This is a genomic window from Paenibacillus sp. OAE614, from assembly GCF_040546645.1.
Lineage (GTDB): Bacteria > Bacillota > Bacilli > Paenibacillales > Paenibacillaceae > Paenibacillus_AQ > Paenibacillus_AQ favisporus.
Genome location: NZ_JBEPOD010000001.1, coordinates 3,703,463 through 3,761,133, shown reverse-complemented (window position 1 = coordinate 3,761,133; position 57,671 = coordinate 3,703,463). Strand labels below are relative to the sequence as shown.

Below are 57,671 nucleotides of genomic sequence, written 5' to 3'. Positions count from 1 at the left end.
CAGGTGTTCAATCTGTACAGTCCGCAGGTGTATGAAAGCGGGGATATCATCGACACGTTCGTATACCGGATCGGATTGATCGATGCACAATACAGCGTGGCTACGGCCGTAGGCTTATTCAAATCCGTGGTGTCCCTTGTGCTGATCTCTTCATCATATCTGTTGGCTTACCGGTTTGCCGGATACCGGATCTTTTGACGGAGGAGGATACTTCATGGTTCAAAAACGGGGGATCGGCCGCACCTTGTTTGTGGCTTTCAATTACACGTTTCTTCTCGGTATCTCCGTCCTGTGCCTGCTGCCGCTTGTTCACGTGCTTTCGGTATCATTTAGCTCCAGTGCAGCGGCGATGGGCGGATTGGTCAAATTATGGCCGGTTCAATTTACGCCGAACGCTTACGAATACGTATTGAAAAAGCCTGAATTTCTAACTGCATTATGGATCACGTTGAAACGTGTCGTGCTTGGCGTATCCATCAGCATGTTTCTCACCATTCTGACCGCATATCCGCTGGCAAAAGAGAAATCGAAATTCAAATGGAGAACGATGTACGCGTGGCTGCTCGTCCTGACGATGCTGTTCAACGGCGGCCTCATCCCCTGGTATATGACGATAAAATCCCTGGGGATGCTCGATTCGATTTGGGCGCTCGTATTACCGGGGGCGGTTCCGGTTTTCAACGTGATCCTGCTGCTGAATTTTTACCGGGGGCTGCCCAAGGAACTGGAGGAATCCGCCTTTATGGACGGAGCCGGCCATTGGACGACGCTTTGGCGCATTTATGCGCCGCTGTCATTGCCGGCGCTGGCGACGATCGGGCTGTTCACGATTGTCAGCCATTGGAACAGCTGGTTTGACGGTCTCATCTTGATGAATTCACCGGAAAATTACCCGCTCCAGAGCTATTTGAGGACTATCATTGTCGGCCAGGACCTCACGATGCTGACTTCAACCGATTTGTCGCTGCTTCAGGATTTATCGGAGCAAACGGTGAAAACGGCCCAGATTTTTCTCGGGGCACTGCCGATCATTCTGGTGTACCCGTTCCTGCAGCGCTTCTTTATTAAAGGGATTGTTATGGGCAGCGTGAAAGGATGACGAAACAATGACAACGAACATGCGTGTACCTGATTCATGGAACCATCACTTCCTGAATCCTCCGAAGTTGACGGGAACTTTATTGTGGCTGCATGGGACGGAAAGTCCCGAAGAACTCCGGAAGACATTCGACTTGGCCGTTGGGTCGGGAATCGGAGAGCTGACGCTGGAGTCGAGACCCCATTGGGACTATCTGGGGCCGAAGTGGTGGTCGGACTTGAAGCTGATTCTGGGATGGTGCCGGGAAGCCGGGGTAAGTGCCTACCTGTTTGATGAAAAATGGTATCCGAGCGGTGTGGCGGGCAATACGATCCAAAAGCTCGACCCGGCGTTTCGGCGTTCGTCGATCCGCCTCCAATATATACGCTACCGCGGACCACTGAACCGGGTAAGCCTGATGCCTCCATGGACGCACCGGAGCCGGTCCGTTGTGATGAGCGTCTTTGCCTACCCGATGTCGGAGGGGGTGATCTGTTACGAGCAGGGTGTTGATTTGACCGAACGCTTGCACCGCCCCGATTCACCGCACATGCACGGGATCGTGCACGGCATCCACTGGGACGTCCCTTCGGGAGAGTGGATCGTCTGCTTTGTCATCGAAGATAAGGCCGATAACTACATCGATCCCCTTCACCCGGGAGCCGTGCAAGCTTTCATTGACCGTGTGTATGAATCGTCGAAAAGAGAAGTCGGGGCGTATTTCGGCAATCCGGTCCGAGGTTTTTTCTTTGACGAACCGGCTTATTTCAATCATGAACAGGAAATACCTTGGGGCTATGAGCTGCGTCGACGGTTTATTGAAGCGAAAGGATACGATCCGATCCGATTTTTGCCGGCATTATGGCTGAAAGGGGAGAGCAAGGGCAGCGAATTTTTTATTTACGATTACTATGATTTCCTGAATAAAGCATATGCGGATACCTACTGCCGACCGATTCACGAATGGTGCCGCAATCATGGGCTGAAATACATCGGGCATTGGTACGAACACGAAGCGAGCCCGAATCATGGGGAAAGGTACATGTTCCATGAACGGACCACGGAGGGACCAGGCGACTTCTTTGAAGTTTCCCGGTTTGCAGATGAAGGCGGAATTGACGTCGTTTGCAACCAGATTATTCCGGGCCACCGGAATCGGGATTATTGGGGGCTGCCTAAGCTGGCCAGCTCCGCCGCCCATGTCTATGGATTGAAAGACGATTTGGCCATGTCGGAGACATTTGGGGCCTACGGCTGGCATCTGGGCCTCAGGATGATGAAGTGGCTGACCGATTGGCAGGCCGTGCGGGGGATCAATCATTTTATCCTGCATGCTTTTAACCCTAAGTGGCCCGATCTGGATTGCCCGCCTTATTTTTATGACGGTGGACTAAATCCGCAATGGCCTTATTTTCCGGCCTATATCCAGTATGTGAACCGGCTCTCTTATTTTTTTCGCGAAGGGAGGCATGTCGCATCGCTGCTGCTTCTATATCCAGGGGCTCTCGGCCGTGCCGGCGAATCGACCCCGATCGAGGATGTCCAGCAGGTGCTCCAGGAGAATCAATATGACTACGACCTCGTACCACAGGATGAGCTGCTGCTGTCCCGAATCGCCGGGGGCCGGCTGGAGATACGTAGCGAGAGCTACGCAGCGGTCGTTGTTCCCGGGACGGAGGTCGTAACGGAAATGCTGCTTCATAAGCTTCATGAGATGGTTCAGTCGGGCGTTCCCGTGGTGTTTGTAAACCGTCAACCGACGGGGGTGTTGAAACGTAAGCAGGAAGCAATGCCGCTGTCACCGTTTCTGTCAGGGCCGGGCATGCATCTGGCAGGCGCCCCGTCCGATTTGCCGGAATTGCTTCGCCACAGCGGTATATCAGCGCAGATCTCTTTTGAAGGAAGCGGCCGGGAGAACCTGCGCATCCTTCACCGGATAAGGGAGGACCAATCTCTATGGATGGTCAGCAATGAAGATGTAGAAACCGTTGTTAACGGATGGATCCGCCTGCCAGGGGAACCGGATGTAAACGCCCTGCATGCCTGGGAGCCATTGACTGGCGAACGATGGCATCTGCGGTCACGGATTTCACCAGACACAGCTCATGAGCGGGAATTTCACCTGCGGATTCCGCCTTACCGTTCGCTGATACTGATTCCGTCTGTGCTCGATGTCCAGGAAGAAGTGCAGGGTCCCGTTCCGGCGGCCTATATCCGCAGCGGGCAGCAACACGGCGTCATCGATATAGACAGCGCGCAGATTCACTTTGACTGGCAGGGAGAAGCGAGGCGCGGGTTACCGTCGTGGCTCCGCTTGGATCCTTCTTATTCCGGTACACTGGCATATACCTGGACCATGGATGTACCGCCGTCCGAGCTGGAGGCTTTGAACCGGGTTATTCTGGATCTCGGTCAGGTGGAGGAAATTGCGGAGGTGGAGGTGAACGGCACATCAGCCGGATTCAGCTTTGTTCCGCCATACCGCTTTGATGTGATGCCATGGCTGGCCCCCGGCTTGAATCGGTTTAAGGTATGCGTCACCAATGTTGTGTCGAACCTCATGAGCAAGGCGGAAGTACTCGAGGACGCGGGCCCGGATTGGAAAGAGCGCCGTGAACAGTTCTCGATCCCGGAGGATGGCGGGCTTCTCGGGCCGGTTCGGCTGGAATTCCATCAACCGATTGGAAGTGAACGCAATGGATATCATTAGTAAACTTACGGATGCTTGGTGGCTATCTGCCCGGGGCTCGGATCCGGATCACGTAAATGAACATAACGCTGCACGCAACGAGGTTGCCTATTTCCGCCGTTCGTTTTCACTGGTCAAACCGGCCACGCTTGTGCTGTCAATCAGCGCCCACAGCCGCTACCGCTTATGGATCAACGGGCAAGCCGTTCTTTCAGGTCCATGCAAGGGGGATCGCTGGCGTCATTACTACGAAACGATTGACGTAAGCTCATACCTGACTGCAGGCGACAATATCCTTGCCGTAAAAGTGGTGGCATACAGCCCATATGAAGCACAGCCGCCAGGCTGGGGAGGACCCTTCAGCGTAACGTCCAACGCAGCAGGCCCTTGCCTGATCGCCAGCGGACGCTGCGTTGCGGAAGACGGGGAAATATTGGCGGATCTTGCAACAGGCAAGCCTGGGGACGAATGGCTGGTCTGTTTGGATGACGCGGTTTCCTGGGAAGCGTATGGGCCCACCCATTTCATGGGGGGAATGGAGCGGGTCGATGGCGCGCGGCTGCCTCGTCACTGGAACCTTCCGCGGAGTGCGGAGAACGGGAAATGGCTTATTCCAATCCGAAGATGGAAGGCGGACGGCAGACCTTACGGCATCATTCCGCCGTTTCCGCTGATGGAGCGTCCCATCCCGCTCCTCTATGAGACGAGTCGCCGGTTCAGGAGTGAAGTTGATGTAAAGAAAGGAAACGGTGAGCTGTTTTCATTCATTGAAGGCGCAGCGGAGCCGCAGCCGGCTGTCATCCCCCCGCATTCGAAGCGGAAGGTGGTTCTTGACGCAGGCGAGCTTACGACAGGTTATATCATCCTTCCCCTGTCAGGCGGGCGGGGCAGCCGGGTTACACTGTTGTATGCTGAAAGCTTTTCCAAGCACCGGGAAGGCGGCTTCCCGCTAAAGGGCAAGCGGGACGATGCAATGCGGTATGATCTGATCGGGCAGCAGGACGTGTACCTTCCGTCAGGCGGCAGGGAGACTTACGAGCCGTTCTGGTTCCGGACCTTCCGCTTCATGCAAATTGAGGTGGAGACCTGTGACGAGCCATTGGTCATTGACCCCCCGGAGTTCAGGGAAACGGGATATCCGCTGGATGTCCAATCATCGGCTGTGTCCTCCACCGCCTGGATTCGTCCATTATGGGACGTAAGCGTCAGAACACTGCAGCGATGCATGCATGAAACCTATGAAGATTGCCCTTATTACGAGCAATTACAGTATGCCATGGATACCAGGCTGCAAATTCTTTTCACCTATGCCGTCAGCGGGGACACCCGCTTAGCCCTGCGGGCGATCGACGATTACCATGCTTCACTTCTGCCGGAGGGGATTCTCCAAGCACGGTATCCATGCATGGAGTCGCAGGTCATTCCTGCCTTTTCGCTCCATTGGATTTTCATGGTTGAAGATTATTACTGGCAAACCGGTGATCCGTCGGTTGCCGTGCGTTACCGGGCTACGATCGACTCGGTTCTGGACTGGTACGACCGTAAGCTCGGGCCGCAGGGACTCGTACACCGGTTAGGCTACTGGGAATTCATCGATTGGGTCGAAGCATGGGATGAACTGCACGGCGCGCCGACGGCGACGCTTACCGGTCCTTCTACGATCCATAATCTCCTGTATGTCTATGCGCTTCAGTCCGCGGCAAGATTAAGCCGACTCGGGAATCGCTTTGAGGTTGCAGACGAATATGAGGCGCGGGCCGGGCATGTGCTCCAGGCTTTGCAGCAGTTATGTTGGTCGGAATCTTCAGGATTGTACCGTGAAGGTCCCGAATGTGAACAGTACAGCCAACACGCCCAAATCTGGGCCGTCCTGACCGGCCTCGCTTCCGGAGAGCAGGGACGGCAGTTAATTCGGCGGATGATGGATCGGGATGATCTGCTGCCGTGCTCGTATGCGATGTCTTTTTATTTATTCAGGGCGATAGAGAAGGTAGGACTATACGAAGAGACGGAGCAGATGTGGAAGCCGTGGCGGGACCTGTTGGAACTCAACCTGACCACCTGGCCCGAGGACCCCTTCATGCAGCGCAGTGACTGTCATGGCTGGGGCGCCCTGCCTCTGTATGAATTCACCCGCTGTTTGCTGGGGGTGAAGCCCGGAGCACCCGGCTGGGAAACGATCCGGATCGAACCCCATTGCTTGTCGCTGCAGGATATGCGGGGGCAAGCGATAACCCCAAAAGGAATGGTTCGAGTGAATTGGTTCATCGATGACGGCGCCATTCATATTTCCGGCGAATCGCCGGAAGGTACGCCGCTTCTCGTTGCTATGCCAGATGGCAGCAGCTGCAGTATGCCGCAGGGTGGAGCTTTCCGTCTGTCATGCCCCGCTGCTGGAAATTCTGAAACGAGTTTGGATCGGGAGGGAAATGCATGAACCGCAAACCGGGAAATTGGAAGCTGGGCACCTCGTTCAGCCTGGCCAACCCGATCGATTTGAAACAAGCGGCCGAATCTGGGATCCAGTGCATCGAACTGACGTGGCAGCCGCTGGATATTTTCGATCCGGAAGTCAAAATGAAGTGTGATGAGGTGGTAGCCGCTGCCCGGCGTCTTGGAATCGACGTCTGGTCGTTGCACATTCCTTTCGGCACGGCGTGGGACCCGTCCAGTCTGGATCAGGACACCCTTGAACAAGTCGTCGCCAAAGTCCGGCAGCTGTTCCGTTATGCTGCGGACTGGGGGATCGGGACGCTGGTATACCACCCTAGCTGGGAACCAGTTCCACCGGAAGAAAGAGCGCTCCGTTTCAAGACTTCCAAACAAACGCTCGCTCTCCTTGCTCAAGAAGCGGCCGCTAGCGGTCTTCGGCTAGCGGCGGAGTGCCTCCCGCGCACTTGTCTCGGGCATTCGGCGGATGAAATGGAGTTTTTGACCGAAGGTAATCCGGAGCTCGGCGTATGCTGCGACGTCAATCATTTGTTTAAGGAAAAACCGCAGCAGTTCATTGAGAAACTGGGCGGCCGGATCGTGACGACGCATATTTCGGATAATGACGGAACGGACGAAAAGCATTGGATGCCGGGAACAGGGAACCTGGAATGGAATGAAATCCTTAATGCATTTGTTGCAGCAGGCTACCAGGGACCCATGATGCATGAAGTCAGAAACCCGGATCCCGAGGCCATTACGGTCAATTGGCACCATATCCTTGACGCAATTTCTAACCCATGAGGAGGTTATAAACATGAGTATTCGAAAATTCAGCATCAGGTCCCGTCTGCTGCTTCTGATGATGACCGCGGTAACGTTCACGTTGGTGAATCACCATGCTTCAGCCGATCCCGGTCTGCACAAGGATTATTGGATTGCCGTGACGGATCAGGGTTCGGAGGAGATTCGTGTTTACGATCCCGAGAAGGAAGACTGGAATCAATCTAACGCACTGAAATGGTCTTGGGCGCCCACAGATAAAAACGGTTTTGGCGGACTGCTGCAAGGCTGGGGTCTGCCATCCGACGTGAAGCTGCGGGAAGGTAAAACGGGGGGCAAATTTATGGTTGTGACCGACTCCAGAGGGCTTGCAGCGCTTGTTCCGTATCCTTCGGGCAACAGCAGAGCATGGGGCGTCATCGTAGGCGGCAACCCGCATGCAGCCGAGCTGCTGCCGGACGGCAACGTAGCGGTTGCGGCGAGTGCCGGCGGTTGGGTACGGGTCTATACGGCATCGCAGGGAGCCGATTCTTCAACGTATACCGAATTTTCGCTGCCTGGTGCGCACGGTGTGCTGTGGGATCCGGCTCAAGACGTACTGTGGGCCGTTGGTGACTACGATTTAATTGCCCTGAAAGTGAAAGGAACACCGGCAGCGCCTATTCTGGAGGAGGTTCACAGAAAGCGGCTGCCCACCAATTGGGGCCACGACCTCTTTGCGGTCTATGGAGATACCGACAAGTTGTGGGTGACCTCTAATACGCAGGTGTATCAGTATAGCAAATCCACGGATTCCTGGTCTGAAGATTATCCGGGGGCCGCTGAGATCAATCACCATTGGGTGAAAAGTGTAGGCAACCAGCCTTCCGGGCAAGTGGTGATGACCAACCAGAAGGAAGGCACTAAGTATACTTGGACCACGGATGCGGTTGACTTGTACCAGCCGGCGGATCAGCGTCTCGTTACAGGCGGAGCCTTCTATAAAGCCCGGATTTGGAATTCGGATTATCAATAAATACGAATTTGCGGGGAGGAGCCAAGAGCTCTTTCCCGCTTTTTACTCTCACCTTTCCTCTTACTGGGTGTTATAGTATGCTTGTCTTATAAGAAAGGAGAGGGAATTCATGGTAAAACAATTGATCATCGGTGATGCAAAGCATGAGTTGGCCATTACGCGCCGCATCCTGGAGCGCCTGCCCGAGGAGCATATGACTTGGAAGCCGCATGAGAAATCGATGACGCTTGGTGGACTGACCACGCACCTGATCAACCTGCTGAACTGGCAGGTCGCGATTTTTCTTAGCCCGGAATTGGATTTATCGACCGTGCCGCTTCGGCGGGAAGCTCTGACAAGCCGTCAGGACATCCTGGATGAATTTGATGCAAACGTCGTCAAGCTGGAACAGCTGTTAGACAAATGTGACGAACAAGCACTTGGCGAGGAGTGGACCTTGCGTAACGGCGACCATATCATCCTTCGCCAACCTCGTGCCAACGCTCTCCGTACTTTCGGATTAAGCCATATGATCCATCACCGGGCGCAGCTCGGGGTATATTTACGGCTTCTCGATATTCCGGTACCGGGCCTCTATGGTCCTTCGGCCGACGAAAATGGCAATTAATATAGAAGACTAAGATTGCAGTCGCAGAGCTTCGGCGTGAATCGCCGTACACTGCGGCTGTTTTTTTGGCCGAATGTTATGATGTCTTCCTGGCGACAATGTAGTTCGTCTCATGCGAAATTCTGCTTTTATATACGACAAGGTTTGACGTAGTTAGTATATATCATGGACATTGAACGTTAGATCAACGATAGGAGTGATATGTGATATGAAACCACTACGTGGAAAAGTTGCTTTGGTCGCTGGAGCAACACGAGGCGCCGGCAGAGGTATCGCTGTCGAATTAGGGGCAGCAGGGGCAACCGTATACGTCACAGGAAGAACGACGCGCCAACAACGATCCGAATACAACCGTCCTGAAACGATTGAGGAAACGGCAGAACGGGTAACTGCTGCGGGAGGACAAGGAATAGCCGTTCAAGTCGATCATCTCCAGCCTGAACAGGTCCAGGCTCTTATCGCCCGTATTGAAAAAGAACAGGGAAGATTGGATGTTCTGGTCAATGACGTATGGGGCGCTGAAAATTTGGCAGACTGGAATGTGCCTGTATGGGATCACTCCCTTGAACGTGGATTTCGTATGCTTCGCCTTGGCATCGACACGCATTTGATTACAAGCCACTTTGCACTGCCGTTGTTGATTAGAACTAAGAACGGACTGGTGGTCGAAATGACGGATGGTACCGCTGAGTACAATTATAAAAATTACCGCATATCGATGTTCTATGATTTAGTCAAGAACTCAGTCATTCGTATGGCACAATCACTTGCGCATGAACTCGCACCCTATCAGTGTACCGCGGTGGCCATGACGCCGGGTTGGATGCGTTCTGAAATCATGCTGGATCATTTCGGTGTGAAGGAAGAAAACTGGCGTGATGCTACCGAAAAGGAACCCCATTTCATCATATCGGAATCTCCGCGTTATGTAGGCCGTGCGGTTGCAGCATTAGCTGGCGATCCGGAAGCTGCCCGGTGGAATGGGAAGTCCTTGTCAAGCGGTCAGCTCGCAAAAGTCTATGGTTTCACGGACCTCGACGGTTCGCAGCCAGACTGCTGGCGGTACCTTGTAGAAGTTCAGGAGGCAGGTAAACCAGCAGATGCCTCTGGATATCGTTAGTCGCTGCTAGTTTGATGTCAAGAAAAGCACACTTTAAGAGCCGCATAAACTGCGGCTTTTTGTGCGTTTAACAATATGAGGAATCTCGGATATCCGACATACATCTTGACTCTTCTCGGCAATCATGTCATGCCGCACAACATCGTTATTAGGTGGTGTGAACTTGACATCTCCCTCAAGCCCGTACTAATGTTGTTTCAAGAGGTGGAATACATGAGCAAGAAGCAGGACATAATGGCGGCCACACTGGATTTGATCCATGAAGAGGGGCTGCAGTCGGTAACCTTTTCCAAAATATTTAAGAAAGCCAACGTAGGTTCCGGCACGGTATATAACTATTTTGCCAATAAAGAAGAGTTGGTGAATGCGGTTTACAAAGAAGCGCGGACACATATGGGGGAGTACCTCCTTCACGGTTATAACCCGGATGCCAGTCTGTATGAACGATTTAAATGCTTGCAGCTGAACAGGTTGAAGTTCGGCATCGATTCACCCAAAGAGTTTCTGTTTATCGACAGCTTTTCCTTTTCCCCGTATATTTCGCCGGAGCTGCGGAACATGGGCGATGCCCTCCATTCGAGTGACGTGGTCATTTCTTTGATCGTTGAGGGTCAGAAGCAGGGAATCATGAAAGAGATGGACCCCCATTTATGCCATCAGCTCATCCATGGGATCATTTCTTCCATCGTGAAAGGGTACTATATTCAGAAATATCCATTAGACGAGGTCCAGGTTCAGCAAGTGCTGGAAGCCTCATGGAAAGCTATACTCGTGTAGAAACAGCCTTTTTGGACGCTGCGGTCCTTAAAAGGCTGTTTTTATGTTGTCTTGACTCCTCCGATTCATGAATTTCTTATCAAATATAACTTCAGCTGCCCTCATCTGTTATCCACAACGGCTCTTTTTGGGGACTTTACCGTGTCGTTTTCGGCGAATCAAAGCACCGAGAATCGGAATGTATATTCCAATCTGGGCAATATCAGCACTCTGAAACCAAAACACTTGATTGGAATTGATATTCCATGTTTCTTATTTTCCTTATCTACTATGTGGATTGTAATACAATAAAACAGGGGAATGATCCAGCCTTATACACTTTAAAAACTTAATATTTATCATGTTTACAGAACAATTTCAGCGATCTAACCTTCGGATTGTAAATAGAGTCAAACTTGTTCGGACGGAATGTATATTCCAAAAACTCTTGACTTACGAAAATGTCTGAGTTATATTTGCTTTGGAACAAACATTCCAAACCTATGTTGAGGAGGCATTTTTGATATGAGTAAAGTTTGGCTGATTACAGGCAGTTCCCGGGGATTTGGACGCAGTCTTGCAGAAGCGGTACTGGCAAAAGGAGATCAGCTGGTGGCAACAGCCCGCAATACAGAACAAATCGCCGATCTTGCAGCACGATATGGCAGCCAAGTCCACATCGTTGAGCTGGATGTAACCCGGTTCGAGCAGGCTGAGGCTGCCGTGCAAGCCGCCTTCGAAACGTTTGGGCGTTTGGATGTACTTGTGAATAATGCAGGATACGGCAATATCTCTTCCATTGAACAAACTCCGATGGATGACTTCCGGGCTCAATTGGAAACGAACCTGTGGGGTGTTATTAACGTAACGAAAGCAGCGCTGCCGCACCTGAGAGAGCAGGGTCACGGACATATTGTCCAGTTCTCCTCGATCGGCGGCCGCATCGGCGCGCCCGGTCTAGGACCATACCAAACGGCAAAATGGGCGGTAGAGGGCTTCTCTGAGGTGCTTTCCAAAGAAGTTGGACCCCTTGGTGTAAAGGTTACGCTGATCGAACCGGGCGGTTTTCGTACCGATTGGGCAGGTTCATCAATGAAGCATATCGAGCCTATCGACGATTATAAGGACACGGTCGGTAACCATTTGAAGCATGCTCGGGAGACTACCGGCAGGGAGAACGGTGATCCGGATAAAGCTGCGCAAGCGATCATTTCCATTGTTAATGAAGATAACCCGCCGCTCCGCTTACTGCTTGGAAGCGATGCCGTTGCGATTGCGAACGCGGTGGATAAGGGCAAATTGGAAGAAACCAAGCGTTGGGAGAAACTAAGCCTGTCCACGGACTACCAGGCAAAAGAATTGGATCCGGAGGTATCGCGCATAATTCAAGCGCTTCCGGAGTCATGATATAAGAGGATCCACTTATAACAACAGGGAGTTGACATCTTGACTCAAATATCATTGAATAACCAGGTTCTGACACTGATCAATGTATTTACCGTTGAACCGGCAAATCAGGAACGGCTGATCGAACTGCTGACCGACGCAACGAATGTTTCCGTCCGACACGCCCCGGGATTTATATCATGTATTCTCCATCGAGGTACGGATGGAACGAAGGTTACGATGTATTCCCAATGGAGAAGCGCAGAGGATTATCAAGCCATGCGAAATGACCCTAGACCGCTTCCGTATCTGCAGGAAGCTTTGAAAATAGCGAAGTTTGAGCCGGGGATGTACGAAATTGTCACGACATTTGAAGCAGCCGGCGAATAAAAGAGGATTAGAAAGATACCGTGCACATCGCGGTATCTTTTTTCTGATCCATCAACACCGCCATTCACTTGGATGCCGTATCCATATACTCAATAAACCTCTTGGCAGCGGGCGATAAATAGCGGTCTTTTCGCCACTTTAGCCCAACTTCCCAATCCCAGCCTTCCTCCTGAATAGGGATCCATACCAGACCGTCTAACATAAGCCCTAATGTTTGCGGCAGCACCGACACACCCAGACCCGCTTTAATAAAACCGGCCACGGTAATCAAATCTTCGGCGTCATAAGTGGAGGCCAGTTCAAAATTCGTATGCTGAAAACGGGAGGTGATGGTCGCTTTAAGGCCGCAATTTCTCTTGAGTCCCACAAAAGGCTCACCGGATAATTCAAACAAGCTTAAGCTGGATCGGCTTGCAAAGGGATGATCTGCGGAGACAACGATAAACAGCGGTAATTTGCGAATTACAATCCACTCATGATTGTCCAGCGTCGTTTCCCTCGAAGTGATCATCATGTCCGCCGTACCCTTATCCAAATACTCATCGATATCCCCGTGATCTCCTTGGTACAGTTCGAAACGGACTTGGGGATGATGAACCTGGTAATCCCGAACCATAGAAGGGACCAAATCCACGCCCAAAATATTCAAATAGGAGATGTGAATCACACCCGTTTCGGGATTGGACCACTCCTCAATTTCCTGTATGCCGTTTCGGATGTTGTTCAAGGCCGTCTCAACCCATCTGCCGAACATTTTTCCATAGCGATTTAATTCGACATTCCGGCCGTTTCGCTCGAAAAGGGGGACTCCCAGTTCGGTCTCCAGCTTGGCAATCGCGTGGCTTAAGGCTGGTTGAGTAATATTCAATGCCTTCGAAGCCATCGTCATATGCTGCAGCCGGGCAACGGTTAAAAAGTATTCGAGTTGTGTCAGCTCCATCTTGGCACCCGCTTATATAAATTTTATTCATAAATTTAATGAAAACTATAAATTAGACGCTGGGGTCCGTCAAGCTTACAATAAGGTTGTTCTCAGAGGACGTTCACTGTACCAAGCGGCGTTCTTGATTTCTAACCAATCCAATCATTGATACTTAGGAGGAAACAACATGGCTGTAACTTATGCAAATCCAATGACGGAATATCAAGGCAAAAAAGTGCTGGTAACCGGTGGTACAAAAGGGATGGGGGAAGCTATCGCAAAAAGATTTGCATCGGCTGGTGCTGCGGTGATGACAACGGCGCGTTCTGTGCCAGCGGACCTTGCTGATCCGGAACGGTTCGTGGAGGCCGATTTATCCTCAAATGAAGGAACGATGAAGGTCATCGAAGCCGTTAAAGAGCGGTTCGGCACGATCGATATCGTCGTCAATAACGTAGGGGGGAGCAGCACACCTCCGGGAGGTTTTTTTGCGGCAAGTGACGAACACTGGCTCGAAGCGCTAAACTTGAACCTTTTGGCTGCTGTACGCTTGGATCGGGGGCTGCTCCCGTTGATGCTTGAAAAAAGGAAGGGAGTCATCATCCATATCTCATCCATCCAGCGGGTATTGCCCCTGGTTGAATCTACAATTCCTTATGCAGCTGCAAAGGCGGCGTTAAGCAACTACAGCAAAAGCCTTTCAAAAGAATTTTCTCCACAAGGCATTCGTGTAAACCGCGTTGCTCCCGGCTTTATTCAAACGGCTGCAGCAGACGCGATGATGGAGAATATCGCACAGGTAACAGGCAGCTTCGAAAGTGCGCTCCAATCGGTCATGGATGCATTGGGAGGAATTCCCGTTGGACGACCTGGATTTCCGGAAGAGGTTGGCGAGCTTGTCGCTTTTCTGGCGTCAGAACGTGCCGCTTCAATTACGGGCGCTGAATATGTCATTGATGGAGGAACCGTCCCTACCGTCTAATTTAGAAGGAATCAACGAAGCAATCAGAAATGAAGCTGCTCCTCTGTATAAAATCGGGTATTTTTTATCCATATTAAGACAGCCTGATGCATTCCAAACGTATAGAGGAGCAGATAACAGTGAAAAACAAACGGCTTAAGGCTTTACTTATAACCTTGACGCTTATTTTCAGCATGATGCAGATCGCAGCACCTGCACAAGCCATGGTGGATGGGAAGAAGAATCCGGTTTGTATCAGCCCTAAAATTGTGCAGCTGAAAACCGATATGCAAAAAGCTTGGATCGACCATACCATCTGGACGAGAAGTTATATTGTCAGCGCCATTTCGAACCGTCCGGATCAGCAGGACGTATTGGACCGGCTCCTGCGGAACCAGCAGGACATCGGAAATGTGATCAAACCCTATTACGGGGAAGCTGCCGGTAATAAGCTGGCTGAGATTCTAAGAGAACATATTCTCATTGCAGGGAAAATTGTCGCGGCAGCCAAAGCGGGTAACCAGGCGGACGTGCAAAAGTTAGAAGCGGATTGGCATCGTAACGCCGATGATATCGCCAAATTTTTAAGCGCTGCGAATCCGAATTGGTCGTTTAAAGAGCTGCAGGGTATGCTGTACACGCACCTTCAGCTGATCACGGAAATCGTCCTTGACTGCCTCAAGGGAGACTGGAAAGCAGATATCGCGGCAACCGACAAAAACGAGATCCATATGATTCATTTGGCGGACATCCTAACAGAAGGAATTGTTAAACAGTTTCCCGAGAAATTTTAAACAACCTAAACAGGCGATGCAAATCAATTTAGCTTTTCATATCCTCCCGATCGGGAGGGTGTGGGAAGCTTTTTTTCTGCCGTGGATGTTTTCACATTTCGTTTGCTTTTGGTATGACTGGAATCACAAGGCAGGCTTCGAAGATTCCTTATACTGGGGCTGTAAATGAGTTCTGCATCACGATATGGGAATGAATCCACTACAGGAGGTCCTTTCAATGAGTCAATTAACGCTTCAAACGCATGTTGCCGACATCGTCACAGCCGTACCGCAGTCAGCCGATCTGTTCCGCGCATTGCGCATCGATTTTTGCTGCGGAGGCAAAATCCCTCTGGAAGAAGCAGCGACTACACGGAAGCTCGATTCCAGCGCGGTTCTGGATCAGATCCGGACACTGGAGACGAAAATGGCGGAGTATCAGGACAGCCGGCCTGGAGATCTGGCGGAACCGGAGCTGATCGAATACATTCAGAACAAGCATCACGCTTTTTTGCGCGAAGAACTTCCCGCGTTAACGCCATATGTGACAAAGCTGGCCCGCGTTCATGGAGAACGTCATCCGGAGCTGTTGCGGGTGCAGGAATTATTCGCGGATTTGAAAAGTGAACTTCAGGAGCATACGGAGGACGAAGATCACAACGTATTCCCGCAGATCCTAAAATCTATGGCGAATCCGAATCCGCAGCATTTGGAGGAACTTCGGCCGCTGCTGTACGGGCTGGAGCAGGAGCATGAGCAGGCCGGGAATCTGCTGAAGGAGCTGCGGGAAGTGACCGGCGATTTCTCCCTCCCGGCAGATGCCTGCGGCACGTATCGACTTGTCTACCAGCGGCTTGGACTGCTGGAAAAAGACACCTTCGAGCACATCCATTTGGAAAATAACGTGCTGTTCGAGCGGATTCGCGAGCGGTGCAGCTGATCAGAAAAACGGTTGTTTAAAGCCCCCCTTTCTTCACGAGGAGAAGAGGGGGCCTTTTTTGTGGGGAGGAAGGGGAGTATTGCGGAAATTCGTATGAAAGAGCGTTACTCAAGCTTTCTGAGGGATGGCGGTAATGAAGAGAGGACTTACGAGGTAGATCAGCGGAGTCGATAATGTGTCCAAGTGCACTGGTCACGCCGAGTGAGATACATAATTCATATTCAGTTCATAAAGCTATTGCATTATATCCATTGTAATCAACATCTTTCAGGGATCATGGAAGTTTTTCCTTACCCCTAGCGTGATCATTGATCCGTGTCGTGTCACGGTTGGATTAAATTGTTGATTAAATAAAAATTAGAAAGAGGATGAGCAGCATGACTAAAAAAACGATACCAGGTAAAATGACGACACCCGTCACGATCGTCGGTGCGGGCCTCGGCGGCCTGACGCTCGCACGCGTTCTCCACGTTCACGGCATAACCGCAACAATCTACGAAGCGGAGCCTTCGGCGGAGGCACGCGCGCAGGGCGGGCAGCTGGACATTCACGAGGACAATGGGCAACTCGCGCTCCAGGCAGCAGGGCTGTTTGACGAGTTCCTAGGCCTGATACACAAAGGTGGTGAAGCGACGCGGGTGCTTGACCAGCACGGCGAGGTGCTCTACGACAAGCCCGATGACGGCAACGGCGGACGGCCCGAGGTACTTCGGGGCGATCTGCGGCGCCTCCTCGTTAACTCCCTGCCTCCGGGGACGATCCAGTGGGGTAAGAAGCTCATCGATGTAGAACCTCAAGGCGACGGACGGCATCAGCTGACGTTCGCGGATGGATCCACTGCGAGCACCGAACTCCTCGTAGGTGCGGACGGCGCCTGGTCGAAGATCCGTCCGCTGCTCTCCGACGCGCAGCCCGAGTATGTCGGCACGACATTCATCGAGACCTACCTTTATGATGCCGACGTGCGGCACGCCGCGGCGGCTAAAGCGGTCGGCGCCGGCGCGATGTTCGCGCTCGCCCCGGGAAAGGGGATCGGCGCACACCGCGAGGCGGAGGACGTCCTCCATACGTACGTCCAGCTAAACCGTCCCGCTGAGTGGATCGCCGGTATCGACTTTAGTGACGTCACCGCCGCGAAGCGAGCCATCGCGGCTGAGTTTGACGGGTGGGCGCCGGAACTCACCGCGCTGATCACCGACGGCGAAGCCGCACCGATCCCGCGCATGATCTACTCACTCCCGATCGGCCACCGATGGAACCGCGTGCCCGGGGTGACACTCCTAGGTGATGCCGCACACCTGATGCCGCCGGCAGGCGAGGGCGCGAACTTAGCGATGTTCGACGGTGCCGAGCTCGGGAAGGCGATCGCCGCACACCAAGGCGATACCGAAGCTGCACTCACCGCCTACGAAGAGGCACTGTTCCCACGCAGCGAGTCGGCCGCAGCGGGGTCACACATGATCCTAGCGCTCTGCTTCGACGATCACTCACCGTTCGGATTCATCGATTTCCTCACCGGTGCTCTCGAGGAGGAGCACAACTGAACCGAGCAGTCCTGATCCACATTGGGGGACCCGGTCTGAGCGCTGTGTTTTCCGGATTTGTAACTCCTGGAAATGATAGGAACCCCGTTCCTTGGGATACCGTCGCAAAAATGGCGAGGAGTATTTAGAGTTATTAATCATTAATGCAGTTAAAGATGATGCCGGAGACGTTATCCAATATGTCGGAACGTTCAGCGATATTACGAACAAGCCTACAAACGACCGCTATGGAGGCGGAAGTTCAAAGCTGAAAACCAGTCCGCAGCTGCAAGGATAAAGCGTGCTGAAGCATGTACGGCTATATGAAGGAGGAAGGAAGCATGGCGGCGAACCCCCAGTTGGATAAGCTGGCTAGACTGATGCGCGACCTGAGGATTTCCGTGACGGACCGATGCAATTTCCGCTGCACATACTGCATGCCGAAGGAAAGCCATCCGAAAACGCAACAGTACCAAATACATCAAAAATGCCTATTTGTTATGAAGAGCGGCAGACCAGGGCTCGAAAGTCCTAGACTGCCGCTTCTTTTTGCTTGGGATTAACCGGGCTAGCCGATCTGGTGTTATTGCCCCACAGAAAACTTTTCATGAAATTTCTCATCTAACAGCATAATTTCTGCTCTTTGACTGACGGCATGATCCCCGAGCATGACATCAATGATAAAATCATTACTCAACATCTGGCGGTACATTGCTGTAAGTTCTTGTTCCGACAGTTCCCCCATGGCCTTCGTTTCGCTCGGAATGACTTGGATTCCGGCTTGCTCGACCAAGCGAAGATTTTGTTTAATATCAGCAGCGAGCTTGCGGAGCGTTCGTTCGCTTCTTGCTGTCTCTAGATCGACCACACCGTGGTCCGTATAGAAATGCTTGTTGCCCACGGCAACGGCAGCATGCGAAACATGGAATGCATACATATCATGTTGGATCTCATAATGCAAACCTGCCGTTTCAAGTACTTTAGCCAGCTCCTTGACCCTTTCGGTCGTTTGTCCATTGATTTCACCAAAAATGGTCCCTTGATGTTTTTCCGAGCCGAATTGGGCGTATAAAACATCCTCTTTCATGTCTCCACCTGCCCCGGGAAATCCGGGGAGCAGCCGGTCACCCACGATATCAAGCCAGGATTCATAACCGATGGTGTTAGTCAAAGTGACGATCGTCTGGCTCTGGTTATTTTTGATCGCAGACAGGGCGGATTCGGCTTGATCAAACCGTACCGGAACAAAGATAAAATCGTAAATATCGTCGTCCTCAAGCTTCCCGATCGTCTTGATCGACATTTGTTTTATCGTGCCGTGCTCGTTGTAACGCAAACCGTTCTTTTGAAGGGTGTCCAGCCTCTTTCCCCGAGCCAACAGTGTGACATCCAGACCCGATTTGGCAAACCGGAGCGCGTATATGCTGCCAACGATACCTGCGCCAAATATTAAAAGTCTCTTTTTTATCGTATTCAACAATGATCTACCCTTTCCATGAATTAGTCAGAGATTGCTTAAGCAACATCTGTTGGGTAAGATGATAGTATGGCAAGCTTCTGATTTCAATCGGCAGATGAAGCGGAACGTTGCATAGACAACACATCTTGAAATTTGATGTTTTAACAGGAGGCTGGATATGGTAAATCAGCAGGATCCGAGGGTATTGCGCACACGCCAGTTAATCAGGGAAGCGTTCAGGGAGCTGCTCCGAAAGAAAGATTTTGATTCCATAACCATTAACGATATCGCACAAAGAGCAACGATTAACCGCGCCACCTTCTATGCGCATTATGAAGATAAATACGCTTTGCTGGAAGAAATCACTGAGCAGGCTTTTCGCGATAGAATTCCTGATCAAGTGCTGAATGCACGCGACTTTACGGATGAAATCTGTGACGGGCTGATCATGATGACTTACCACTACATTATGGATTTTTATCAGATATGCAGAATGGATGCCAAACCGATTGCATCGCTCGTGGATGAGAAAATCAAGCAGCTGCTGCAGCAATCCATTGAGAACATTTTACGGAGAGGGAATCTTCACCTTATGGAAGACAGACAAACGAAAATCATCTCGGCGATGACTGCCTCTGCGATTTATGGCGCTGCGCATTCTTGGTTAACGGTGGGAGAGAATGACCGAACCGATATACTTGTGGGCATTGTTCGTCCCTATGTCATGAATGGCCTGGATCTGCCGAAAGCGCCTTAAGGTTACGCTCTAAACAATCTGATGTTGTATTTACTAATAACGACTTAAATCATTCTCACTTTTCATTTTGTTGCAAATGCAATAAAAATAATATAATATTGATCAAGAGCGATTGATCAGTTGAAAAGGATGAGGAGCTGCCCATATGAAAGAAATTCTGCGTGAAATCGGAATGATTGCCAGGGCGTTGGATTCAATTAGCAACATCGAATTTAAGGAATATGACCTGACGAAAGGGCAGTATTTGTATCTTGTCCGGATTTGCGAGAGCCCGGGGATCATTCAAGAAAAGTTAGCCGAAATGATTAAGGTAGACCGGACTACTGCAGCCCGTGCCATACAAAAGCTTGAAACGAATGGCTTTATTGAGAAAAAGGCGGACGAGCATAACCGAAAGATCAAAAAACTTTTTCCGACCGAAAAAGGGCTATCGGTGTATCCTTTTATCCAAAGAGAACATGATCATTCGAATCGGGTCGCGTTAGTGGGATTTTCGGAAGAAGAAACAGATACCATTTTTCAACTTCTGCAAAGGGTTAGAAAGAATATCGAAGTGGATTGGGAATACGTCAAAAAAGGGAACAAGAGGGGTTATTGATTTTAGATAAAGGAGCTTTCGACAAACATGACAGTAAGCATAACCAAGTGCAGCCGTGAAGATTTGCCGCGGCTCCGGGAAATCAGCATCGAAACATTTACGGACACATTTAAAGACCAGAATTCACCGGAGAATTTGAAAGCCTATTTGGAAAAGGCATTTAACGCCGAACAGTTGGAAAAAGAATTGGCCCATAGCTCTTCGGAGTTCTATTTCGTCTATTTCCATGATGAACTTGCTGGATTATTAAAGGTCAATATGAATGATGCCCAAACCGAACCAATGGGCAATGAGTCGCTCGAAATTGAGCGGATTTATATTCGAAGCCAGTTTCAAAGAAAAGGGCTGGGCCAATATTTAATCAACCAAGCGATGGAAATTGCCAAAATTCACAACAAAAAGAGGTTGTGGCTCGGAGTTTGGGAAAAGAACGAGAAAGCCATCCGCTTTTACGAAAAATTAGGTTTTGTTCAAACCGGTGCGCACTCTTTTTATATGGGGGATGAAGAACAAACGGATTTTATTATGCAAATAGCCTTGGCCTAATGCCAAGGCTATTCTAGATCATTATTCATTATTGCAGGGAATGCTCTGTTTCGGGAATACGTTCGGCTTGGACAGGTTGGTTCTCTCCAATCGGCCGTAAGTGACGGAACTGGATCGCGACCAAAACGATGATACCAAGCATAATGACTCCACTAACCGCTGCAATAGCGTGAAACCCGCCCATAAAAGCTTTGCTTGCCCCCTCGACGAGCGAAGTACCGGCTTCCCCCGTGAGATTTTTTGCTGTCTCGATCGCCCCGGTCAAACTGTCGCGTGAGAGTTGTACAGAGGATTCCGAGAGGTTGGCAGGGATCGAACTCGTCACCTGGCTGCGATATACGACGGTGCCGATGCTGCCCAAAACGGCAATGCCCAGCGCAAACGCAAATTCTCCGCTTGTTTGCAGCATGGCTGCGGCCGATCCTGCCTTTGCCGGCGAGACCGAGCCGATCACCAGATCGCTGGACAGGCTGGGTAATGGAGCAGCACCCAAGTTGAACAGCACATACCCGATGACAAGATAGGTGAGGCCGGAATCACTGCCCACCTGAGTGAGGAACAGACATCCTGTCGCGGAGATCAAAAGGCCTCCTCCGATCAGGCGAGCCGGGCGCACCAGGCGTGCGGCAAGCGGTGAGAGTAACATCCCGGCCATGGAGGCGATGGCTCCGGGGAGCATAAATAACCCTGCTTCAAGCGGAGACAGCCCCTTTACGAATTGCAGATACTGCCCGATATAGAGCATCGTTGCTCCCGTAAATGTGATGCCGAACATGCCTCCCAGCGCGGAGCTGAATCCCCGGTTCGCAAATAGACGCAGATCCAGCAATGGACTGGTCAACCTTTTCTGCCTCGCAATAAAAAATGCGCCAAAGACTAAGCCAGCGAATAGAAACAGTAATGGTGCAATTTGCAGGCCGTATTTGGCTATTTGTTTAAGTCCATAGATGACCGGCAAAATGGCAAGCAACGACAACAAAACACTTGTTACATCAAGAGGGCCGGTTTGGGGATGACGATATTCCGGCAGCAGAACGGGTCCGGTAAGGACCAAAATCAACATGATGGGCAAGGAAAGCAGGAATACCGAACCCCACCAAAAGTGGTTTAACAGCATACCGCCGAGGACCGGACCAAGCGCCATGCCGCCCATGGAGCACATCATCCATATGCCAATGGCGAGAGAGCGCTGCTTGGGATTGCGGAACATGCTGCTGATTAAAGCTAAAGTCGAAGGCGCGACCGTTGCCCCGGCGATCCCCAGCAGCGCACGTGCTGCAATCAGAGTCCATGCATTTGGAGCAAACGCAGCTAATATGGAAGCTGCCGCAAAAGAGATTCCGCCAATCATCAGCAGCTTCCTGCGGCCGATCCGGTCTCCCAGCGAGCCCATTGTGATTAGAAATCCGGAGAGCATAAATCCATAGATGTCGATGATCCATAATTGCTGAGCGCTATCTGCGCCCAGGTCGGCGCTGATATGCGGCAGCGCGAGAATCATCACGGAGAGATCAATCGAGACCAGAAGGGCGGGCAGAGCCAGTACGGCAAGTCCGATCCATTCCTTTAGGCCGGCTTTTAGCTCATTGCTGTACGATGTGCTGCTCATTTTGATCCCACTCCTCGCCTTGCATACTTAAAAAACGCTGTGCTGTGTTGAAGTTGCCGTTTCGTCATCATCATCGATCTCCCTTTTTAATTTTTTGCCGGCAATTGAATCTTAGGACATGACGCTGCGTAAGGTTCAAGGGGAAATTTTACATCTGAGTACCAGCTATGAGACGGATCCGATGATGACAACACGTTCTGAGGTAACGCAACAAGTATTTTACTTGAATCACAACAACCAGGGGGACAAAAGGATTAGGCCCAGAACTACCCTGATTTAGGACTATAATGACTTGAATGAGCATGGATTCAGGTTAAACTACAATAGAACGAACCATTCCTTGCAGGAATTCCAATAAACAGCTGCTCTGTAATGTGGAGGTTGGCAAAGGTAGGAAACTGATTTCATTCATACAGACAACATAACATCAATTTTATGGAGGTGTCCGTGTATGAAGTGGAGGTTTACGGAAAGGATGGCTGTCATGGCCCAGACTTGGAGGAGCAGCAAACGATTGACCATATTTATCGCTATTCTTCTCTGCGCATCCATGCTGATGCCCGTTGCAGCCAGTGCAGCATATTACAACACGTACTCCACCGTCGCTACGCTGGGCAATGCCAATGATTGCTACGCCGCTCAGGGATTTGCCGTGGGATCTACCTACGTCTATTCTGTAAAAGTCAATGGCGATAACAATAAGGCGGTCATTTATCGCACCAAAATGAGTGACGGTACCACAACGCTCATGACCAACGGGGATAACGGATCTACTTACGCTACCTATCTCGGTCATGCCAACGATGTCGTTCTCAGCTCCAACGGCGGCAATTATTATATGTTCGTCGTCACCATGAACGCTGGCAGTATGAGTCTCGTGAAACTGAAATATGTAGGAACGACTTACTACAAAGTAGGCAATTACACTATTAAATACGATGGTACAGACAAGGCGATGTCGGGTGTGAAAATTACGAGCAAAGACGCGAGCAACATAAACTTTTTATTCAAATCCGGACGAACCTTGTACAGAGGTTCGCTGCCGCTAACCGCAACCAGTGGAACGATCAATGTAACGAATAGCTTCTCTCTGAATATTGAAGATGCAAAGGTCAACGGCAGCACGATATCGAATATAACTTCGTATGCTTTCCAAGGCTTCGGTTATTATAACAACACGATATATGTTCCGATGACATATAAAAACGTCAGCATTGTGCTCGTTTATCGTAATATTTCTACGGCTTCGGGTACCATCCAAGCGGATCCCAATCTATCGTTCCGCGTGACGTCTTCGGCATTTCCTGATCTGTTTGAAATTGAGGGCGTCGGAGTAGCAAACGGAGATAAGTTATGGTTCAGCACCAACCGAAGAACCGAACCCGGCGATACGGCGCATGACGGCGTGCACTATTTTAACGATTTCAGCGCTTCCTGATGGGGAGCTGTCCACCTATAGACCATTCTTCGTAAAAAAATAGAACCGCACATGGAGCTCTGCTCCCGTGCGGTTCTTTCGTTTGGCTCTTACAAGGTGCTGAACACGATATTACGCAGCTTGCGCGTAATTGGCATCGTGCCGCCATCTTTTTTCTGGATCATAAACAAGATCGTCAGTCCGTCCCGTGGGCTGTTGCTGAAGTAAGCCCCCAGCCAGCCGTCCCAGCCGTATTCGCCCGGGCTGCCGATAAATCCGGCTTTTCCGGGGTCGGTCATGATGCGCATCTGGTTGCCATAGCTGTGGCCGCGCATCGTGTGCCACGTGTCGAAGCCTTTTTGCTGCCACTCGGTTAATGCCGCCGACGTCATATATTGAACCGTTCTTGGCTTTAACAGTTGAACACTGTTGAAGCTGCCTTGATTCATCAGCATCGTCGTGAACTTGGCAGCATCGTCAATCGTGGATGCCAAGCCGGCCCCGCCGGACTCGTATGCCGGATCACGGTCCAGCTGATGGGCGATGCCAAGGTGGCTGTGCGAGTACAGCTTTAAGCCGCCTTCGCCATCATCCTGATATGTTTTCACAAGACGGTCTCTTTTTTCTTCAGGCAGCCAGAATCCGGTATCCTTCATGCCCAGCGGTTCGAATATTTCCTTTTTCAAAAATTGTCCGTACCGCATACCGCTCACCGCTTCTACAACCGCACCAAGCACATCGGCGGACGTTCCGTACTGCCAGTACGAGCCCGGCTCGAACGAAAGCGGGATCTGGCCCAGGCGGTTCGCGAACTCCAGTGTGCTCATCGGGTTATCCCCGTTCAACCGGCTGCCCAGCTCCTGGAATAATGCATCCGTTTGCTGTCCGCCTTGGTTGGTTCCGCCGTATACCAATCCTGATGTCATATTCAATAAATCGTGAATGTTGACTTCCCGGCCGGCCGGAACCAGTTCGCCGTTTTTCTCAACCTGCTGGTTTTTGAAACCCGGAATGTAATGGCTTACAGGATCGAACAAATCGATAGCCCCACGCTCCAGCAGCATCATGATGGAGGTGGAAGTCACCGGCTTCGTCATCGAATATAACCGGAAAATCGAATCCCTTGTTATCGGGCGCCCCGACTCAAGGTCAGCTAATCCGTCTTCATGGTAAAAAACTTCGTTCCCGTCCTTAAGCACCATGAAGTTCGCGCCGGCGATCTCCTTGTTATCAATACTTGCTTTCAGCGTATTTTTCAATAAGTTGGTGATGTTTGGTTCCAGCATGCCTCTGATGACTCCTTCTCGAATAAGTTCACTGCAACGATTGCGGATTTGAAGCAACTCGCTATTGAAAATATTAAGCGCTTTTGGAGCGGTTGTATAGTGCCGGGTTCAAAGCAATCTGCAAAAAGGACCCGATTTTAAGGTTCGGATGAAGTCCCAGGGTATGAAAACAAGGTCAGGCGCTCATGTTATGGATGGAGGTGAGCGTCATGACTGGAAGAAACAACAAGCCGAAAAACGACGGCCCTGCATCTTCGCCAGAACGGCTGGATCAATTCGGAGAGAAGCTGGCTGAAACCGGGGGAAATCAACCGATGAACCCAGGCAAGAAGAGTGGAAAGAACTGCTGAGTGAAGTAGTACCGCAAAAAACGGCTTCCGTAAAGCGGAGCCGTTTTTTCTTTCCTGCATGTCGACTCACTAAATACACGACATCAGAGATTACATGATTTTCGAGAGAAGCTAAGGTTACTATACAAACGCCTATAAGGCAGGTGCCGTTGCCAGGTCAATTGCCCCGACATAGGAATAAGCAGATGAGTACAGCTTAATCCATGATCGAGGATGGTGGACATAATAATGACTGAAAAGCGGAATACAGCCGGTACCCCATTGACCGGAAGAATCGTGGTGCCTGGCAATCCGTCTTATAATACAGCCAGAATGGAATACAATCGGCGCTTTTCCAAGTTCCCACGGATCATCGTGTTTTGCCAACGAACGCAGGATGTAATCAACGCAGTGAAATGGGCTCGTGAGCGAGGCGTACGGTTTAGAGTCCGCAGCGGGAGGCACAGCTATGAAGGATTTTCGTCTGTTAATGGCGGGTTAATTATCGATGTGAGCGAAATGAATAGCGTGAAGGTGGATCGCAAAAACATGGTAGCCCGAATACAAACAGGCAATCCGCTTGCCCGGGTATACAGAAAACTGTGGAACAAGCACGTAACCCTGCCGGGTGGAACGGCGCCAGATGTGGGCATTGCCGGGCTTACCCTGGGAGGGGGAATCGGGCTGCTCTCGCGAAAGTATGGACTTACCTGCGATAACCTAAAACAGGTGAAGATGGTTGTGGCTTCAGGACGGCGAGGGGCGAAGCCGATCATCGCCAACGAGAAGAAACATTCCGATCTGCTCTGGGCATCACGAGGGGGTGGGGGAGGGAACTTTGGGATTGCCACCGAATATACGTTTCGGGTAAGGCCCATCCAGAACGTCTCCATCTACAGCATCACCTGGAAATGGCGCGATCTGGAGAAGGTATTTCCGGCTTGGCAGCGCTGGGCTCCTGCGGTTACGAACCGCTTAACTTCAACCATCGAGGTCGCTGCGAAACAGGTGGGGACCATCGTGTCTACCGGACAGCTGCTGGGAAGCGCGGAAGAACTGCGGCGATTAATCCAACCTTTGCTGCAAGCAGGAACTGCGGTAAAGGTGATGGTAAGGACAGTACCTTTTATCGAAGCAACCCAATTTTTTGCCCAAGGGGATCTCAACCTGGAGCCGAAGTTTAAAATTACCGGAGCATTCGGGTTTAAGCCGCTGCCTCGTGAAGGCGTGCGAGTGATTCGTGATTTTCTGTCCAATGCGCCTAATCAGCATGCTACTGTGTGGTGTCAAAGCTTAGGCGGGGCAGGAAGTGCGGTAAGCCGGATATCTCCAACTGCGACGGCCTATCCACATCGGAAGGCAGAGACGGTCTATGAGCTGTCGGCAAGATGGAGGAACGACGGCGAGCAGCAGCGGAATATCCAGTGGGTGACAAGATTCCGTAAAGTATTACGTCCCTTTGTCAAAGGGGATTACGTAAACTTCCCCGATTTGCAAATCAAAAACTGGCCCAAGGCGTATTATGGAGTGAATTTTAACAGACTGAAGCGGGTCAAGCGGAAATATGACCCCCATAATGTATTCCGTTTTGCCCAAAGTATCCCGGTGGGGAAGAAGTCCCGCGGTCAAACTGAACATACTCGCTAATTTTGAAACAAATAAAGATCGCTCCCCATCGTGAGAGGAACGATCTTTTGATTTGTTGATCCGGATGAGATGCGCAAGGAGCGGTTCTACCACTCGGCTACGCTTCCGTCCTTGTGGCGCCACAGCGGATTTTGCCATTGATGGCCTATTTTCGCCATTTCGCGCACCTTTTCTTCGTTGATCTCGATCCCTAAGCCTGGACCGTCCGGTATTTTAACGTAACCGTTTTCATAATGGAAAACAGCGGGATCTATCAAATAATCAAGCAGATCATTTCCTTGATTGTAGTGGATGCCTAAGCTCTGCTCCTGGATGAAGGCATTGTGGGCGGTGGCATCGACCTGTAAGCAGGCTGCCAGTGCAATCGGACCTAACGGACAATGCGGGGCAGCCGCGATATCGTAGGCTTCCGCCATGCTGATGATTTTCTTGCATTCCGTGATCCCGCCGGCATGGGATAAATCAGGCTGAATGATATCCACGTAACCGCCGGACAGCAGATGCTTAAAATCCCATCTTGAGAACATCCGCTCTCCCGTCGCAATCGGAGTGGAGGTTAGCGAAGCGATCTCTTTTAATGCCTCGTTATGTTCAGGTAACACAGGTTCCTCTAAAAACATGGGTCGAAACACTTCGAGCTCTTTAGCCAGTACTTTTGCCATGGGCTTATGTACGCGGCCGTGAAAATCGATTCCGATTCCGATGTGGTTCCCGACAGCGGTACGAATCGCCGCTACGTTTTCCAACACTTTCTCAACCTTGTCATAGGAATCGATGTACTGCAATTCTTCGGTTGCATTCATTTTAACGGCTTGAAAACCTTTTTTCACACACTCCAGCGCCATTTGTGCCGTTTCACTTGGGCGATCCCCGCCGATCCAGGAATACACTTTCATCGAGTCCCGGCAAGCACCGCCGATCAACTGATAGACAGGTGCATGATAGAACTTTCCTTTAATATCCCACAGAGCCTGGTCTATGCCGGCAATCGCACTCATCAGGATCGGGCCGCCGCGGTAGAATCCAGCACGGTACATCACATTCCAATGATCCTCAATGCGCAAAGGGTCCTTACCGATTAAATAAGTCATCAGCTCCTCGACCGCCGTTTTTACCGTTGCGGCTTTCCCTTCAATAACAGGCTCTCCCCAACCCGCAATGCCCTCATCCGTTTCGACTTTTAAAAATAACCAGCGTGGTGGTACAAGGAATAATTCGTAACCCGTAATTTTCATTCGTAACCCACCTTATTCATATTTGTAATGAGCCGCAGAAAAGATTTGCTTTACGTTATCAGATCATCTCACCTCGCATCATGTTCTTTCCTGTTAGAGTCGAAATCTGCAAATTACGCTGCGATGAACTTGGCTGTATACCAAGAGTATACTAAAAAGTCCGCAAAAAGCGGTCTTTTTTTAATTAGCAATTCGAACAAGAGGGAGCGCGCTGGTAGACTCACGCCCCTGACTATGGTGCAAAAACTTCTACCTGCTTAAAGCCCTCGTTGATATAAGCTGTGCGGTACTCTTTTGGCGGAATTCCCGTTAACTGCTTGAACAGCTTAGAGAAATAATGAACCGATGAGAAGCCGTATTTCTCGGAAATTTCCGTGATGCTCAAATTGGAGAACCGCAGATCATCCTTGGCACGGTTAATCCGAAAATGGTTCATATATTGCGTGGGTGATAAGCCGGTGGCCTGATGAAATTTTTCGAAAAAATAGCCGCGGCTGATGTGAAGCTCCCGAAAATACACTTCCAGCGGCTTCACGCTGCCGGTCATCAAATCCTGATCTAGCCGTTCTAAAAGATGAAGCATTCGCGGATCGGGGATATTGTTCTCCTGAAGAGCGAAGGTGAGGAAGTACTCCATGAACTGCTGAAAATTGGATTGAATCTTCAGGCCACGATAATAGGTTCGCTCGTTTATGTATTCATTGTTATTAAAAAAAGTCTCAAATCCATCCATCCAGATTCGCAGCTTGCTTACCGTCATCAATTCGGGAATTGGCACAGGAAACGCAGGCCCAATGAGCGAAGGCTGCAGTTGAGAAAGGTCGAAACAGATCATGTTGGGCGTCGAGAAGGCTTCTCTGCGATCGATTAACGTCCAATCAAAATAGCAGCAATAGTGAACCATTGGCTCTTCCCAATCTGCATACCAGTCATGAAGCAAGCCCGGCGGCATATATACAAGAGAACCGGGAATGACCGGGTGGTCTTCTCCCCGAAAGCGAATGATGCCCTTACCCTCGCTGATCAGATAGAGCGATGAAGCGTAGCAAGTACGCGACAGGCTGTTCTGGCCTCTGGAAAATGGATATAGACAGGCATGGTAGACGTAAGGATGAAGATTGGCAAAATCCATTACAGACCATCTCCTTTTCTCCGAAAATAGGCATGACGATTGTATAAAAGATATACGTTTCTGTAAATACGCAGCCCACAGAACTTGATACAATTTTTAAGAGATTTATCATTTAACCATGAAAATGAAGGATGACGAATGCATAAAGTCTTAGGAGCGTGACAGGAATGGCGAAAATCAAAGAAATATTGTGTTTGCACCATAGTCACCTGGATATCGGCTACACGCATCCCCAGCCGTTACTGCTGGAGCTGCAGAAAGACTATATTGATGAAGCAATCCGGCTATGTCTTCAATCGGAGCATGAGCCAGAGGATTCAAAATTCCGCTGGACCTGCGAGGCCACCTATCCGGTGATGCAATGGCTGGAGACAGCCACTTCTGAGCAAATTTCCGATTTCCGCAGATTGCTGCACAATGGACAGATCAGTATTGCTGCACTTCCGATGCATACGACGCCGCTTGTACATACGGATCAGCTTGCACGAATGCTCCAGCCGGTTCGCGTTCTGCGGGAGCGATTTGGCGTTTCCATCAAAACGGCGATAAATCATGATGTCAACGGGCAGCCATGGCCGTTCAGCCAGGTTTTGCTCGATGCAGGAATCGAGTTTTATATCACAGGGATTAACGTCCATTTCGGGGGCATACCGCTGCCTCGACCTGCCGCGTTTAACTGGACAACCCCAGACAACCGGCAGCTGCTGACGTTCCTGGGCGAGCATTATTCTCTGTTCAGCCAGTTTTTCCACACGAGTCAGGACGATACCCAGCTGATGGCGCAAGGGATTAGGGGATATATCGATCGTCTGGAAGGGGAGGGTTATCCATATGACTTCGTATACTTAACGGCAACCAATCCGCCGCTGTATGACAATAACTGCCCGGATCCGAACCTGCTGTCGCTGATCCGCCGATACAATGCAGAAGGACATGACCAGAAGGTGATTTTCGCGACCCCGGAGATGCTTCTGGAGCGGGTTCGACAGGTGCCGAAAGGACAAATCCAGACTTATTCGGGCGATTGGACGGACTACTGGAATTTCGGTGCGGGAAGTTCCGCAAAGGAAACCAAGATCGTCCGCCAAACCAAGCAAAGCATGAAGAAGGCTGATTTTCTTGAAGCGATCCAAGGAGCGCCAAACCTGCAGTATACGAAAGCGAAAAACGAGGCATTGGAGCAGGCGCTGCTGTATGATGAACACACGTGGGGTTCTTGGGGCTCGGTCAACCTTCCTGACCATCCGCTTTCGATTTCGATGCAGCTGCACAAGAGGGGGACGGCGTACAAATCGGCAGACCTGTCTGCCTACGTGTATGCCAAACAAATGGAGGCGGTTGCAGGGAACCCCTTACAATCCCATGAGCCTGGCGGCGTCATGCTGGTCAATACATCCAGTGAAACGCAGCATGCGGAGGTCAAGGTGCCTGAATACTACCTCGGCAGCGGTCGTCATTTAGCCGCTTCGCGCGTGATGGACTTCTTGCCGTACACGCAGGAGGTTCAAAGCTATAAATCGTATGGAACGGTAGAGATGGCACCATTTTCGTGGAAAAAGATCCCGTTTGCCCAGTTAGAAGCCCGGCTGGCCGCCTCGTCCAACCGCATTTCGGTCACGGAAGGGATGATCGAAACGCCATTTTACCGGATGACATACAACCCTGTCAGCGGAAGAATTGTGCAGTTATTCGATAAGATACATCAGTGGCCTATGCTGGACGAGAAGAGCCCATGGACGTTATTTGAGTTTGTTCAGGAGACGATCGACGGGCTCCACAACCATGAGCATCGAAGCACCTTGTTCCCGCGGGATGTCGATAAAGGGAATCGCAGCATATCCGTCTGGAATCATGAATGGAAAGCAAAGCGTGCCGGTGCCGACCGGCTGCAAGCTTATTCGGTCGAACAAACCAGTGACTCGGTAACGTATGTCATGCAGCTTGAAGCGCCGGGGGTTTCCCGGCTGGAACAGCGGATTACTTTTTCAGCCATCCATCCCCGAATCTGTCTTTCCGCGTCCATGAATAAATCGGATATAAGGAGGCCCGAATCGATTTATTTCGCCTTTCCGCTGCGGATGGATCAAGGCTGGCGCGCCCATTATGATACAGCCGGTTTGTTAGTCGAGCTAGACAGGGAGCAGCTTGGCACGACTTGCCGGGACTGGGTGACGGTTGACCAAACGGTATCCATCTATGATCAGCAGAAGGGGATCACCTTAGCTTGTCCCGATGCGCCGCTCGTTCAAATCGGCGATTTTCAATTCGGCAAGGAGAGTAAGCAGATCGACCGCCAGGAAAATCCGCTGCTGGTTGCATGGGCCATGAACAATTATTGGGATACCAACTTCTGGGCCAGTCAACCTGGAGAGATCGTTTTGAAATATGAGCTAAGTCCGTTCGGGCAATTTGATCCCGTTGAGGCATATCGTGCGGGCATAGCTGCAGCGGATCCTATAGCCATGAATGCGGCGGTAATGTGTGATCGGGAGGAAGAAGGGCAATGGTTTAGCCAGTCAAGCGGTACAGTCGTCCTGCTATACGTGAAACCGGCTGTGGATGGGAATGGGTTTATTCTGACCCTGCGAAATGCAGGAACCGAGCAGTCCGAGTACATCTTTAGCGTAATGGATAGAGAAGTGGAGGCTGCCTGCTTGGTCAATCCGCTGGAGGAAGTGATTCGCCAGATCCCTAGCAGCGGTAAAGACGTACAATTGATCATGCAGCCAGGGGAATTAGCCTATTTGAAGGTTATCCTTAAGTAAGTCTATACAAGGCTTTATCTAAAAAAAGAAAACGTAAAACCAAAAAGCCTTAACCCTTGTGACAGGGTTAAGGCTTTGCTTAAGAGATCAGAAAGTATAAGTTTCGGAGCTTCTGCTTCCTGATCTCGCAAGAAAAACTTCCTCTAGACGCGGTCTGTCTTCTTTGAAGGTACGTCGATAGACGTTTTTCTTATTCATCAAGCAAGTCTCGTCTTGAAATCCTGATAGCCGAACTCGCGCACGACGCGGCAGCTGCCGTCTTTCTCCTGCACGGCGATGGCCGGCAGCGGCATGCCGTTGAAGGTATTCGTTTTGACCATGGAGTAGATCGCCATGTCTTCGAATACCAATCGGTCGCCGCTCTGAAGCGGCTGATCGAAGGAGTAGTCTCCGATGACGTCGCCAGTAAGGCAGGTCGGACCGCCGAGCCGATAGGTGTACGGCTTCTCGCCGGCTTCGCCTGAACCGATGAGCGGCGGACGGTAAGGCATTTCCAGCACATCCGGCATATGGCAGGTGGCCGAGGTGTCCACGATGGCGATCTCGATGCCGTTACGATGGATATCCAGCACGGAGGTGACCATATAGCCCGCATTCAGCGCGATGGCTTCTCCGGGTTCGAGGTAGACTTCCAAGCCGTATTTGGATTGCATTCGAGTAATACAAGCCTCGAGTCTCGGAATATCGTAGTCGTCTCTCGTGATATGGTGGCCGCCGCCGAAATTGATCCATTCCATTTGCGGCAGCCATTGTCCGAACTTATCTTCGACGGCATTCAGTGTGGTTTCCAAATCGTCGGAGTTCTGTTGGCACAGGGTATGGAAGTGCAGCCCCGTAACGCCGTCCAGCAGTTCCGGCTGGAAATCCTCCCGCTTCACGCCGAATCTTGACCCCGGCGAACAGGGATCGTAGATTTCATGTCCCACTTGCGTCGAACATTCCGGATTGATGCGAAGGCCAATCTTTCTGCCGGCTGCAAGAGCTTTATCCTTATACTTTTCCAGCTGGGAGAAGGAGTTGAAAATAATATGGTCACAAATGGAAACAATTTCGTCGATCTCATCTTCACGGTAAGCGGGGGCAAAGACATGATTCTCTTTGCCCATTTCCTCATGGCCCAGCCGTGCCTCGAATAATCCGCTCGCAGTCGTACCGCTTAAGTATTTTCCGATAAGCGGGTACATCTCGGTCATGGAAAAAGCCTTTTGCGCAAGCACGATCTTGGCTCCCGTACGCTGCATGACACCGTTCAAAATGTTCAGGTTTTTCTCAATGAGTTCTTCACTGACTACAAAACAGGGTGTAGGTAACTCCTCGAACCGCATCTTAACGAACAAGCTCCGGCTCTCTTGCTTCTTCAGGCAAGGCGTCAACCAACACCGGGTTAAAGTCTTCTACCCAAGGAAGGCCCCATTTGTTCAGCTCTTCCATGAATGGATCCGGATCGAACTCTTCGACGTTGTATACGCCCGGTTTGTTCCATTTGCCGGTGAGGACCATCGCAGCGCCGATCATGGCAGGAACGCCAGTTGTATAAGAGATCGCTTGGGAGCCTACTTCTTTGTAGCACTCTTGGTGGTCGCAAACATTGTAGACATAGTAAGTTTTATCTTGGCCGTCTTTTTTCCCTTTGAAGATACAGCCGATGTTGGTTTTGCCCACCGTACGAGGTCCGAGGGAAGCCGGGTCCGGAAGCACGGCCTTCAGGAATTGCAGCGGAATGATTTGCTTTCCTTCGAATTCGATCGGTTCGATGGAGGTCATTCCTACGTTTTCAAGCGCCTTGAGGTGCATCAGGTAGCTTTGGCCGAACGTCATGAAGAAGCGGATGCGCTTCAGTCCAGGGATGTTTTGCGCAAGGGATTCCAGCTCTTCATGGTACAGCAGGTACATGTCCTTTTGGCCGACTTCAGCGAAGTTATACTCGCGTTTGATTTCCATCGGTTTCGTTTCGATCCATTCCCCGTTTTCCCAGTAGCGGCCGTTAGCGGACACTTCACGGATGTTGATCTCCGGGTTGAAGTTGGTGGCGAAAGGATAACCGTGATCTCCGCCGTTGCAATCCAGAATGTCGATGTATTCAATTTCGTCGAAATAATGCTTCAGCGCGTAAGCCGAGAATACGCCGGTAACGCCTGGGTCGAATCCGCTGCCGAGCAGAGCTGTAATTCCTGCTTTTTCGAAGCGCTCGCGGTATTCCCACTGCCATTTATATTCAAATTTCGCTGTATCTTCCGGCTCATAGTTAGCCGTATCCATGTAGTGTGTTTTGGTTGCCAGGCAAGCATCCATGATCGTCAAATCTTGGTAAGGAAGGGCCAGGTTCATAACGATATCCGGCTTCACTTCGTTAATCAGAGCGATCAGCTCATCCACGTTGTTGGCATCGACCTGTGCGGTCGTAATTTTGGTTTTTCCACCGTCAAGTTTTGCTTTCAGTTCATCGCATTTGGACTTGGTACGGCTGGCAATGCAGATTTCTTCGAAGACATCGCTGTTTTGAACGCATTTATGAACTGCTACAGATGCTACGCCACCGGCGCCGATGATTAGTGCTTTTCCCATTTTTTAATCAATCTCCTCATCCAATTCAATTTTTTCTGTAAAAACGGCAACAAAAAAGCAAGCGAAACACGCACCATGCGCATCACACTTGCTTGATATAGTCAAATAATAAGAAATTCCAATAAGCATGACCGGACAAACCCCTAGTGTGCTTATCAGTCAGCCATAAAACGCTAACGTTTCATGGAAGGGCTCTTAATATTCAAATATACTTTGTTAGGATCAGAGTCTATATAGCAAATAATTACTTTTACCACTCTTATTGACCGTTTCACAAGTTGTGTGCGTCAGCACTGGTTATAAAGTTACCAACTTATAAAATTTGAGCTTTTAACTCAATCAATAAGGCAACGAAAGTTGCCAGTCGGCATTTGACCCGGCTGTCCGTATGGCCTTAACTTCCCGAGAGGAAGTGGTCAAAGTTTATCTGCTTGGAAAGATCCTAATATATCCGAATATTTCGCTTTCCAAAATTTACGCTTCTCCATAATAGCAGGATAGGCAATATTGAGCAAGAGGAAATTTAAAACAAATGCAATCAGAACCATTTTTATTCGTAAGAAGTGTTATTATTGTGATGCCTATGCAAATATTATAAGGTGCACAGTTGAGACATCCTGTGGCATCAAATTACGTTCCCTGGATCGGAGGCAGCGATGTGGAACCTGCTTATCTGCTGAAATATGAATATTTAAAACGCGTCCCGGTAACGGCAGGGAATTTTCAATCCCACGATCACTATGAAATCTTTTATTTCCATGAGGGCAAAGGGCAGTATTTGATCGGCGACAAAATTCATGTTCTCAAACCAGGTACACTCATCGTGATGCATGGTTTGACTCTGCATATGCCTAAGAGCTTTGAAGGACATCCCTATGTGCGGACGCTTCTGAATTTTGATCCCGGTTACTTTCGCGCTGCATCCGAGCATGTATTCTCGGTCAATCCCCTGCAGCCTTTCGAAAGACTTCGTAACTACAAAGTTCAGCTCAGCATGGAGGAGCAGGACGAATTCGAAGAAATGCTGCGTAAATTGAACTGCTTATATTCCGCACCGGATGCCGTCTCCCATGAGCGGTTTCGGGTCTTGTGTCTGGACGCGCTTTTTTTCATTTGCCAAGTACTGATGAAGCCGGTGAAAGAAGAAGCTGGTTTCCCGTCCGAAAAAGAGCAGCACGTTCAGAACGCGTTGTCTTATATCGAAAAACATTATATGACCGATATTCGTCTCGACCAATTGCAAGAGAACCTGCATATCAACAAGTATTATTTGGTGCGCATTTTTCAAGAAGTGACGGGGATGACGATATTTCATTACATTTACAGAAGACGGATCAATCAGGCCAAAATCCTGTTTCTGCTCGACCCGGAGAAATCGGTGACGGATATTTGTTATGAAACGGGCTTTAAAAATCATTCCCATTTCAGCAAGGTATTCAAGCAATGGGAGGGTAAAACCCCGACGCAGTACAGACGCTTGGTAAAAAGTCAATTTTAGAACATTTAAGATACCAACCTGGTCAACCGGAAAGTACCCTCAGCTTCTCGCCGCCTGCTACACTAATCCATATCGACAGTTAAGCCTAGTCGCTGCGAATTTAAGGAGAGGTGATGCGAGAGTGCTGGTACTAACTGGATTTGCCGATGAAATTTCCGATCGTTTGGAGGAACAGCTCGACGTGCTCGTGTCCGAAGGCATTTCTTATTTGGAGCTCCGGAGCGTGTATGGTAAAAATGTACTGGAATTGACCGATGAAGAATTGGTCCGATTGAAATCCGCATTAAGCAAAACAAGTGTTCGCGTGTCCTCCATTGGCTCGCCAATCGGTAAATACCCGATTCAAGACCCCTTTGCCCCCGAACTTGAGAAATTGAAGCGCGCATCAGATATCGCGAAACAATTGGATGCCCGCTATATCCGCGTATTTTCTTATTACATCCCCGACAATGAAGAGCCGGAGAACTACCGCGGCGAAGTGCTCTCCCGTATGAAGATGCTGACCAGAATAGCTGAAGAGGAACATATTACGCTGCTGATGGAAAATGATAGCGGCGTTTACGGAGATACCGATGAGCGCTGCTTGAGCATTCTGCAGCATTGTGACTCTCCTTGCCTGAGACTTGCCTTTGATCCCGGCAATTTTGTCATGAACCGGGTGATGCCGATGAGTGAGGCGTACCCGCAGCTGTCAACTTACCTTGAATATGTACATATCAAGGATGCGGACCAACAGTCGCGCATGTTTGTCCCGGCAGGCGAAGGAGACGGCGAGTTTTCAGCGTTTGTAAAAGCACTGAAGGAGAGAAGCTTTTCCGGATTTTTATCCATCGAGCCTCATCTGCACCGTGCATTCCCGGAACAAGAAGGACCCGAGCGATTTAAAATAGCGGCACAAGCCTTAAAAAGGCTGCTGTTAAATGAAGGCTTGGCTTGGTCGTAATCGTATCGAATACTCAAAGGAGAGGGGATATAAGCATGAGCGTGCAGAAAGTGAAGCTCGGATTGGTCGGTTTAGGAAACATCGGAAGAACTCATATCCATAATATAAAGTCGATGGAGCAAATTGAGCTTGTAGGCGTGTGTGATACGGTTCAAGAGCGGGCGGACAGGTTTGCTGCCGAATGCAGCACAAAGGCCTATTACAGCCATTTGGAGCTGTTCGAGCAATCCGGGCTCGAGGCTGTCATTATAGCGGTGCCGCATTACAGCCACCCAGCCATTGCTAGTGATGCGTTCGAACGTGGAATCCATGTGCTCTGCGAGAAGCCATTGGCCGTTCATGTCAATGACGCCAAGCTCACCATCGATGCTTACACAGAGGCCAAGAAGAAGTTTCCCGATCTGGTGTTCGGCATGATGTTCCAGGAACGGACGCTTCCCTATTATAAAAAAATCAAGGAAGTGGTTGGCAGCGGTGAATTAGGGCAACTGACGAGAGCCACTTGGATCAATACCGCTTGGTTCCGATCACAATCTTATTATGACAGCGGTGATTGGCGGGCGACCTGGGCGGGGGAGGGAGGCGGCATCCTGACCAATCAATGCCCGCACAATCTCGATTTCTATCAATGGGTCTTCGGGATCCCGGCAAGAATTAGCGGACATGCCCATATCGGCAAGTACCACCATATTGAAGTGGAAGACGAAGTCACCGCTTATTTCGAGCATGATAACGGCATGATCGGGCATTTTATCGTGACGACTGCGGAGTCACCGGGGGTGAACCGTCTGGAGATCGTTGGGGAGAACGGAAGACTTCTGTACGAAAACAATAAGCTTCGGATCTACCGCAATCATATTTCCATGCTGAAGCATCTGCGCGAAACGCAGGACGGGTTCGGGAACGTGGAGTATGAAGAAGAGGATATCGAAGTTGATACAAACGTGGAAGCAGGGCATAAGGTGGTCACAGAAAAGTTCATTCGAAAAATAAGCACAGGGAAAGGCGAGCTGATTGCAGAAGGAACGGAGGGGATCCGGTCGGTCACCATCGCCAACGGAATCATGCTCTCATCGTTCACCAAGCAAATGGTAGCCGTTCCATTTGACGCGGACCAATACGAGGAGCTGCTTCGAGAGCTGATTTCGACTTCCAAGTTTAAAAAGTCCGTGTCCAAAGAGTTGGATACGGATATGACGCAGTCATTTTCCAAATAAGCGAACCTTTTGCAGGTCGAGACTAGTGCGCGTTAAAAACAGCAGCAGTCGGCGCAGCGGTTTGATGGTACTTCCTCGACAACGATATGTTCATGTCCGGCAGCGCTGGGCATGAACATATATTGCTGTAAAGGACCACCAGCATAAAGTTATTGTACCGTCTTCTTTTTGAAAATTTCATGCAGTCCAAGCATCGCCGCCCCCAAGGCAGACCCGTACTCTTTCCAGTGGAATACGACGATCGGCGTGTCTCCATAGGGGGAGTGGTCGGCTTCGTGAATCGCATGTACGAGACGGTTGAAAAACGCCGCATTGTCAGTAATCCAGCCGCCCAGAATCATTTTTTGCGGGTTGAGCATTTCCAGCATTTTTCCGCAATAATCGGCAATATCACGGATAATGAGCTCTCCTTGGTCACTGAAGGGCTGGACGCCGGCGAGAACCAGGTCCATAAAGGCATGAACCGTTGCTTCCGGCGACATGGATCCGAACTCTTCCGGATGGTTCGTGCGAAGTCTTTCCGCAAGGATGGGCGTGCAATACGGAGAGAGATGAGTGGTTCGTCCGGCCGCTCCGCTGGAGCCGTGATAAATCTCCCCGTTCAGGACAAGTCCAGCTCCTGTGCCCTGGCCGATCAGCAGAAAAATAATGGTATGCTCATTTTTGGCGGCTCCGCTGAATCGTTCGGCAAATCCGGCGGCGTCCAAATCATTAGCCAGCAGTACCGGAATCGAGAGTTCTTGCTCCAGCACTTGACGCATAGGGAACTGTTCCAGCTGCAAATATTTAGAAGAGATGACGATGCTTTGCGTCTCATCGAGTCTCCCAGGCAGGGAAATGCCGATGCGTCTGATGAGCTCATGGGGAATCCGCTGCTTATGGATGAATTGCTGCAGCTGTTTCACCAGCGAAGTTCGAATTTGGTCCTGGCCGCGCACCGATTCCAGGCTTTGGCTGGCTACCAGCTGACCGTTTAGGTCGAGCAGCACGCAATGCGCCGGAGAACTCGAAATATCCACGCCAATGACATATCCGCCGTCAGCGCGAATATTCAGCAGGGTCATTTTTCGACCGACACCTTTACCGGCCATACCGGTCTCGTGCACGAGCTGTTCGCGGATGAGCTCCTCGATCAGCACGGAAACGGTCGTCGGGCTCAGCTTGGTTTTTCGCGATAATTCGACACGGGATATCGGTCCATGCTCAAAAATCATATGCAGCAGTGTCGAAACGTTGATCTCCCGCAGCATCTGCTGGTTTCCTATTTTATTCGTCATCGCATTCTCCTACTTTCGGAAGTTATGATTGGCCGAGTCCCCGTCAGGACAGGAGTGCTGATTCCTGACGGCTAGGCTGAAAGAGGGCATAGGAACGGGAGTGTAGCCTATTCTTGTGTCAATGCGATTATAGAAAAATGCCCATTGTGCTGTCAACGAGTCCCAGTCCAGGCGGGCAGTGGAAGGGATAGCAAATAAAAAAAACACATTGACAGGGCCGTAAAGGCGTCCCTATAATGATCACAAACGTGCCTCAAGGAGGCGAATTTTTTTCGTTAATTAATTTGTCCGGTGGAAAAATTAATCGAAGAGGAGGAGGATGCCGAGTTCAATCTTTGAGAATCCCGGTAGGCGTGCAGCAGTCATTTATTCCGAGGAGGGGAATTACTATGACATCCTGGTTGGACCGCACAGTTCTCAAAAAGGCCAAAAAATACAAAATCCTGTACCTGATGATTCTCCCCGGTATTGTCTACTTGCTCATCAATAACTACATTCCCATGTTTGGCATCATCATCGCTTTTAAGGAAATCGACTTCTCCAAAGGGGTCTTCGGCGGGGACTGGATTGGTTTTCGAAACTTCGAGTATCTCTTCAAGACGTCTGAAGCCTACATCATCACCCGGAACACCATCCTCTACAACGTTGTATTCATCTTACTCAATCTTGTCTTCGCCGTTGCGCTGGCTATATTGCTGGCCGAAGTGAAACAGCGGTTTTTAAAGCGCTTTTACCAAAGTGCCATTTTGCTGCCCTATCTTATCTCAACGGTCATTGTCGGTTACCTGGTATTTTCGTTATTAAGCATGGAAACAGGCTTCATGAACAAATCGGTCCTTCCTTTTCTCGGACTGGATCCCGTCATGTGGTATACGGAACCGAAATATTGGCCGGTCATCCTCACTATCGTCAAGCTGTGGCACAGCGTCGGCTATTTGTGCATCATTTACTTTGCCGCCATCGTCGGCATCGACCATGAGTATTATGAAGCCGCCACATTGGATGGGGCAGGGAAGTTCAAACAAATTTTTCACATCACCCTGCCGTCCCTTACCCCCGTCATCACTATCATGACTTTAATGCAGATCGGGCGGATTTTCTATGCGGACTTCGGTCTGTTCTACCAAGTGACGCTTGATTCCGGGCCGCTGCTGCCAACAACCAATGTGCTGGATACATACGTATATCGGGCGCTGCTCAAGAGCGGAGACATCGGAATGGCTTCCGCCGCAGGCTTCTACCAATCCGTGATTGGCTTCGCGCTAATCCTCATTTCCAATTTTGTTGTGAAGAAGATAAACCCCGACAACTCATTGTTCTAATAAGGAGGCGAAGTCCTTGAGAAGAACACGGATTGAACAAGTCGTTATCCATTTTATTTTCTGGTTGATTGTCGCGTTTTGCCTGGTGCCGTTTCTGCTGCTGATCCTGGCCTCGTTCACCGACGAGGATGCGATCATACGGGAAGGCTACTCGTTTTTTCCCAGTGAATGGAGCCTGGATAGTTATGTATTCATTTTTCAAAAATCGGGGGAGATCCTGAATTCTTACGGCATTTCCGTCGTTGTGACCCTTTTAGGTACGCTAGCCAGTCTGATCCTGATGACTTTGCTCGCTTATCCGCTGTCGAAGAAGGATTTACCGCTGCGCAATTTCTTTTCATTTATCGTCTTCTTCACGATGCTCTTCAACGGAGGACTTGTTCCGACCTATTTAATCTACTCGAATGTTTTTCATATTACCAATACCTTGCTTGCGCTGATCGTGCCGGGTCTTCTGGTCAGTGCCTTCTATGTTATTTTGCTGCGGACGTTTTTTACCGTATCGGTTCCGGAAGCGGTACTCGAGTCGGCGAACATGGATGGAGCAGGGGAATTTCGCATATTCGTGCAAATGGCGCTGCCGCTGTCTCTTCCCGTGCTGGCAACGGTCGGACTATTTCAGGTAATTAATTATTGGAACGACTGGTTTAACGGACTCATTTACATTTCAGACTCCAGGCTGTACAGCATACAGGTGCTTCTGAATACCATTTTGCTGAACGTACAATATTTACTGGATAATGTAGACTATTCTTCAAGGGTGGACGGCAGTTCCATCCCGACTCAGGGCGTCCGCCTGGCTATTGCCGTGATCGGCGCGCTCCCGATTGTGTTAACGTATCCGTTCTTTCAGAGATTTTTCGTTAAAGGGCTGACCGTCGGGGCGGTTAAAGGATGATTTCCCTGCAGCATGTTAAGGAGGTGATGAAGAGCTGCCAGAGGTTGCAGGACGTGGTTACAAAAAAAGAAACCAAATCAGGGAGGCTAATCCATGAAAATCAGCATTGGCGGTTTTTCTTTTTTCAATATGATCCGGGAAGGGAAGATGGATACGTTCGGGTACCTGGAATCGTCCAAGTACAGATACCATCTCGATACCGTTGATTTATGGAACGGGACCTTTGAAGGGGTTAAGGACGACATTTTTTCACTGCCTGATGAAGCATATATTCAACGTCTGGCCGAAGCGATACGGGAAAAAGAAATGACGATTATCAACATCGCGGTGGATGGTGCGCATTTATGGGATGCAGATCCTGACAAGCGCAGCAGGCTTTATGAAAACGCTGTCGCCTACCTATCCATTGCTGAGAAGCTAGGCGCGCGAACCATTCGCATCGATGCGGGAGATAAAAGCTCAGCGCCCGGGACGGAAGAGCAGTTCGAATATGTTGTAAACAAGTTCGAAGCGTTGAGCCGGAGAGCGACTGACCTTGGACTTATCGTCGGACCTGAAAATCATATGGGAACCTCCAAAGATCCAAAATACTTAAAAAAAGTGGCCGAGGCGGTCAATCACCCGAGCTTTGGCATATTGCTCCATATGGGCCGCTGGGATTCGGATGAAGACATTGGCGACACATTGGTCGCGCCGTGGGTCTATCATACGCATTTTGACGGCAAGACGGTAGGATCACCAAAGGGCGAACAAATGGTGAAGGCACTGCTGGATGCCGGCTATGACGGATACTGGGGCATCGAGTACAACGCGCCGGACAATCAATACGCAGAGATGGAATGGGCGATCGCTTCCGTGAAGCGGATGTTGAGCCGTTTAAATTAAATAACCGAAGGGACTGATCGAAATGGGAAGAACCGTTCGCATTGGCATGATTGGGGCAGGTTTGATCGGCAAAGCTCACCTGAGAAATTACGCAAATATGGAGGATGTTCAGATCGTGTCCATCTGCGACATCAATGAACAGGAAGCCCTCAAGGTCGCGCATGAGTTCCATATTCCCCACGTCTATACCGATTTCAGAGAAATGCTGAAGCGCGATGACATTGAAGCCGTTGATGTCTGCCTGCACAACAATTTGCATGCCCCCGTGACGATTGCCGCTTTCGAGGCAGGCAAGGACGTATACTGTGAGAAACCGATCGCCGGGACTTACCGGGACGGGCTGACCATGCTTGAAGCGGCAGAAGATTACGGCAAGAAGCTGCATATTCAGCTTGGCACCTTGTATCGAAAAGAGACCAAGGCGGCAAAAGCGCTGATCGACGGGGGCATGCTCGGCAAGCTGTATCATGCCAGGGCTACCGGCCATCGCCGGAGAGGACGCCCTTATATTGACGGATATGGCACCCCGGCTTTTCTAAACAAACAAATCGCCGCCGGCGGGGCGCTGATCGACATGGGAGTTTATCATATCGCGCAAATGCTGTACCTGCTTGGCACACCGAAGGTGGAGCGGATTTCGGGTAAAGGCTACCGGGAGATGGATGTGGATGCCGGGCGTGCCGGGCAGGCGGTCTTTGACGTGGAAGAGCTGGGGCTGGGATTCATAAAATTTGAAGGCGGCGCGACGCTCGATATTATCGAAGCGTGGAGCATTCACCTGGGAAGCATCGAAGGCTGCTCTGTGGTTGGGGATAAAGGGGGCATTAAGCTGCCGGCCTATTCGGATCAGCAAATTATGGCCCCGTTCAGTTTTCATACGACGATTTGCGATATGGATGTCAACGGCAGCGTCAACCTGGATGAGATGGACGGCCGCTGGAATCATTTGAAGCCGAATTATGACGCATACCAGTCCTCGCAGCATCACTGGGTCGCCGCGCTGCAGGGAAGAGTGGAGCTGCTTCCCACGGCCCACATCGCCTCACAGACGATGCTGATCAGCGAAGGCATTTATTTATCCGACCGGCTTGGGCGGGAAGTAAGCAGCGACGATATCATCGAACAATCCCTGTCGAAAGCGATCCAGCTCTAATGCTGCCTTTAAGGAAGAGGGAGGTCCATCCGGCGGCCGGCCATTCCTCCAGATCGTTGTCGGCACTGAAACGTTTCAACTTTTTCCTGTATGGCACGATTGCGATTTTGACTTCATTCTTTCCTTTATATTTTCAAAACATCGGACTCAGTAAAGTGGAAATCGGCATGATTATGGCCGGTGGGCCCTTCATTTCCATCTTCGCCAATCCATTTTGGGGTTATTGGAGCGACCGGCTGCAGAATGTGAAACGTATTCTTATTTTTCTTCTGACCGGGAATTTGTTAGCGACGATCGTGGTGTTTCAGCTCCGTGAATATGCCGTCATTTTCGCCTTCATGCTGATCTTCTTTTTCTTCAACAGTCCCACGTTCTCGCAGAGCAACAGTCTGATTCTGAATGCCATCGAGAACACGAACTACAAGTTTGGCGCATTTCGCCTATGGGGTTCGCTGGGATGGGCGATCATTGCCGCGATGGCAGGACCGGTTCTCAGCTGGATGGGGCTGGTGAATCTTTGGATGTTGTACGGGATCATGATGCTGATCTCACTGGCATTTACCATCGGACTACCTCAGGGCAGAGTGACTTCCAAGCCGAAGACCGAGAGACAAAGCTATTGGAAAGTGATGCTGTCGAGCAAGCTATTCTTTGTATTCGTTATCCTTGGCATCCTCATTTCGGTTCCGAACTCGATCAACCAAACGTTCGTTACATTGTACATTTCCAACTTGGGAGGCTCCAACGAATTGATTGGCTGGTCGGTGTTCCTGTCGGCGATCTTTGAAATTCCAGTGTTTCTGCTGTTTGACCGATTCCTGAAAAAATCGGCAAGGATGATGCTGGGAGGGCTGGTCATCGTAAGTATCCTGTTCGTGATCCGCTGGTTATTGATGTCGGTTGCCGGCGGACCGCTCCAGGTCATCTTTATCCAAGTGCTGCATTGTATTACGTTCGGTGGCTACTACTATATCGGAACCAGTCTGACCGCACTATTAATACCAGCCGAGTACAGAGCGACCGGGCAGGCCATTTATGCCCTGACGTGGGGTGGAATTTCCGGCATCATCGCAGGTCTGTTCGGCGGTTGGATGTTCGATTATTTGGGTCCCCAAACGATGTATTCGATTTGCGCAATCATATCTGTAGCAGGGGTGGCAGGTTTTACGTTCATGTGGATGAAATACCGCAAGCAGTCCGAGTTGGCGGCATCATGAAGATCGGGATCGGACGAATGCCGCTGTGACGCGGCATTCGTCACCCTTTCTGCTGTACTTCAGCTCCAAGCGTGGAGATTCCATATTGAAGATCCTGGGAGGTCAAAAGCCTATGTGGAAAAAGTCGGTTCATTCCTTGTTGTTCTTTGTGCTGGCTGTTACCGTCGTTCTGAGCGGATGTTCAAGCTCCTCTTCGAACGGTGAGAAGAAGCCGTCGTCGTCAACGCAAGAAGCGTCTGGTGACGGTAAACTTGCCCCTTATGAAATTACGATCGCTTTTTGGGGACCGGATCAGCGTGATCTTGGTCTTGTGGAGCAGGAAATCAGCAAGATTACGAAAGACAAAATCAATGCAACCGTCAAACTGAAACGCATTGAAGCGGCTGCGTGGACACAGCAAAAAGTGCTGATGTTCTCCGGCAATGAGAAACTCGACCTGGTGTTCACAGGGGAAGACCAGTATATTTCGGAAGTCGCGCAAAAAAAGCTGCTGCCCATCGATGACCTGCTTCAGTCCCATGGCCAGGATATCCTAGACGCCTTCGATCCGGACGTATTGGCAGCGGCAAAAATTGACGGCAAAATATACGGCGTTCCAACGATCCGGGACTTTGCCGCTTATCCGACTATTCTGATGCGAACGGATTGGTTAAAAGAGAGCAATATGGACGTCAGCCAGGTGAAAACGATCGAGGATTTGGAGCCGATTTTTGAAAGCGTTAAAAAGAAGCATCCGGAAGCCAATATGCTGGGTAAAGCGTCAGGAGGAGGTTCCATTGCCTATCCACTGCTGCAGACGACGATTGATCCGCTGGGCGACATGATCGGTGTACTTACCGATCCGAATCAGCTGAAGGTCGTTAATTTGTATGAGAGCGAGGAATATGCGAAGTTCATTGGGGTGATACGTCAATGGTTCCTGGCAGGATACATCCCCAAAGACATTGCAACGACCTCGCAAACCGGCCGGGATTATATCAAGGCAAACATCGGGTTCGCGACACCGAATAAAGGCAAGCCGGGGATCACGACGCAGACGGGAGCATGGGCCGGCAAGGAACTGACGGAAGTCGCACTAGCGCCGCCCAAAATGAACACGCTGACGATTATGAACGCGATGCTTGCCATTGCGGCCAAATCCAAAAATCCCGAGCGCGCGATGATGTTTCTGAATTTGCTCTACTCAGACAAACAAATCATCAATTTGCTGGATTGGGGGATTGAAGGAAAGCACTATCAAGTGAAGGAAGACGGGACAATTGACTTTCCTAGTAGTGTGGATGCGACGAACAGCGGCTACAACATGAGACAAGGTTGGATGTTCGGGAATCAGCTGCTGTCTTATCCGTGGTCGACGGACAGTCCGGATATATGGAAGCAAATGGAGGCGTTTAACCAAAGTGCGGAGAAGTCTGCAGCGCTCGGATTCACCTATAACTCAGAACCGGTCAAAACCGAACTGGCCGCGATCCAGAATGTCGTTCAGCAATATTCAAAAGCGCTTGAGACAGGAACTCTGGATCCGGATGTTTACCTGCCGAAATTTAACGCAGCATTAAAATCGGCCGGAATCGATAAAGTGATCGCCGAAAAACAAAGGCAGCTGGATGTGTGGGCTGCAAACAATAAGTGAAGGACCTCTCAGTACAAAGAAAAAATAGTCAGTACGATCAAACCTCGAAATCATCGTGCAATCTGCGCAGTCGGTAAGCGTTCATGGCGGATTCGCGCAGCTCCTCAAGAATGGTGTAATTCGCCCATGCCCCTGCGATCGCGCCGATCCCTGGCAGCATCTGCAGCATTTTCCGGAAATCGATCGCATCGCGATACTCGATCTGAAAAGTCTCCCAGTCCATCGTCCTGGAATATTCGGTATCAGACAGCCATTGTTCTTTTTCTATATGCCAATTTTTGATGGAATCGAGCAGCCTGGCACGGTTATCCGGCCCCGAAAATGTCATTTGAAATACCTTGAGAATAAACACCCGCTCGGAGAAATGTTTCGTGTCATAACCGTAAACATGCGCCAGCTCGAACAAAAATTTCATCTTGATTGCGATGAGAGCCGGAAAGTCTACCATGCCAAGGATGATGCCGCCAGCTCCCGTTCCAGCACCTTCAGCAACCGCAATTTTTTGGTACAGGGCAAACAGGTCTTTGGCTTCTTGATCGGCAGCTTCCAGATCCATCGTACTTTGCACCGGGCGCCTAGGGGTGTATTCCGCGCCGAACAGTGCCGTGCGCACAATCGACCGGATGGTGGTCGTGATGACGTTTTGCACCTTTGGGGGAATCAAATGGTTGATCCGGCTGCCGACGGTTTTCGATGCTTTTTCCATCCATCCCGGCGGTTTGAACATCTTTTGTTCCCAATCGGCAACTTCCCTCTGGACTTTATGTTCGTAATTCATGATCCATCGCTCCTCCAATGTGTTGCTTTATTCTATTGTAACGAATAACGCCGTGATTTGGACCAGACTGCAGCAGGTTTCTGACCTCGACTAAAGTCCAGCACCACAAAGAGGTTAGTCATGACCTGACCCTGACATTCACAATTCCGCAATTCTGAAGAAATCTTCCCGCGTCTGGCGTTATAGGATGAAGGTATGAATGGCGTTAGCCAGAGGAGGAGATCACCATAAACATGATTGAAGATTGGATTCGTGAATTAAAAAGGGAAGCCGAATCGACACGCTTGCTTCTTGAAAGGCTGCCTGAGGACAAACTTTCTTGGCGGCCGCACCCGAGGTCGATGTCTCTGGGACAGCTCGCCCTGCATGCTGCGGGAGTTCCCGGAGGGCTGGCTCTATTGCTGGACGAGGCGGTCAGCGAGGCTCCGGTCGTTCCGCTGCCGGAGCCGACCACCCGGCAAGAATTGCTTGAGGCACTGGAATGGAGCGTGTCTCTCGCCGGGAGCAAGCTTCGGGAATGGGGAGAAGATGGGCTAAGGAATTCCTGGAAGCTCGTCAGCAAAGGAGAGACCATCTTGGAAGCACCCCGAATCGATATGGCCCGTACGCTGATGTTCAATCACGTGTACCATCATCGGGGACAGTTGACAGTTTATCTGCGACTGCTCGGAATATCCGTTCCTGGGATGTACGGACCCAGCGCGGACGATCAATAACAGAAATTCAGAGCCGAGTCCGATTGAGAGGAAGGCGATGGAACGCCTTGAATGACGATATCGACCCTCAGATTGGGATGCTGTAAATCAAAAAAAGAACCTGGACAAAATCCCAGGTTCTTTCTTATTGCGCAAAAAAAGACGTGATGATATAATCAGATCACGACTGTTCATGTTATAAAGTCATAAATACCTTATCTTACATTTTAAGTGTAACATGCCAGTTAAACTCTTGTCAAATATTTTTTTTCTCAATCTAATGGTTAGGGAGATGGTCGAATGAGTTCAATGGTTCTTGGGTTTCATGAAATCGAAAAATCGCAGCTTTATCTCGTTGGCGGAAAAGGGTTAAATTTAGGAGAATTATCTAAAGTTGACGGAATCCAGGTCCCCGAAGGATTCTGTATTACAACAGAGGGGTATCAAAAAGCCATCGGACAAAACGAAACGTATCATGCATTACTCCAACAACTAACCATGCTAAACGCAGATGATCGAGACCAAATTGGTGAGATCAGCGGGAAGATTCGGCAGACCATTACGGAAGCAGAAATTCCTTCCGATGTTGTGGAGGAAGTGACTCACTATCTCTCCCGGTTCGGCGAGGAACACGCTTACGCTGTGCGTTCTAGTGCAACCGCCGAAGATTTGCCGCACGCTTCTTTTGCAGGGCAGCAGGATACTTATTTAAATATCATCGGTGTTGATGCCATTCTGCAGCATATCAGCAAATGCTGGGCCTCGTTATTTACGGATCGCGCAGTCATCTACCGTATACAAAATGGATTTGATCACCGTCACATTTATTTATCCGTGATCATTCAAAAGATGATATTCCCGCAGGCTTCGGGGATATTGTTCACCGCTGATCCAATGAGCGGCAACCGGAAGCAGCTGTCCATTGATGCCAGTTTTGGACTTGGGGAAGCACTGGTCTCCGGCTTGGTATCCGCTGATAATTATAAAGTACAAGGAGGGGAAATCGTCGATAAGAGGATAGCAGCCAAAACATTGGCGATCTATGGACGAAAAGAAGGCGGAACCGAAACACGCCTAATCGATCCGGATCAGCAAAAGGCTCAAACTCTTACCGATCAACACATTGTGCAGCTGGAACGGATCGGAAGACAGGTCGAAGCTTATTTCTGCCAGCCGCAAGACATCGAATGGTGTTTGGCTGATAATACATTTTATATTGTTCAGAGCCGGCCGATTACAACGCTATACCCGATCCCTGAAGCAAATGATCAGGATAATCACGTCTATCTATCTGTTGGCCATCAACAAATGATGACGGATCCGATCAAACCGTTGGGATTGTCTTTTTACTTGTTAATTACTCCTGCACCTATGCGTACAGCCGGCGGGAGGTTGTTCATTGATATAGCACCTAGGCTGACTACGACTGCCGGCCGGGAAGCTTTATTAAAAAACTTGGAATCCGATCCGCTTTTCATAGGCGCAATCGAGAACGTAATCGAGCGAAACTTTGTCAAATTGGTACCGAATGATCAAACAGCACCCATTCCCGCTAAAAGTAATACAGATAAGCCGACAGCCTTCGAGAACGATCCATCTATCGTTACTGACTTGATCCAGCGGAATCAAGCCTCGATAACAGTTTTAAAACAAAAGATCCAAATGAAATCCGGGGCAGAATTGTTTGATTTCATCCTCGAAGACATCCAGGAATTAAGGAGAATTTTATTTGATCCGCAAAGTACGGCTGTGTTTATGTCTGCTATAAATGCTACTTTTTGGATCAATGAACATATGAACAAATGGTTAGGCGAAAAAAACGCAGCCGATACGCTTTCTCAATCCGTGCCAAACAATATTACTTCGGAAATGGGCTTGGCGCTGCTGGATGTCGCGGATGTGATTCGCCCTTATCCGGAAGTGGTTGATTATTTGCAGCATGTAACAGAAGATCACTTTCTGGACGAACTGGTGAAGTTTGATGGAGGTAGGGAAGCCCAGGAAGCGATCTATGATTATCTGAGCAAATACGGCATGCGGTGTACTGGAGAAATCGATATCAGTCGTACCCGTTGGAGCGAAAAACCGATTACGCTGGTCCCATTGATCCTGAGCAACATCAAAAACTTTGAGCCTCATGAGAGCCGCCGGAAATTCGAGCAAGGCCGCCAGGAAGCTTTGGCCAAAGAACAAGAATTGTTAAATCGGTTGAGACAGCTGCCGGATGGCGATCAAAAAGCCGACGAAACGAAACGGATGATCGATCTTGTCCGAAATTTCATCGGGTATCGGGAATACCCTAAATATGGCTGGGTGAGCCGCTACTTTGTTTATAAGCAGGCTTTACTGAAAGAAGCCGAACGACTCGTGCAAGCCGGCGTCATTCATGATATCGAAGATATATACTACCTTACTTTTGAAGAGCTTCACGAAGCCGTTCGCACCAATATGCTGGATGATCGGATCATCAGCAAACGCAAAGACGAGTATAAAGTATATGAAAAACTGACCCCACCGCGCGTCATCACGTCTGATGGCGAAATGTTTAGAGGTTCGTACAAACGGGGAAATCTCCCGGCCGATGCGATTTTAGGTCTGCCTGTTTCTTCCGGTGTGATCGAGGGACGTGCCCGTGTCCTTTTAAGCATGGAAGATGCTGCTTTGGAAGAAGGAGATATCTTGGTTACCGCATTTACGGATCCAAGCTGGACCCCATTGTTTGTATCCATCAAAGGTTTGATCACGGAAGTAGGCGGCCTGATGACCCATGGAGCCGTGATCGCGCGTGAATATGGCCTGCCGGCCGTAGTCGGTGTGGATCATGCGACCAAGCTCATCAAAGACGGGCAGCGAATTCGTGTGAATGGAACAGAAGGGTACATTGAAATATTGGAATAGCTGGCGTCGGCAAATTATTCTGTAGTTGTTAACGGCTTGTTTTTAAAGGAACGAATCCAGGGCATTGCACGTAACATGACCCAACTCATGAAGGGATTATGAATGGAGAAGCGCTTCAGCATCGCCTTGGCAGCTTCCACCTCACGAAATGCATACTGGCTCATCTCTGCTTGATAAGATGCAATGGCTTCCTCTAAAGGTTCGCCTCGGGATACTGCTGCTTTAAGTTTTTCAGCGAGAAGAGCTGCATCTCGTAGAGCTGTGTTGCCTCCATGAGATCCAGTTGGTGGCATAGCATGTACTGCATCGCCCATTAAAGTGATTCGCGACACCGGCCAGGAAGACGGCTTCCTGGCCGCTTTTAATTTTACCAGCATGGTGTAATCTGCATCGGCTTGATTCACGAACCGCCGCAGCACGGGATGAAAATCCAGGGCAGTCTCTAGTGCGAAGCGATGCAGTATCTCGGAATCAAGTTTCTCTTGAGATACCGGAAACAGTTCTTTGGGCAAGAGAAGAGCCCACATAACATAATCGTCAGAAATGGGAGGTAATTGCTCTGCTCCAAATCGAGAAAAAGCCGCTTGCGGAGCTTCGCGAAAGTTCATCGTCGTAAAGAAAAAGCCTTTACCCGCTTTTCCAATGGCGTATACGCCGCTCGTTTTCAGTGGAGCAGGAACGATGGACTGACCGTTATGCAGAAGAGGCGTGCGACCATAAATTCCCCAGCTGTTCGCATCCTCCGGGTCACAGTCGGGCAACAGCTGCTTGCGTAATGCCGAGTTTACACCATCGGCACCGATGACGAGTGAAGCATGTGTATAACTTCCGTCAGAAAAGTGAAGGGTGGCGCCATCCGCTGCCACATCGGCCCGAACCGCCTTTTTTCCATAATGAATCCGATCCTGCAGCCCTTCGAGCATAATCGTACGCAGGGTTTGGCGATCGGTTTGACGCGGCGTTCGTAAATCGGTACCACTCCGATCCCCTTTAAATGTGAGCTTGAAGACCTCTCCAAGATCCTGATTTGTAACTCGAAAGTAAGAATCTTCGTCAGTGGGCGATGTGGTGGCCAAAAACAACTCGAATAAACGCGGCGGAAGACACTTGTGAAGTCCTGCCATCCCGTGCTCGTCTAACGTGACCCGGTATCCCTGGCGGCGGGCAAACGGTTCCGGATCACTTTCGTACACTTGCACATCGAACCCGGCACGAAGTAAAGAATGGGCCAAACACAATCCGCTTAACCCGGCTCCAGCAATGGCCACTGAAATTTGGGACATATCTATCAGCCTCTTTTCATTTGCTCATCGGCAATTTTATTGATACAATGATAGCAGCAAAGCATTTTATCTCATGAGATAAGATAAATATAAAAGAGGATGATTTTTATGTCAACAAGCAAAAACATCAATATTCTTACTGAAGAATTACGGAATAACAGTACGGCAACGATCCTGTTTCACCAAGCCATTGCTGCAAAGTTAGGAATCAATTCCACGGATCACAAATGCTTGGATGTCATTATGAAGAACCAACCGCTTACAGCCGGTCAGCTTGCTACATTGACTGGATTGACAACGGGAGCAGTCACGGGCGTTTTGGACAGGCTGGAAAAGGTAGGCTATATTTTTCGTGAACAGGATCCGGAAGACAAGAGAAGGGTCAACATTTACATGAACCAAGAAAATGCAGAAAAGAACATTGTCCCGCTCTTCAGTTCATTTGCAGCAGAAATGAATCAACTGCTATCTAATTATGATGATAAGGAACTTGAGTTCATCATTGATTTTATTAGACAGTGCAATCGTGTGTTAATGAAATTTACTGAAAAACACTAATTCAATGCCAGACTGAAAAAGATGGGGGCTTTACCGGCTCAGTTTATGGAAGGTACAAGCCCATTCTTTCCTGGATCACCTCCAAGACTTCTTTCGGCATCTCCCTGATCTTGATATCTCCACCCAGAAAAAGCAGCCAATTGGTTAGTTCGGTTATTTCTTCGGCTTTATCGACATGAATATATGTCCTTAAAATGGCTGTCGTTTGGTAAGGATTCGTATAGGAAAGGGATACTTTTATTGGATGGTATTTTCTGAACTGCGCAATCGCTTTTGGACCCAGTTCAATGACCAGGTTGATGATTTCATCCTGCTTACGCAGTTGTTCTTGGATTTTTTTCTTACTTATTCTTTTTTTCAAAGGGTACGGCTCTACATTGGTAAGGTCATCAACTGGAATAATCCTTCTCTTTTCTTCCTTCAAATCAAATCCCTCGATCAGCCACACGCTTTTCTCACGATAGAGGTGCAGTAGATAAATGGGATAGGACTTGATTTCCATCTCTTCTTGGATGGTGATCCATAAATATTCGTCCTTGAGAAGGACTTGGATGAGCTTTTCCAACATCGGATGGGGGAGGTCCGACAGGTCGAGCAGGTCGGGATTATTGGGGTTGGTTCCTTCAAACAGCAAAATTTGATTCAACAGGACAAGGTCATCCTGCTGGTTTTTTGAAATCAGGCCAAGTAATTTTTCGGCCAGCGATTGGCGGCTTTTCAGATAAGGGAGCTGCTGATTTCTTGTGGCCATAAAGCCAATGAACAAGGCTTTAATTTCGTTATCGGTAAAGCGCACCGTGGGCAGGATCGAGTTGTTCATGACGAAATACCCGCCATCCCTGCCGACTTCTGCAACAAGCGGCATCCCCATCGATTCGATTTCCCGGATATCCCGGATCGCCGTCGATCGGGAGATGTTAAATTCCCGCATAATTTCGGAAATCGTAAAGTGGGCACGGTTGTTGATATACCGCATGATAGTATTAATACGTTCAACTTTTTTCATAGGAGTCTCCTAAACAGTATCACTTTTTGACATGATTCAAGGTTATTATAAACCCATCAAGTGAAAACACAAATCATTTGAACAAATTTTAAAAAAAGGATGGTAATCAAAATGGCACAATATACGTTGGAAGAAAAGGACAGCTTTATCGTTTTGGGGATTGGTACGGAACTGAAGAGCGATTACACAGACTACGCCGGCATCAACAAAGAAAAAGCAGAATTCTGGTCGGCTGTCGAAGAAGATGGAAGGCTGGATACGTTAAAATCCATCGCCGCTAATAATTTCATTTTTGCCGTGAACGAAGCGGTGAACAACAAGATGATGTACTATGCCGGCGTCATGACGGATGCTTCGCTGCCGGAGGCAACGAGAATGATCCAATTCCCTCAGGGCGAATACCTCGTTGTTAAAGGGGAAGCGCCGACATCCAATGATTTGAGCAATCAGCTTGCTGGCGTTGCGTTTGGTCAAGTGCTGCCAGAAGCGAAAGATTATGCTTATGTTGGAGGGCCGAATGCAACCGTTGAGATGGGGCAGCGAGACGGCGTCGTATTTGGCGAAATGTGGATTCCTGTTGTGAAGAAGTAAGCAAATTCGTGAAGTATTCGGGGCGGATTTTGCCCGAAGTGAGTTCTAAGGTGTAACGCCTTGCAAAACTTTTAGGAGGGATAGAAATGTCGTATATCGTTGATTTTAAAGATGTGTCCACCGTTGGTGTTGAGTCTTCTCCAGTAGCAGAAGCGCTTGCTGGGCTTCGGGCGAATGAGGCCCGTTACTTCATGAACAAGTATAAGCACAAATTTACGGTCGTACCCGCCAGCGAAAGCCAGGAGACTCTGGATTATGTGAACCGGATTTTGAAAGAAGAACGAGAGATCGAGTTTTCAGCCAAGCCTTTGGAAACATCGCAATTTCAAGTCGAAAATATTCAATTCACCTATGTCTTTTATGAAGATGGTCTGGGGCTCAATGTGATGTATACGGTAGATGACCCGAAGAAGCGGGCCGTTGGTTTTAAGCTTTCGGACGGGATGGAGGAACCGAAGGAACTGGAAAAGTTTAAGTTTGCCCGGCAGAAGTCTAAATTAGCTGGAACGATTCGGGGCTCGTTTTTTGTCATAAAGAAAGAGTATTAAACTACTTATGAAAAAGCCGCAAGGATGCGGCTTTTTTGCATTTTAATTTACATAAACATGGGATGAAATAGATACTGGATCTAAAACAGAGCGTAGTGCAGTGGGTTGAGTATACATGGATCGCCAAACATTTCAGTGGAACCATTTGAGCTGCTTGGTTATATCAAAATGGTTGGCTTTCGCGGTAGGCCTTCTTTACTCTTTCAATTTGAGCAAGGTGACCACGGACATGTTCAACACGAAATACCAATAATTGCTTAAAGCTAAATCGCCCCTGGTCAATATACACCCCGACTCGCTCGATTTGTTCTTTGGTTAGATTGTCTAGGATGGTCTGCATACTGAGGCGCAGCAATTTGAACAGCTGCAGATATTGTTCGCGGTCCAATACATCATAACCTAAGTTGTTCGCCCATGCGTCCTGGTCAAATGAAATGAGGGTCGGCTCATCCTCCGCCAAGACTGTTTTAAGTCGAGATGTAGAAGACATCTCTGAATCCGCCACATGTATGATAATTTGATGAATGCTCCATTGGTCCGGTGCAGGCTTGTAACGAAGCTCATCCTCCGTTAACCCCTCGATGGCCTCACGCAGCATTGCGTATCCTGAGGCATATTCCTGAATGATGTCTTCCATTTGAGTTCCTCCAATCCTTAAATAAACTTCGTATAATAAAACAAGCATATAGATTGAACTAAAGTTTAGCTTTGAACTTCCTGTTATTACGGTCCCATACGGCTCTATAACAATTAAATTCTTTAGTCCATTCTATCTAACATGTTAAGAAGTTCTTGGTTTTAGGCAAATATCCTTTTTTCTTCAACGGACGAGACCCTGGCTGAATAAGCGTCATTGGAGCAGAATGGTTGACTAGAATTCATAATGACAGGAACCATCCATCTGATATGAACCCGGCCAAGAGGGGACCAGCCAGTATTACGTGCCTGCGCGCGCGAAAATCGCTGGCGGGTTTACCACCCACTTATATCAGCATAGGCAGCTTTGATTTGTTCATAGATGAAGCGATATTATTTGCAAAACAGCTTGCCTTTGACGGTGTTTTGGTGGAGCTGCATGTATATCCTGGATATCATCATTTGGCTCCAGCGTTTCCGAATGCGCATTATTCGCAAGAAGGGGCCAAATCCAGTGAATACGCCTTGCTGAAAGCGCTAGAGCTGATTTGATAGCCTTTTGCCAAAGACATCCGTCCGTTATATTGAAGATCAAATACGGCAGCCGATCACACGATCGGCTGCCGTTGTTTATCGTAGTATTGGGGAGTGCATGTTTCGGATCTTCATGAATATTAATGATGATTTGTCCCTCTAAACGGCTTGTAGAAGGCACGAATGTCCTGTGCCAAGAGCTCGGGTTCTTCCAATGCGGTAAAATGTCCACCACGGGGCAGCGTAGTCCAGCGGGTTACATTTAGGTTGCGTACAGCCCATTCTCGGGGCGGCAGCAATATATCTGCAGGGAGTAATGCAATGCCTGTCGGCACCTCAATGTAGCCCAAAGGCGGTAAGGAATGAGAATTCTCATAATAGATGTTCGCTGCCGACATGGCCGTGTTTGTCACCCAATAAATCATCATATGCGTAATCAGTTCATCTTTGCTGAATTTTTGCTCAAGATTACCGCTACAATCGCTCCATGCCCGGAATTTTTCAATGATCCAGCCTGCCAAGCCGACCGGTGAATCGGATAGTCCATACGCCAGTGTTTGGGGGCGGGTCGATTGAAGGGACATATAGCCACCCTCTTCAGCAATCCATGCCGATGCGTTTTTCTTATATCGCAGTTCTTCTTCCGACAGCTTTGCCTGATCTGTTGACGTCATCAGATCTCTAATTATGCCGATATCGGTCAAGTGGATTCCGAATAACAGTTCCGGATGGTTGGCTGCCAGGTACCTTGTAACACCGGAGCCGATATCCCCGCCGGCGGCAGCAAATTTTTTGTAACCTAAGTGCTGCGTCATCAGCTTAGCCCACATTTCCGAGACACGAAAATTGTTGACACCGGAATGTGCAGGGCGGCTTGAGAACCCAAAACCAGGTAATGACGGGACAATCACATCAAATGAGTCTTCAGGGTTTCCGCCGCAGCTGGCTGGATCCGTAAGCAGAGGAATGATTTTTTCGTAACGAAGGTAACTGTCGGGCCAACCGTGGGTAAGAATGATGGGCAGAGAGTTAGATCCTTTACCACGCTCATGTACAAAGTGCACATCGATCCCGTCTATATGGCAGCAATACTGGGAAAAGCGGTTCAACTCGGCTTCCTTGGCTCGCCAATCATAATGGTCCTTCCAGTACGAAACGAGCGACTTTAAATAACTTAATTCCGTTCCTCGTTCCCATCCATCGTTATCTACTTGTTCCGGCCAGCGAATATGATCCAGTCTGTATTTTAGATCGTCCAAAATTTCGTCTGCGACATGAATGTGAAAACGCTCAATAGTCATCGTGCTTTCCCTCCTTTTGTCGTTGCATCGCCATTATATCCTTTGTGCTGGTATGGTACACTGGCATAAACGAAGCATCTAA

52 protein-coding genes and 1 pseudogene (1 of these 53 cut by a window edge) are annotated in these 57,671 nt (G+C 49.6%); 39 read left to right on the top strand and 14 right to left on the bottom strand.

Going from position 1 to position 57,671, the window contains the following annotated elements; all coding sequences use genetic code 11:
- The 11 genes from ABIE48_RS17265 to ABIE48_RS17215 all read left to right on the top strand — a co-directional run.
- A protein-coding gene (locus tag ABIE48_RS17265; protein WP_145018133.1) for an ABC transporter permease crosses the window boundary here: on the top strand, nt 1–198 show its 3' end. 699 nt of this gene lie to the left of the window's left edge; the window shows 198 of its 897 coding nt (coding positions 700–897); the start codon falls outside the window, past its left edge; its stop codon occupies nt 196–198.
- Nucleotides 199–214: 16 nt separating this feature from the next.
- The gene (locus tag ABIE48_RS17260; RefSeq protein ID WP_192713792.1) at nt 215–1,099 is read left to right on the top strand and encodes a carbohydrate ABC transporter permease; all 885 of its coding nucleotides are present in this window, start codon (nt 215–217) and stop codon (nt 1,097–1,099) included.
- A gap of 7 nt (nt 1,100–1,106) precedes the next feature.
- Nucleotides 1,107–3,788, top strand: a complete 2,682-nt coding sequence (locus ABIE48_RS17255) for a glycosyl hydrolase (protein WP_192713793.1) — start codon at nt 1,107–1,109, stop codon at nt 3,786–3,788.
- Nucleotides 3,775–6,204 (top strand): family 78 glycoside hydrolase catalytic domain, encoded by a 2,430-nt coding sequence (locus tag ABIE48_RS17250; RefSeq protein WP_354519358.1) that lies wholly within the window; start codon nt 3,775–3,777, stop codon nt 6,202–6,204. Before ABIE48_RS17255 ends, ABIE48_RS17250 begins: the two co-directional genes overlap by 14 nt.
- Nucleotides 6,201–7,001 carry a sugar phosphate isomerase/epimerase family protein gene (locus ABIE48_RS17245; RefSeq protein ID WP_192713795.1) on the top strand — a complete coding sequence of 267 codons (801 nt, stop codon included), beginning with the start codon at nt 6,201–6,203 and terminating at the stop codon, nt 6,999–7,001. Before ABIE48_RS17250 ends, ABIE48_RS17245 begins: the two co-directional genes overlap by 4 nt.
- A gap of 13 nt (nt 7,002–7,014) precedes the next feature.
- Nucleotides 7,015–7,995 (top strand): DUF6528 family protein, encoded by a 981-nt coding sequence (locus ABIE48_RS17240; protein ID WP_192713796.1) that lies wholly within the window; start codon nt 7,015–7,017, stop codon nt 7,993–7,995.
- A 109-nt stretch (nt 7,996–8,104) separates the two neighbouring features.
- Nucleotides 8,105–8,602: a DinB family protein gene (locus ABIE48_RS17235; protein ID WP_192713797.1), complete on the top strand. Its 498-nt coding sequence runs from the start codon at nt 8,105–8,107 to the stop codon at nt 8,600–8,602.
- Between the two features lie 208 nt (nt 8,603–8,810).
- On the top strand, nt 8,811–9,722 hold the full coding sequence (locus ABIE48_RS17230; RefSeq protein WP_145018151.1) for an SDR family oxidoreductase: 912 nt from the start codon (nt 8,811–8,813) through the stop codon (nt 9,720–9,722).
- Between the two features lie 213 nt (nt 9,723–9,935).
- The gene (locus ABIE48_RS17225; protein ID WP_145018153.1) at nt 9,936–10,499 is read left to right on the top strand and encodes a TetR/AcrR family transcriptional regulator; all 564 of its coding nucleotides are present in this window, start codon (nt 9,936–9,938) and stop codon (nt 10,497–10,499) included.
- A 504-nt stretch (nt 10,500–11,003) separates the two neighbouring features.
- On the top strand, nt 11,004–11,885 hold the full coding sequence (locus ABIE48_RS17220; RefSeq protein ID WP_145018155.1) for an oxidoreductase: 882 nt from the start codon (nt 11,004–11,006) through the stop codon (nt 11,883–11,885).
- Nucleotides 11,886–11,924: 39 nt separating this feature from the next.
- A complete protein-coding gene (locus ABIE48_RS17215) occupies nt 11,925–12,254 on the top strand; it encodes an antibiotic biosynthesis monooxygenase family protein (RefSeq protein WP_145018157.1) in 330 nt (109 codons plus the stop codon).
- A 64-nt stretch (nt 12,255–12,318) separates the two neighbouring features.
- Here ABIE48_RS17215 and ABIE48_RS17210 read toward each other — a convergent pair whose 3' ends face one another.
- Nucleotides 12,319–13,194: a LysR family transcriptional regulator gene (locus ABIE48_RS17210; RefSeq protein WP_192713798.1), complete on the bottom strand. Its 876-nt coding sequence runs from the start codon at nt 13,192–13,194 to the stop codon at nt 12,319–12,321.
- 169 nt (nt 13,195–13,363) lie between these two features.
- Between ABIE48_RS17210 and ABIE48_RS17205 the strand changes: the two genes are divergently transcribed.
- The 6 genes and pseudogenes from ABIE48_RS17205 to ABIE48_RS17180 form a co-directional block, all read left to right on the top strand.
- Nucleotides 13,364–14,158, top strand: coding sequence for an SDR family oxidoreductase (locus ABIE48_RS17205; RefSeq protein ID WP_145018161.1), 795 nt, complete (start codon nt 13,364–13,366; stop codon nt 14,156–14,158).
- A gap of 119 nt (nt 14,159–14,277) precedes the next feature.
- Nucleotides 14,278–14,931, top strand: coding sequence for a glycosyltransferase (locus tag ABIE48_RS17200; protein ID WP_192713799.1), 654 nt, complete (start codon nt 14,278–14,280; stop codon nt 14,929–14,931).
- 217 nt (nt 14,932–15,148) lie between these two features.
- The gene (ric, locus tag ABIE48_RS17195; protein ID WP_192713800.1) at nt 15,149–15,850 is read left to right on the top strand and encodes an iron-sulfur cluster repair di-iron protein; all 702 of its coding nucleotides are present in this window, start codon (nt 15,149–15,151) and stop codon (nt 15,848–15,850) included.
- A gap of 377 nt (nt 15,851–16,227) precedes the next feature.
- On the top strand, nt 16,228–17,394 hold the full coding sequence (locus ABIE48_RS17190) for an FAD-dependent oxidoreductase (RefSeq protein WP_222125583.1): 1,167 nt from the start codon (nt 16,228–16,230) through the stop codon (nt 17,392–17,394).
- A gap of 91 nt (nt 17,395–17,485) precedes the next feature.
- Entirely contained in the window at nt 17,486–17,671 is a 186-nt protein-coding gene (locus tag ABIE48_RS17185; protein ID WP_145018165.1) for a PAS domain-containing protein, read from the top strand.
- Nucleotides 17,672–17,714: 43 nt separating this feature from the next.
- Nucleotides 17,715–17,822, top strand: a pseudogene (locus tag ABIE48_RS17180) (GTP 3',8-cyclase MoaA); the annotation flags it as partial.
- A gap of 134 nt (nt 17,823–17,956) precedes the next feature.
- Here ABIE48_RS17180 and ABIE48_RS17175 read toward each other — a convergent pair.
- Nucleotides 17,957–18,850 (bottom strand): ketopantoate reductase family protein, encoded by an 894-nt coding sequence (locus ABIE48_RS17175; RefSeq protein ID WP_192713801.1) that lies wholly within the window; start codon nt 18,848–18,850, stop codon nt 17,957–17,959.
- A 160-nt stretch (nt 18,851–19,010) separates the two neighbouring features.
- Here ABIE48_RS17175 and ABIE48_RS17170 point away from each other — a divergent pair, with 160 nt between their 5' ends.
- The 3 genes from ABIE48_RS17170 (at nt 19,011) to paiA (ending at nt 20,733) form a co-directional block, all read left to right on the top strand.
- Nucleotides 19,011–19,589, top strand: coding sequence for a TetR/AcrR family transcriptional regulator (locus ABIE48_RS17170; RefSeq protein ID WP_192713802.1), 579 nt, complete (start codon nt 19,011–19,013; stop codon nt 19,587–19,589).
- Between the two features lie 145 nt (nt 19,590–19,734).
- On the top strand, nt 19,735–20,187 hold the full coding sequence (locus ABIE48_RS17165; protein WP_192713803.1) for a MarR family winged helix-turn-helix transcriptional regulator: 453 nt from the start codon (nt 19,735–19,737) through the stop codon (nt 20,185–20,187).
- A gap of 27 nt (nt 20,188–20,214) precedes the next feature.
- Nucleotides 20,215–20,733, top strand: a complete 519-nt coding sequence (gene paiA, locus ABIE48_RS17160; protein ID WP_192713804.1) for a spermidine/spermine N(1)-acetyltransferase — start codon at nt 20,215–20,217, stop codon at nt 20,731–20,733.
- Between the two features lie 28 nt (nt 20,734–20,761).
- Here the strand turns inward: paiA and ABIE48_RS17155 are convergent, their stop codons facing one another.
- Entirely contained in the window at nt 20,762–22,342 is a 1,581-nt protein-coding gene (locus tag ABIE48_RS17155; protein WP_192713805.1) for an MFS transporter, read from the bottom strand.
- A 451-nt stretch (nt 22,343–22,793) separates the two neighbouring features.
- Here ABIE48_RS17155 and ABIE48_RS17150 point away from each other — a divergent pair, with 451 nt between their 5' ends.
- Nucleotides 22,794–23,780, top strand: coding sequence for a hypothetical protein (locus ABIE48_RS17150; protein WP_354519351.1), 987 nt, complete (start codon nt 22,794–22,796; stop codon nt 23,778–23,780).
- 89 nt (nt 23,781–23,869) lie between these two features.
- Here the strand turns inward: ABIE48_RS17150 and ABIE48_RS17145 are convergent, their stop codons facing one another.
- Nucleotides 23,870–25,045, bottom strand: coding sequence for a serine hydrolase domain-containing protein (locus ABIE48_RS17145; protein WP_192713806.1), 1,176 nt, complete (start codon nt 25,043–25,045; stop codon nt 23,870–23,872).
- Nucleotides 25,046–25,254: 209 nt separating this feature from the next.
- Between ABIE48_RS17145 and ABIE48_RS17140 the strand changes: the two genes are divergently transcribed.
- Nucleotides 25,255–25,395: a hypothetical protein gene (locus ABIE48_RS17140; protein WP_163875666.1), complete on the top strand. Its 141-nt coding sequence runs from the start codon at nt 25,255–25,257 to the stop codon at nt 25,393–25,395.
- Between the two features lie 228 nt (nt 25,396–25,623).
- Nucleotides 25,624–27,021 (top strand): FAD-binding oxidoreductase, encoded by a 1,398-nt coding sequence (locus tag ABIE48_RS17135; RefSeq protein ID WP_192713807.1) that lies wholly within the window; start codon nt 25,624–25,626, stop codon nt 27,019–27,021.
- A gap of 86 nt (nt 27,022–27,107) precedes the next feature.
- Here the strand turns inward: ABIE48_RS17135 and dgoD are convergent, their stop codons facing one another.
- Both dgoD and ABIE48_RS17125 read right to left on the bottom strand, forming a co-directional pair.
- Nucleotides 27,108–28,256 carry a galactonate dehydratase gene (gene dgoD, locus ABIE48_RS17130; RefSeq protein WP_192713808.1) on the bottom strand — a complete coding sequence of 383 codons (1,149 nt, stop codon included), beginning with the start codon at nt 28,254–28,256 and terminating at the stop codon, nt 27,108–27,110.
- A gap of 232 nt (nt 28,257–28,488) precedes the next feature.
- Nucleotides 28,489–29,388, bottom strand: coding sequence for a helix-turn-helix transcriptional regulator (locus ABIE48_RS17125; protein WP_192713809.1), 900 nt, complete (start codon nt 29,386–29,388; stop codon nt 28,489–28,491).
- Between the two features lie 167 nt (nt 29,389–29,555).
- Between ABIE48_RS17125 and ABIE48_RS17120 the strand changes: the two genes are divergently transcribed.
- Nucleotides 29,556–32,153: a glycoside hydrolase family 38 N-terminal domain-containing protein gene (locus tag ABIE48_RS17120; protein WP_192713810.1), complete on the top strand. Its 2,598-nt coding sequence runs from the start codon at nt 29,556–29,558 to the stop codon at nt 32,151–32,153.
- A 197-nt stretch (nt 32,154–32,350) separates the two neighbouring features.
- On the opposite strand, the gene nspC is transcribed toward ABIE48_RS17120, so the two are convergent.
- Both nspC and ABIE48_RS17110 read right to left on the bottom strand, forming a co-directional pair.
- On the bottom strand, nt 32,351–33,478 hold the full coding sequence (gene nspC, locus ABIE48_RS17115) for a carboxynorspermidine decarboxylase (RefSeq protein ID WP_145022857.1): 1,128 nt from the start codon (nt 33,476–33,478) through the stop codon (nt 32,351–32,353).
- Between the two features lies 1 nt (nt 33,479).
- Nucleotides 33,480–34,718 (bottom strand): saccharopine dehydrogenase family protein, encoded by a 1,239-nt coding sequence (locus ABIE48_RS17110; RefSeq protein WP_116230109.1) that lies wholly within the window; start codon nt 34,716–34,718, stop codon nt 33,480–33,482.
- Nucleotides 34,719–35,376: 658 nt separating this feature from the next.
- Here ABIE48_RS17110 and ABIE48_RS17105 point away from each other — a divergent pair.
- From ABIE48_RS17105 to ABIE48_RS17095, 3 genes are all read left to right on the top strand, one after another.
- Nucleotides 35,377–36,216, top strand: coding sequence for a helix-turn-helix transcriptional regulator (locus ABIE48_RS17105; RefSeq protein WP_192713811.1), 840 nt, complete (start codon nt 35,377–35,379; stop codon nt 36,214–36,216).
- A gap of 121 nt (nt 36,217–36,337) precedes the next feature.
- Entirely contained in the window at nt 36,338–37,159 is an 822-nt protein-coding gene (locus ABIE48_RS17100; RefSeq protein ID WP_192713812.1) for a sugar phosphate isomerase/epimerase family protein, read from the top strand.
- 35 nt (nt 37,160–37,194) lie between these two features.
- Nucleotides 37,195–38,376, top strand: a complete 1,182-nt coding sequence (locus ABIE48_RS17095) for a Gfo/Idh/MocA family protein (RefSeq protein WP_192713813.1) — start codon at nt 37,195–37,197, stop codon at nt 38,374–38,376.
- Nucleotides 38,377–38,525: 149 nt separating this feature from the next.
- Here ABIE48_RS17095 and ABIE48_RS17090 read toward each other — a convergent pair whose 3' ends face one another.
- Nucleotides 38,526–39,653, bottom strand: a complete 1,128-nt coding sequence (locus ABIE48_RS17090) for an ROK family transcriptional regulator (RefSeq protein ID WP_192713814.1) — start codon at nt 39,651–39,653, stop codon at nt 38,526–38,528.
- Nucleotides 39,654–40,042: 389 nt separating this feature from the next.
- Between ABIE48_RS17090 and ABIE48_RS17085 the strand changes: the two genes are divergently transcribed.
- The 6 genes from ABIE48_RS17085 (at nt 40,043) to ABIE48_RS17060 (ending at nt 46,761) form a co-directional block, all read left to right on the top strand.
- Nucleotides 40,043–40,975 carry an ABC transporter permease gene (locus tag ABIE48_RS17085; RefSeq protein WP_354519346.1) on the top strand — a complete coding sequence of 311 codons (933 nt, stop codon included), beginning with the start codon at nt 40,043–40,045 and terminating at the stop codon, nt 40,973–40,975.
- A gap of 16 nt (nt 40,976–40,991) precedes the next feature.
- Nucleotides 40,992–41,873, top strand: a complete 882-nt coding sequence (locus ABIE48_RS17080) for a carbohydrate ABC transporter permease (RefSeq protein ID WP_192713815.1) — start codon at nt 40,992–40,994, stop codon at nt 41,871–41,873.
- Nucleotides 41,874–41,966: 93 nt separating this feature from the next.
- Nucleotides 41,967–42,758 carry a sugar phosphate isomerase/epimerase family protein gene (locus ABIE48_RS17075; protein ID WP_192713816.1) on the top strand — a complete coding sequence of 264 codons (792 nt, stop codon included), beginning with the start codon at nt 41,967–41,969 and terminating at the stop codon, nt 42,756–42,758.
- Nucleotides 42,759–42,780: 22 nt separating this feature from the next.
- Nucleotides 42,781–43,911 carry a Gfo/Idh/MocA family protein gene (locus tag ABIE48_RS17070; protein ID WP_192713817.1) on the top strand — a complete coding sequence of 377 codons (1,131 nt, stop codon included), beginning with the start codon at nt 42,781–42,783 and terminating at the stop codon, nt 43,909–43,911.
- The gene (locus ABIE48_RS17065) at nt 43,911–45,128 is read left to right on the top strand and encodes an MFS transporter (protein WP_192713818.1); all 1,218 of its coding nucleotides are present in this window, start codon (nt 43,911–43,913) and stop codon (nt 45,126–45,128) included. Before ABIE48_RS17070 ends, ABIE48_RS17065 begins: the two co-directional genes overlap by 1 nt.
- A gap of 112 nt (nt 45,129–45,240) precedes the next feature.
- The gene (locus ABIE48_RS17060; protein WP_192713819.1) at nt 45,241–46,761 is read left to right on the top strand and encodes an ABC transporter substrate-binding protein; all 1,521 of its coding nucleotides are present in this window, start codon (nt 45,241–45,243) and stop codon (nt 46,759–46,761) included.
- A 37-nt stretch (nt 46,762–46,798) separates the two neighbouring features.
- Here the strand turns inward: ABIE48_RS17060 and ABIE48_RS17055 are convergent, their stop codons facing one another.
- Nucleotides 46,799–47,539, bottom strand: coding sequence for an EcsC family protein (locus tag ABIE48_RS17055; protein ID WP_192713820.1), 741 nt, complete (start codon nt 47,537–47,539; stop codon nt 46,799–46,801).
- A gap of 233 nt (nt 47,540–47,772) precedes the next feature.
- Here ABIE48_RS17055 and ABIE48_RS17050 point away from each other — a divergent pair, with 233 nt between their 5' ends.
- Together ABIE48_RS17050 and ppsA are read left to right on the top strand one after the other, a co-directional pair.
- The gene (locus tag ABIE48_RS17050) at nt 47,773–48,255 is read left to right on the top strand and encodes a DinB family protein (RefSeq protein ID WP_244879302.1); all 483 of its coding nucleotides are present in this window, start codon (nt 47,773–47,775) and stop codon (nt 48,253–48,255) included.
- A gap of 279 nt (nt 48,256–48,534) precedes the next feature.
- Nucleotides 48,535–51,132, top strand: a complete 2,598-nt coding sequence (gene ppsA / locus ABIE48_RS17045) for a phosphoenolpyruvate synthase (RefSeq protein ID WP_192713821.1) — start codon at nt 48,535–48,537, stop codon at nt 51,130–51,132.
- A 14-nt stretch (nt 51,133–51,146) separates the two neighbouring features.
- Here ppsA and ABIE48_RS17040 read toward each other — a convergent pair whose 3' ends face one another.
- Nucleotides 51,147–52,415 carry an FAD-dependent oxidoreductase gene (locus ABIE48_RS17040; protein ID WP_192713822.1) on the bottom strand — a complete coding sequence of 423 codons (1,269 nt, stop codon included), beginning with the start codon at nt 52,413–52,415 and terminating at the stop codon, nt 51,147–51,149.
- Nucleotides 52,416–52,523: 108 nt separating this feature from the next.
- On the opposite strand from ABIE48_RS17040, the gene ABIE48_RS17035 reads away from it, so the two are divergent.
- Entirely contained in the window at nt 52,524–52,973 is a 450-nt protein-coding gene (locus ABIE48_RS17035) for a MarR family winged helix-turn-helix transcriptional regulator (protein ID WP_354519342.1), read from the top strand.
- Nucleotides 52,974–53,016: 43 nt separating this feature from the next.
- On the opposite strand, the gene ABIE48_RS17030 is transcribed toward ABIE48_RS17035, so the two are convergent.
- Nucleotides 53,017–53,979 carry a helix-turn-helix transcriptional regulator gene (locus ABIE48_RS17030; RefSeq protein ID WP_192713824.1) on the bottom strand — a complete coding sequence of 321 codons (963 nt, stop codon included), beginning with the start codon at nt 53,977–53,979 and terminating at the stop codon, nt 53,017–53,019.
- A gap of 111 nt (nt 53,980–54,090) precedes the next feature.
- On the opposite strand from ABIE48_RS17030, the gene ABIE48_RS17025 reads away from it, so the two are divergent.
- Both ABIE48_RS17025 and ABIE48_RS17020 read left to right on the top strand, forming a co-directional pair.
- Entirely contained in the window at nt 54,091–54,570 is a 480-nt protein-coding gene (locus tag ABIE48_RS17025) for a GyrI-like domain-containing protein (RefSeq protein ID WP_145018239.1), read from the top strand.
- A gap of 86 nt (nt 54,571–54,656) precedes the next feature.
- A complete protein-coding gene (locus ABIE48_RS17020) occupies nt 54,657–55,118 on the top strand; it encodes a phage tail protein (RefSeq protein ID WP_192713825.1) in 462 nt (153 codons plus the stop codon).
- Nucleotides 55,119–55,281: 163 nt separating this feature from the next.
- Here the strand turns inward: ABIE48_RS17020 and ABIE48_RS17015 are convergent, their stop codons facing one another.
- Entirely contained in the window at nt 55,282–55,755 is a 474-nt protein-coding gene (locus ABIE48_RS17015) for a DinB family protein (protein ID WP_192713826.1), read from the bottom strand.
- A gap of 230 nt (nt 55,756–55,985) precedes the next feature.
- Here ABIE48_RS17015 and ABIE48_RS17010 point away from each other — a divergent pair, with 230 nt between their 5' ends.
- Nucleotides 55,986–56,306: an alpha/beta hydrolase gene (locus tag ABIE48_RS17010; RefSeq protein ID WP_260869119.1), complete on the top strand. Its 321-nt coding sequence runs from the start codon at nt 55,986–55,988 to the stop codon at nt 56,304–56,306.
- A gap of 122 nt (nt 56,307–56,428) precedes the next feature.
- Here ABIE48_RS17010 and ABIE48_RS17005 read toward each other — a convergent pair whose 3' ends face one another.
- Entirely contained in the window at nt 56,429–57,589 is a 1,161-nt protein-coding gene (locus ABIE48_RS17005; protein ID WP_192713827.1) for an epoxide hydrolase family protein, read from the bottom strand.
- Between the last annotated feature and the right edge of the window lie 82 nt (nt 57,590–57,671).

What these genes read in the sequence shown, in the direction of transcription:
- ABIE48_RS17260 (WP_192713792.1), top strand. Translation starts at nt 215, where the DNA reads ATGGTTCAAAAACGGGGGATCGGCCGCACCTTGTTTGTGGCTTTCAAT.
- ABIE48_RS17255 (WP_192713793.1), top strand. Translation starts at nt 1,107, where the DNA reads ATGACAACGAACATGCGTGTACCTGATTCATGGAACCATCACTTCCTG.
- ABIE48_RS17250 (WP_354519358.1), top strand. Translation starts at nt 3,775, where the DNA reads ATGGATATCATTAGTAAACTTACGGATGCTTGGTGGCTATCTGCCCGG.
- ABIE48_RS17245 (WP_192713795.1), top strand. Translation starts at nt 6,201, where the DNA reads ATGAACCGCAAACCGGGAAATTGGAAGCTGGGCACCTCGTTCAGCCTG.
- ABIE48_RS17240 (WP_192713796.1), top strand. Translation starts at nt 7,015, where the DNA reads ATGAGTATTCGAAAATTCAGCATCAGGTCCCGTCTGCTGCTTCTGATG.
- ABIE48_RS17235 (WP_192713797.1), top strand. Translation starts at nt 8,105, where the DNA reads ATGGTAAAACAATTGATCATCGGTGATGCAAAGCATGAGTTGGCCATT.
- ABIE48_RS17230 (WP_145018151.1), top strand. Translation starts at nt 8,811, where the DNA reads ATGAAACCACTACGTGGAAAAGTTGCTTTGGTCGCTGGAGCAACACGA.
- ABIE48_RS17225 (WP_145018153.1), top strand. Translation starts at nt 9,936, where the DNA reads ATGAGCAAGAAGCAGGACATAATGGCGGCCACACTGGATTTGATCCAT.
- ABIE48_RS17220 (WP_145018155.1), top strand. Translation starts at nt 11,004, where the DNA reads ATGAGTAAAGTTTGGCTGATTACAGGCAGTTCCCGGGGATTTGGACGC.
- ABIE48_RS17210 (WP_192713798.1), bottom strand. Translation starts at nt 13,194, where the DNA reads ATGGAGCTGACACAACTCGAATACTTTTTAACCGTTGCCCGGCTGCAG.
- ABIE48_RS17205 (WP_145018161.1), top strand. Translation starts at nt 13,364, where the DNA reads ATGGCTGTAACTTATGCAAATCCAATGACGGAATATCAAGGCAAAAAA.
- ric (WP_192713800.1), top strand. Translation starts at nt 15,149, where the DNA reads ATGAGTCAATTAACGCTTCAAACGCATGTTGCCGACATCGTCACAGCC.
- ABIE48_RS17190 (WP_222125583.1), top strand. Translation starts at nt 16,228, where the DNA reads ATGACTAAAAAAACGATACCAGGTAAAATGACGACACCCGTCACGATC.
- ABIE48_RS17170 (WP_192713802.1), top strand. Translation starts at nt 19,011, where the DNA reads ATGGTAAATCAGCAGGATCCGAGGGTATTGCGCACACGCCAGTTAATC.
- ABIE48_RS17165 (WP_192713803.1), top strand. Translation starts at nt 19,735, where the DNA reads ATGAAAGAAATTCTGCGTGAAATCGGAATGATTGCCAGGGCGTTGGAT.
- paiA (WP_192713804.1), top strand. Translation starts at nt 20,215, where the DNA reads ATGACAGTAAGCATAACCAAGTGCAGCCGTGAAGATTTGCCGCGGCTC.
- ABIE48_RS17155 (WP_192713805.1), bottom strand. Translation starts at nt 22,342, where the DNA reads ATGAGCAGCACATCGTACAGCAATGAGCTAAAAGCCGGCCTAAAGGAA.
- ABIE48_RS17150 (WP_354519351.1), top strand. Translation starts at nt 22,794, where the DNA reads ATGAAGTGGAGGTTTACGGAAAGGATGGCTGTCATGGCCCAGACTTGG.
- ABIE48_RS17145 (WP_192713806.1), bottom strand. Translation starts at nt 25,045, where the DNA reads ATGCTGGAACCAAACATCACCAACTTATTGAAAAATACGCTGAAAGCA.
- ABIE48_RS17140 (WP_163875666.1), top strand. Translation starts at nt 25,255, where the DNA reads ATGACTGGAAGAAACAACAAGCCGAAAAACGACGGCCCTGCATCTTCG.
- ABIE48_RS17135 (WP_192713807.1), top strand. Translation starts at nt 25,624, where the DNA reads ATGACTGAAAAGCGGAATACAGCCGGTACCCCATTGACCGGAAGAATC.
- dgoD (WP_192713808.1), bottom strand. Translation starts at nt 28,256, where the DNA reads ATGAAAATTACGGGTTACGAATTATTCCTTGTACCACCACGCTGGTTA.
- ABIE48_RS17125 (WP_192713809.1), bottom strand. Translation starts at nt 29,388, where the DNA reads ATGGATTTTGCCAATCTTCATCCTTACGTCTACCATGCCTGTCTATAT.
- ABIE48_RS17120 (WP_192713810.1), top strand. Translation starts at nt 29,556, where the DNA reads ATGGCGAAAATCAAAGAAATATTGTGTTTGCACCATAGTCACCTGGAT.
- nspC (WP_145022857.1), bottom strand. Translation starts at nt 33,478, where the DNA reads ATGCGGTTCGAGGAGTTACCTACACCCTGTTTTGTAGTCAGTGAAGAA.
- ABIE48_RS17110 (WP_116230109.1), bottom strand. Translation starts at nt 34,718, where the DNA reads ATGGGAAAAGCACTAATCATCGGCGCCGGTGGCGTAGCATCTGTAGCA.
- ABIE48_RS17095 (WP_192713813.1), top strand. Translation starts at nt 37,195, where the DNA reads ATGAGCGTGCAGAAAGTGAAGCTCGGATTGGTCGGTTTAGGAAACATC.
- ABIE48_RS17090 (WP_192713814.1), bottom strand. Translation starts at nt 39,653, where the DNA reads ATGACGAATAAAATAGGAAACCAGCAGATGCTGCGGGAGATCAACGTT.
- ABIE48_RS17085 (WP_354519346.1), top strand. Translation starts at nt 40,043, where the DNA reads ATGACATCCTGGTTGGACCGCACAGTTCTCAAAAAGGCCAAAAAATAC.
- ABIE48_RS17075 (WP_192713816.1), top strand. Translation starts at nt 41,967, where the DNA reads ATGAAAATCAGCATTGGCGGTTTTTCTTTTTTCAATATGATCCGGGAA.
- ABIE48_RS17070 (WP_192713817.1), top strand. Translation starts at nt 42,781, where the DNA reads ATGGGAAGAACCGTTCGCATTGGCATGATTGGGGCAGGTTTGATCGGC.
- ABIE48_RS17065 (WP_192713818.1), top strand. Translation starts at nt 43,911, where the DNA reads ATGCTGCCTTTAAGGAAGAGGGAGGTCCATCCGGCGGCCGGCCATTCC.
- ABIE48_RS17060 (WP_192713819.1), top strand. Translation starts at nt 45,241, where the DNA reads ATGTGGAAAAAGTCGGTTCATTCCTTGTTGTTCTTTGTGCTGGCTGTT.
- ABIE48_RS17055 (WP_192713820.1), bottom strand. Translation starts at nt 47,539, where the DNA reads ATGAATTACGAACATAAAGTCCAGAGGGAAGTTGCCGATTGGGAACAA.
- ABIE48_RS17050 (WP_244879302.1), top strand. Translation starts at nt 47,773, where the DNA reads ATGATTGAAGATTGGATTCGTGAATTAAAAAGGGAAGCCGAATCGACA.
- ppsA (WP_192713821.1), top strand. Translation starts at nt 48,535, where the DNA reads ATGAGTTCAATGGTTCTTGGGTTTCATGAAATCGAAAAATCGCAGCTT.
- ABIE48_RS17040 (WP_192713822.1), bottom strand. Translation starts at nt 52,415, where the DNA reads ATGTCCCAAATTTCAGTGGCCATTGCTGGAGCCGGGTTAAGCGGATTG.
- ABIE48_RS17035 (WP_354519342.1), top strand. Translation starts at nt 52,524, where the DNA reads ATGTCAACAAGCAAAAACATCAATATTCTTACTGAAGAATTACGGAAT.
- ABIE48_RS17030 (WP_192713824.1), bottom strand. Translation starts at nt 53,979, where the DNA reads ATGAAAAAAGTTGAACGTATTAATACTATCATGCGGTATATCAACAAC.
- ABIE48_RS17025 (WP_145018239.1), top strand. Translation starts at nt 54,091, where the DNA reads ATGGCACAATATACGTTGGAAGAAAAGGACAGCTTTATCGTTTTGGGG.
- ABIE48_RS17020 (WP_192713825.1), top strand. Translation starts at nt 54,657, where the DNA reads ATGTCGTATATCGTTGATTTTAAAGATGTGTCCACCGTTGGTGTTGAG.
- ABIE48_RS17015 (WP_192713826.1), bottom strand. Translation starts at nt 55,755, where the DNA reads ATGGAAGACATCATTCAGGAATATGCCTCAGGATACGCAATGCTGCGT.
- ABIE48_RS17005 (WP_192713827.1), bottom strand. Translation starts at nt 57,589, where the DNA reads ATGACTATTGAGCGTTTTCACATTCATGTCGCAGACGAAATTTTGGAC.